Raw genomic sequence first — 55,411 nt, 5'->3', positions numbered from 1 at the left:
ATCTCGTCGATGCTCATGTGCTGTAGCGTTTCATTCATGTGCTTGTGGAGACTTCACCCCGGACGCTCCCAGGTGGACCGGTGAGAAGTCGCAAGTCGCCGTCATGAGGACGATCGACGTCGCACGGCGTGCCGGGTGCTCCGTCCAGCAGGTTCGCGATCTCGAACGCGAGGGCGTGCTGCCCGTGGCGGCGCGCACCGCCACGGGGTACCGGGTCTACGACGATACGCATGTGCGCTCGGCGCTGGCCTACCGGGCTCTCGCGGCCGGGACGGGGCCGGTCGAGGCCAGGCGGATCATGCGCGCGGCGCACACGCGTCCCCTGCCGGAGCTGCTCGCCCTGCTCGACGCGGCGCACGCCCGGCTCGACACCGAGCGGCGGGACCTCGCGCTGGCCAGGCGGGCCGCCGCGACGATCTCCGAGGAGCCGATCGGCGACGTACGCCCGTCGGACGTCATGAGCGTCTCCGAGCTCGCCGTCGCGCTGGGGGTGCGGACCTCGACGCTGCGGCACTGGGACGCGGAGGGCCTGGTGGTGCCCCGCCGGGACTCCCCGTCGGGGCCGCGGCGGTACTTCCCCGACGACGTGCGGGACGCGCGGATCGTCCACCAGCTGCGCAGGGCCGGTCACCGCGTCGCCGCGCTCCGCGCCCTGATGCCGCAGCTGCGCGGCGCCCGCCGGTGGGACGAGGTGACGGCCGCGCTGTCCGCCCGGGAGGCGGCCATCGACACCCGCTCCAGGGCCCTCCTCGACGCCGCCGCCGCCCTCGCCGCGCTGATCCCACCGGCGTAGGGGGTCCCGGGCCGGGAGCGGGAGGACGGCACACGACCGGCCGCCGGGTCCCGCCCTCGTGGAGCGGGGCCCGGCGGCCGGGACGTGACGGACGGCCGACGGACGGCCGGTGGGCGACTACGGGACGAGCCGGAGCACGCCCCACCTCGACGTGTCGACGTAGCCGCGCCCGGTCGGGTCGCTCCAGGTCGCGGCGGCCGTGCGGGCGGCGCCGGTGGCGTCGTTGACCTGCACGTCGAAGCCGAGCAGGGTGTCCCTGGCCAGGGTGACGGTGGGCAGCCTGATGGCCGCCTCGACCACGTAGCCGCCGGAGGTCCGCACGGCCGCGGCGGTCAGGTTGTCCCGGACCGCGAACGCGTCGAACGTGCCTCCCACGGTCCGCCTGCCGGTGAAGCTCACCCGGTACTGGCCGTCGTCGTCGTCGTACCCCCTGGTCTTGTTGTTCTGCGGGTCCACGAAGATCTCGACGGAGTCCTGCGACCAGGCGTCGGGCGACTCCTCGCTGAGCACCGGATCGGTCACCCGGGCCAGGACGTACAGGACCCCGGCGTTCCACACGGCCCTGACCCTGGCGGTCGCGCCGGAGGTGCCCTGGACGCGGGTGCCGGTGACGATCTCCGGCGCCCTGTTCCAGGCGGCCTCGGCGACGCCGTCCACCACGGGCGTACCCCTGGGCGCCAGGGCGGTCCTGACGGCCGGGACGAAGGTCAGCCTCCCCGTCCAGGACGTCTCCCCGCCGGTCGCGTCGTCCACCACGACCCGCGCGTCGGCCGTCGTGCCCGTACCGGCCCGCAGGGGCAGCAGCGCCTCGACCCGGTAGCCGGTCGCGGTCGGCTTGGTGTGCGCCTTGAAACCGTGGGCGTGCGTGCCGCCCCGCCGGACGCGGTACGGCGTGCCGTCCACGGTGAAGGTGACGGTGTCGTCCCTGTCCCCGGTGGCGTCGACGACCTCGGCCAGCACGTACAGGCCCCCGGACGCGCCGGTGGGCGCGACGCGCGCCTGCCAGGTCGCGGACAGCCCGCCGACCCGGGGCACGGGGGCGCCGGGCAGCAGGTCCCACTCGCCGTCCCGCTTGCCGTCCACCCGCACCGTGCCCGCGGGCACGTCCAGGGACCGGACGAGCGGCGGCAGCCTGGACGGATCGACGATGCCCCAGTACGCGGGCTTGGCCTGGAGCTCGTCGTCGAACGGCAGCGGCGGGTTCAGCCGGGCGATGGGGAAGGTGGACAGCCAGGTCGCGTCGTCGGCCACGCCCCAGATCGTCACCGACGACAGGTGCTCCGCCTGGCGCCGGAAGACGTCGAAGATCTCCCGGTACCGGTGCCCCTGCAGGGCGAGGACCTCGGCCGGGACCGTCTCGTAGGAGCTCACGAAGTCGGTGTAGACGCTCACGTCCAGCTCGGTGACCTGCTGCTCGACGCCCAGGCCGGCGAACTTCTCGATCGTGTCCTCGATGTACGAGGCGGGCGGCTGCTCGACGTTGACGTGCAGCTGGTGGCCGACCGCGTCGATCGGGACGCCCTCGGCGCGCAGCTTCGCGACCAGGTCGTACAGCGCCTGCCGCTTGCGGGGGAACTCGGTGTTGTAGTCGTTGATGACGAGCGTCGCGTCCGGGTCGACCTCGCGGGCCACCCGGAAGGCGGTGCGGATGTAGTCCAGTCCGGCGATCTCGAACCACGGGGAGCGGCGCAATCCGTCGGGCCGGTTCTCGTCGACGACCTCGTTGACCACGTCCCAGGTGTCGATCCTGCCCTTGTAGCGGCCCATCACCGCGCGGATGTGGCTCTCCATCCGGCGCAGCAGGACCTCCTTGGTGGCGCCCTCGAAGACCCAGGCGGGCGTCTGGCTGTGCCAGACCAGGGTGTGGCCGCGCACCCGCAGGCCGTTGCCGGTCGCCCAGTCCACCAGGTGGTCGCCCTCGGCGAAGGTGAACTCCCCCTCGGCCGGTTCGGTGGCGTCCCACTTGAGGCTGTTGCCCGGGGTGACGCTCTCGTAGTGCTTGGTGATCAGCTTGGCGTGCTCGCCCAGGGTGGCGCCCCGGTAGAAGGCCGCGCCGATCGTGAACGGCACCGTGTCCTTGAGCGAGGGGATGTCGGTCTGCACCGGCTTGGGCTCGATGTAGGCCAGCCGGAAGTCGTCGACGGCGAACGGCGCCGTCCCCTCGGCCGACTCGACGTAGACGCTCAGGAAGTCCACGTCGTGGGCCAGCAGGTAGGTGCCCGCGAGCCTGGTCCACTCGCCGGCGGCCAGGGCGCGGGGCCCGGCGACCCGGTCGTAGGACGGGGTCTCGCCCGAGCGTCGTTCGATCGACAGGCTCACGCTCTGGGCGGTGGCGCTGCGCACCCAGACCGACAGGTCGTACTTCGATCCCTTGGCCAGCTTGCCGAGCACCGTCCGGGACGGGCCGTCCCAGGACGCCTGCCGGTCGGTGACGCCCAGGCCGTACGCGCCGTCGTGCGCCGAGTCCGCCTCGGCGGTCAGGACGGCGCCGCCGCGCGAGGTCCACCCCTCGGCGGTCCCGGTCTCGAAGTCACTGGTCAGGCCGGACCTGGCCGGGTCGGTGTCGGCGGTGACCACGATGTCGTCGAGGTGGAACGCGACGGTCGCCACCGAGCTCTCGGCGTACAGCGACAGCGCGGAGTCCGCGGTGTAGGTGTAGGTGCCCGTCAGGCGGACCCAGGCGGAGTCGGTGACGGTGGCCGCCGCGACCCGCTCGTAGACGGCCTCGCCCCCGGCGGGGGTGCGCTGCACGGTGAGCGCGACCGTCGAGGACTCCTGCCCGGCCGCGGCCCGCGCCCACGCGGACACCTCGTAGGTGACGCCCTTCTCGAACGGCGGGGTGACGGCCGCGCCGTGCCAGGTGTCGGTACGGCCGGTGGTGAGCAGGGAGCGGGCGCCGCCGTGCGCGGCGTCGGGGGTGGTCGCGACCGAGACCCCGGAGCCGCGCGGCTCCCAGCCCTGGGGCCCGGACTCGAAGTCGTAGGTGACGATCGTGGCGGCGGGCGCCTGCGCGACGGACGTGTGCGTGGCGGAGGCGTGGGCCGTGGAGGCGTGGGCGGCCGGGGTGACGGGCAGGCCCGCCACCGTTCCGGCCAGCAGGGACAGGGCGAGGGACAGCAGGGCCAGGGCCGTTGCCCGCGGCCGGGGGGCGCGCATCTTTCCGGTGCTCCTCGGTCAGGTAGGAGTGGAAACGAATGGGACGGTGGGGGGTGCGACGGCCTTCCCGGGATACCACGCCTTTCCGGATTTTTCCGGATATCTACCTAGGAGCCGTCGGGTGTCAGGCCCCGAGCGAGTTCTGCCCGAGCGGCTCCCTCCCGAGCGGATCCCCGGCGTGCGGGTCCTGCGCGCCCGAGCTCCCCGCGTTCGGGTTTCCCGCGTGCGAGTTCCCGCCGAGGGGATCCCCTCCGAGCGGATCCCCGGCGCGCAGGTTCTCGGCGAGCAGGTCGAGCAGCGGCTGCCGCCGGCTGCAGCGGGCGAGCGCGAACGAGTCGGCCAGGGCGACCAGCTCCTCGTCGGAGCGGTCGCGCAGCAGCCCGGCGTACTCGGGGAGCAGCGCCTGCGCGATGAGGATGTGCCGGATCAGGTCGTCGACCTGGTACCGGGCGCCCCAGGGGTAGGGGTCCCAGGAGGGGAACTCGGTCTCCATCAGCCGGTGCAGCGGCGCCAGCTCGCTCGCCGCCTCCTCCATCGTCGATCCCCACCGGTCCGCGCCCAGCCGCTGCTTCTTGGCGATGAAGTCGCCGAACCGGCTCATGTACGGCTCGCCCGCGCAGACCAGCCCCTGCAGGCCGACGTCCTTGTAGGTCCACAGCGACCAGCCGGCCTCGTGCGCGTCGAAGATCTCCAGCTGGTCGCGGAGGATCTGGTAGCGCTGCCGGTCGATCTCCGGGTCGCCGGTGTAGACCGGGCCGAACTCGCCGACCCAGATGGGGGTGCCGGTCTCGCGCTGGAAGACGGTCCGGCGCTCGAAGGAGCGCTCCAGCTGCTCGCGGTCCACCCACTCCCCCCGGGTGTGCCCGGGGTAGGGGCCGCCGTGCGCGAACCCGGCCAGCGCGTAGTCGTGGCAGACGAAGACGGTGTTCTCGTACACCTCGCGGAAGATCGAGAAGTCGGTGGAGTAGGTGTTGCCGTCCAGGAACAGCACGTGGCCCGGGTCGACGGCGCGCACGGCCTTGACCAGGCGGTCGTAGAAGGGGCCGACGACCTGCCCGCTCGGGTCGCCGGGCTCGTTGACCGGGTTGTAGCCGGCCACCCAGGGGTTGTCGCGGTAGCGGTCGGCCATGACCTCCCACAGGTGGACGGCGCGGTCCTGGAAGTGGCGGTGCTGCCAGAACGCCGCGATGTGGGTGGGGTTGTCGGAGTGCCAGTGCTGGTTCTGCGCGCCGGGCAGGGCGTGCAGGTCGATGACGCTGTAGATGCCGTGCTCGCCGAGCAGGCGGATCACCCGGTCCAGGTGGCGGAAGCCGTGCTCGTCGATCTCGAAGGGGCGGTCGTCGGACTCCAGGTGGCGGTAGTTGATCGGGATACGGACGCAGTTGGTACCGAGCCCGGCCAGCAGCGCGGCGTCGTCCGGCCCGAAGAAGGAGGTGAGCAGGCGGTCGAAGAACATCTCGGCGCGTTCCTCGCCCAGCGCCTCCCGGACGGCCGTGCGCATCGACGCCTCGTTGGCCGGGTAGCCGGTGATGAAGTTCTCCATGTTCAGCCAGCCCCCGAGGCCCACTCCGCGCAGCCGTACCGGGGTGCCGGCCGCGTCGACGAGACGGGATCCGGCAACGCTCAGGGTCATTGTTTCTCGCTTCCTACACAACGAACGGGATGAACGAGGACGGGATCAGCCCTTGGTGGCGCCCGCGGTGAGGCCGCTGATCAGCTGACGCTCGGCGACGGCGTAGAAGGCCAGAGCCGGGACCATGGAGACGATGACGTAGGCCAGGATCCTGGCGGTGTCGGCCATGTACTCCCCCTGGAACTGCTGGACGCCCAGCGGCAGCGTCCACAGGTTCGGGTCGTTGAGGACCACCAGCGGGAGGAAGAAGTTGTTCCAGCTGGCCACGATGGCCAGGACCGAGACCGTGGCCAGGGCGGGCCGGGCGATCGGCAGCAGCACCCGCCAGAAGAAGCCGAAGGGGGTGCAGCCGTCGATGATGGCCGCCTCCTCGACCTCTCTCGGGATGGACCGGAAGAACGTCCGCAGGATGATGACGGTCAGCGGCAGGCCGAACGCGGCCTGCGGCAGGATCACCCCCAGCGGGTTGTCCAGCAGGCCGAACGTGCGCAGCAGGACGAACAGCGGCAGGATCGCCACCGCGAACGGGAACATCAGCCCGACGGCGAACAGCGTGAACAGGAACTCGCGGCCCCGGAAGGCGAACCGCGCGAACGCGAAGGCGGCCATCGCCGACAGGCCGACGACCAGCACGGTCGTGACGACCGCGACGAACAGGCTGTTGAGGAACTGGCGCCAGAACGTGCCGGAGAGGATCACGTCGGTGTAGTTGCCGGTCACCCACGGCGACGGCAGGCCCAGCGGGTTGCCCGAGAGCTGGTCGGAGGTCTTGAAACCCCCCAGCAGGCCGTACAGGAAGGGCACGACGATGAAGACGGCCGCGACCCAGATGATCGCGTGGATCGGGAACGTGCGGAGCCGGGCGATCATCGGCGGTCTCCCATGGTGGTGCTGGCCCCCTCCAGGTCCCGGCGCAGGACGAACCGCTGGTAGCCGAGGGCGAAGACGAGGCTGATCAGGAACATGACGACGCTGATCGCGCTGGAGTAGCCGATCTGGGATCGCTTGAAGCCGTACTCGAACATGCTGACGGCCATGGTCTCGGAGGCGTGCGACGGCCCGCCCCCGGTGAGGATCCAGACCAGGTCGAAGAGCTGGATGGTGCCGATGATGGACAGGAAGACGCTGACCCGGATGGTGGGGCCGAGCAGCGGCAGGGTGACGTGGCGGAACACGTTCCAGCTGCCGGCGCCGTCGATCCTGGCCGCCTCGCTCAGCTCCTTGGGGATGCTCTGCAGGCCGGCCAGGTAGAGGATCATGTGGAAGCCGAAGTACTTCCAGGTGATCACCAGGAAGAGCGAGAACATCACGGTGTCCGGCTCGGACAGCCAGGTCCAGGGCTCCAGCCCCCAGGAGACGAGGATCCGGTTGGCCAGGCCCGCCTCGGGCGAGAGGATCAGCGAGAACAGCACGCCGATGATCGCCTCGGAGAGCATGTACGGCGCGAAGAACAGCAGCCGGTAGAAGGCGCGCCCGCGGATCCGCTGGTTCAGCATCACCGCCAGGCCGAGTGAGAGCGGCAGCTGCACCAGCAGGCCCAGCACGATCAGGATGCCGCCGTTGCGCAGGTCGCCGACGAAGATGTCGCTGGCGAACAGCCGGGTGAAGTTGTCCAGGCCGACGAAGTTGCTCGGCGGGCCGATGCCGTTCCACTTGTAGAGGCTGGTGTAGCCGGCCACCATGATCGGGGCCAGCACCAGCAGGGCGAACAGGACCAGCGCGGGGAGCACGAACAGGATCGCGGTGACCCAGCCGCGCCCCCGCCGGGACCCGCGCCCGCGCCTTCGCGCCGGTGCGGGCCCCTCGGGGGAAAGGGCCGGACGCGCGTCCGGCCCTGTCATCGTCTTCATCCGGGCGGCTACTCCGACTCCGCCTTGGCCGTCTCGGTGATGCTCTTGACGACCTCCTCGGGCGTCTTGGTGCCCCCGATCAGCTCGGCCACGGAGTCGTTGATCTCCTGGCCGACGGCGGGCGGGTACTCCTGGTCGAGGTAGAGCTGGAAGCCGGTCGCGGCCGCGAGGGTCTCGGAGACCGTCTTGACGTGGGGGTCGGTGACGGCCGCCTCCTCGCCCTGCTTGAGCACGGGCAGCACGCCGCCCGCCTTGACGGCCTTGCTGTGGTTCTCCGCCTTGAGCGAGAACTTCAGGAAGTCCAGCGCCGCGGGCGGGGCGTTGACGCCCACGGCCAGGCCGCCGCCGCCGCCGAACGCGTCGCCGGGCGACCCCTTGCCCCCCTCGACCGCGGGGAAGGTGAAGAATCCGAGGTCGTCGCCGAGGCCCTTGCCGGAGTCCTTCTGCACGGACGGGGCCCACTGGCCCATCAGCTCCATGCCGGCCTTGCCGTTGCCCATGGTCGCGGCCTGGCCGTCGGGGGTGGAGTAGTCGGCGCCCTGGAAGCCCTTCTGGAACGGCTGGAGGTCGACGAGCTCCTTGAGCTTCTGGCCGGCGGCGACGAAGTCGGGCCCGGTGAAGTCGTTGGTGGAGCCGGCCTGCTTGAACGCCTCCAGCCCGGCCACCCGCATGGCCAGGTAGGACCAGTAGTAGTGCCCCGGCCACTTGGCCTTGCCCGCGAGGGCGATCGGGGTGGTCCCGTCCGCCTTCAGCTTCTTGACCGCGTCCAGGAAGCCGGTCCAGGTGGTGGGCGGCTCGGTGATGCCGGCCTTCTTGAACAGCGCCTTGTTGTACCAGAACCCGACCATGCCGATGTCGGTGGGCAGCCCGTAGGTCTTGCCGTCGAACTGGTACGCGGACAGCGCGGCCGGGGTGATGCCGCCGATGACGTCGGCGGCGTCGGACGTCAGGTCCTTGACCAGTCCCGCCTCGACGTGCTGCTTCAGGACGCCGCCACCCCAGGTGGAGTACAGGTCGGGTGCCTTGCCCGACTGGGTGAGCGTGGCCAGCTTGGGCTTGTAGGAGTCGTTCTCGATGGCGATGTTCTTGATCGTCACGTTCGGGTGGGCCGCCTGGTACTCCTTGATGCGCTCCGCCCAGAACGTCTTCATCGGCTCTGCCGTCGCCAGGTTCCAGAACTCGAAGGTGACCTTGTCAGAGCCGGCGGCCGCACCGGACGTGGCCCCGCCACCTTCTCCGCTCGTGCTGCAAGCTCCGAGAAGCAGCGTCGATACCGCCAGAGCCACCACGCCTCGCCGACTCAGCATGGGATCCCCTTTCGGGAGTGAGGCTAGAAAGTTTCATATGTACCCCGAATATTTCGTGTCCCGGAGAATAGGTAAACCGGCGGTTACGCGTCAATAGTCGCCGAGGTAGTGATCCCATCCCGTGTCCCTCCCGTCCCGGTGTCCGTCCCGGTATGGATGGTGAGGTTACCGAAAGTTTTCGTTTAGTATTCGACTCATGTCGACCACAAGGCGCGTGACGATCGCCCATATCGCCGAGCGGGCAGGGGTCTCCGCGCCCACCGTCTCAAAGGTCATCAACGGGAGGCCGGAGGTCGCCCCCGCGACCAGGCAGCGGGTGGAACGGCTGCTGCGCGAGCACGGCTACCGGCGCAGGGGCGGTCAGGGCGACGGTCCCGCCGGGCTGGTGGACCTGGTGTTCACCGAGATCGAGAGCCCGTGGGCGATGGAGCTGGTGCGCGGGGTGGAGGCCTCGGCCCGCGAGGTCGGCGCCGGCGTGGTGATCTCGGTCCTGCACGACCGGGCCGGGCCGGGCCGGGACTGGGTGGAGCGGATCGCCGCCCGGCACACCGACGGGGCCATCCTGGTCGGCTCGCGGATCAGCGCCGACCGGCACGACCGGCTGGCCGCCCGGTCCATCCCCTTCGTGGTGGTGGACCCCGACGGCGAGCCGCCGGCCGGGGTCGCCTCGGTCGGGGCCACCAACTGGCACGGCGGGCTGGCCGCCACCCGCCACCTGCTGGAGCTGGGGCACCGCAGGATCGGGATGATCGGCGGCCCGCCCGGCATGCTGTGCAGCCGGGCCCGCGTCGACGGCTACCGCGCCGCGCTGGAGACCGCGGGCGTGCCGGTGGACCCCGCGCTCATCGGGTACGGCGACTTCCTGGTCGGTTCCGGCCGCGACGGCGGGCACGAGCTGCTCTCCCTGCCCGACCCGCCGACCGCGATCTTCGCCGGCAGCGACATGCAGGCGTTCGGCGTGCTGGAGGCGGCCAGGCGGCGCGGCCTGCGGGTGCCCGGCGACCTGTCGGTGGTGGGCTTCGACGACCTGCCGCTGGCGCGCTCGGCCTGGCCGCCGCTGACCACGGTCTGCCAGCCGCTCCAGGAGATGGCGGCGCTGGCCACCCGGATGGTGCTCGACCCGTCCGCGGGCGGGCGCGAGCCCCGGCGGGTGGAGCTGGCCACCGAGCTCGTCGTGCGGGAGAGCACCTCGCCGCCGATCGGGCGTTGACGCTCACCCGCGCGACGTCTACGGTACTCACACGAAAAGTATCTGTAATCTTGTGAAAGTTTCGGAAAGCGGGTCCCCGCATGTCTCGACGTCGCAGGACAGTACTGGTACCGATCCTCCTGCTCCCCCTGCTCGGCTCCGTCCCGGCCGCCGCCCAGGCCGGGCCCGAGAACGGCACGACCACCGCTCGGGCCGGCTCGCGGACCGCCCCGGAGATCCGCCTGGAGCGCCACCGGACCCTCCAGCGGATCGACGGCTTCGGCTTCTCCCAGGCGTTCCGGCGCAACGAGCTGGTCCGCGCGCTGCCCGCCTCGTCACAGCGGGAGATCCTCGACCTGTGGCTCAGCCCCACCAAGGGGGCCGGGCTGAGCATCCTGCGCCTGGGCATCGGCTCCTCCCCCACCGGCAGCCCGTACGACCTGATGTCCTCCATCCAGCCCGTCGACCCGGGCGGCCCGGACGCGCCGCCGAAGTACGTCTGGGACGGCGACGACGGCGGCCAGGTGTGGCTGGCCAAGGAGGCCAGGCGGTACGGCGTGAAGCGCTTCTACGCCGACGCCTGGAGCGCCCCGGGCTACATGAAGGACAACGGCTCCGACAGCAACGGCGGCTCGCTGCTCCCGGAGTGGCGCAAGGCGTACGCGAACTACCTGGTGCAGTACGCGAAGTTCTACGCCCGCGAGGGCATCCGCGTCACCGACCTGGGGTTCACCAACGAGCCCGACCTGACCGTCTCCTACGCCTCGATGCGGTTCACCCCGGCCGAGGCCGCGGACTTCGTCAAGGTGCTCGGCCCGGTCGCGGCACGCGCCGGCATCAAGGTCGCCTGCTGCGACGCCGCCGGGTGGGCCCAGCAGCGCGAGTACACCAAGGCCATCGAGGCCGACCCGATCGCGCGCAGGTGGGTCGCCACGCACACCGGGCACCCCTACGTCAGCCCGGTGGACGGCCCGCTGCCCACCGACCGGCCCACCTGGATGTCGGAGTGGTCGCCCAACGGCGACACCTGGAACGAGGCGTGGGACGACGGCAGCGGCTACGACGGCTTCGCGGTCGCCCAGCAGATCCACGACTCGTTCACCCTGGGCGGGGTCTCCGGCTACGTCTTCTGGTTCGGGGCCTCGCGCGGCACCACCCGGGGCCTGATCCAGATCGACCAGGCGACCTCCACCTACCGCGTCGCCAAGCGCCTGTGGGCGCTGGCCGCCTACAGCCGCTTCATCCGGCCCGGCGCGGTCCGGCTGGCCGCCGAGGCGCCCGACCCGGCGCTGAAGGTGACCGCCTTCCGCAACGCCGACGGCTCGGAGGTCGTCGAGATCCTCAACACCGCCACCACCGAGGTCTCCACCAAGGTCACCACGAGGCCGGGGCGGGCCACCTCCTACCTGACCGACACCGGGAACTCGCTCACCGCCACCCCGCTGCCGGGCCTGCGAGGCGGTCGCGACCTCGTCCTGCCGCCGCGCTCCCTGACGACCGTGGTCGTACGATGAGGATCATGAGTCTCTCCCTGTCACCTTCGCCCGGAACGTCCCCCCTGTCGCGGAGCGCCGCGGGGAGGGGGCGGTGATCCGGGCGGCGGTGGTGGGCACCGGCGGCATCGCGGGGATCTGCCACCTGCCCGCGCTGCGCTCCCAGGCCCACCGGGTCCGGCCGGTGGCCGCGGTGGACGTGGACGAGGCGCGGGTGAAGGCGTTCTGCGCCGAGCACTCCATCGAGGGGGCGTACACCTCGCTGGAGGAGATGCTGGAGGCCGAGCGGCCTGACCTGGTCCACCTGTGCACGCCCCCGCACCTGCACGCCGCGCAGGCGGTGGCCTGCCTGGAGGCGGGCGCCTGGGTGTGGATCGAGAAGCCCGCCTGCCTGTCGCTGGCCGAGCACGACCTGATCACGGCGGCCGAGGGGGCCGGCCGCGCCTCGGTCGTCTCCCAGCACCGCTTCGGCTCGGGCGCGCGGCACCTGCGCGCGCTCGCGCCCGAGCTGGGCCGCCCGCTGGTCGCGCTCTGCGTCACCACCTGGTACCGCGACGACGCCTACTACGAGGTGCCCTGGCGCGGCCGGTGGGAGACCGAGGGCGGCGGCCCCACGATGGGCCACGGCATCCACCAGATGGACCTGATGCTCTCGGTGCTGGGCGACTGGACGGAGATCCGCGCGATGACCGGCACGCTGGAGCGCCGGATCGAGACCGAGGACGTCTCCATGGCCACGGTCCGGTTCGACTCCGGCGCCATGGCCTCGGTCGTCAACAGCGTGCTGTCGCGGCGTGAGGAGAGCTACCTGCGCTTCGACTACACCGAGGCCACCGTGGAGCTGCGCCACCTGTACGGCTACCGCAACGCCGACTGGAGCTCCACCTCGGCGCTGTGGAACCCTCCCGAGGACCTGCCCAGCTCGCACGAGGCCCAGCTCGCCGAGTTGCTGGACGCCTACGAGCGCGGCGAGCCCCCGCCCATGGGCGGGGCGGACGGGCGCCGGGCGCTGGAGCTGGCCACCGGCCTGTACGCCTCGGCGGCCACCGGCCGGCCCGTGCTCCGCGCCGACCTCGTCCCCGGCCACCCCTTCTACGACCGGCTGGACGGACGCGGATGGAGCTGACCCTCACCGAACGCGGCGTGCCGATCCTGCGCTACGTGTACGTGCCGGAGACACCGGTCTTCGAGTCGCCGAAACCGTACTTCCACCCGATCCGCACGACGGCCGGCGACGTGGTCAGCGCCTACCGCCCGCACGACCACCGCTGGCACCGGGGGCTGCAGTTCACCGTCTCGGACCTGTCGGGGGAGAACTTCTGGGGCGGCGGCAGCTACGTCCGCGAGGCCGCCGGGTACGTGGACCTGCCGAACAACGGGACCATGCGGCACGAGGACTTCCCCTCCCCCGGCGTGGAGCGCCTGACCTGGCACACCCAGGGCGGCGAGCACTGGGTGGACGAGCTTCGCACCTTCGAGGTGCGCGACGTGGACGAGGACTCCTGGACGCTGGAGCTGTCCACGGAGATCGTCAACGTGCGCGGCAGCGACCTGGTCTTCGGCAGTCCCACCACCAACGGCCGCCCGATGGCCGGCTACTGCGGCCTGTTCTGGCGCGGGCCGCGCTCCTTCGAGCACGGGACGGTGATCGCCGAGCGCGGCGACGGGCCGGAGATGATGGGCCGGGAGTCGGAGTGGCTGGCCTACGCGGGCAGGCACGACGAGGTCGACCGGTCCTCGACCCTGCTGTTCCGCAGCGCCCTGCCGACCGTCTGGTTCGTCCGCACCACGCCGTTCGCGGCCGTCAACCCCTCCATCGCCTTCCACGAGCCGCTCCTGCTGCCGCCCGGTGACACGCTGCGCCTGCGCTACCGGATGACGGTGGCCACCGGCGCGTGGGACCGCGACCGGCTGGAGGCGTACGTGAAGGAGCACCCGTGGCCGGCGCGGGGGTGAGCGGGCCGGGTGCGACCGGTACCGGCGCGGGCGGGACGAGCGTGAAGGAGGAGCCGTGTTCGGTGTGGGCGTGAGCGGCCTGTCCGTCTACGACGGGCCCGCCCCGGACGGCCTGCGGGGCGGCTCCCCGCACCTGCACACGCTCTGCTCCGAGGCGTACGTGGTGGTGGCCGGTTCCGGCACCGTGCAGACCCTGACCTGGAGCGGCTACCGGGAGACCTCGCTGGCCCCGGGCGAGGTCGTCCGGTTCACCCCCGGCACCGTCCACCGCCTGGTCAACGACGGGGGCCTGCGCATCGTGGTGCTGATGCAGAACAGCGGCCTGCCCGAGGCCGGTGACGCCGTCCTGACCTTTCCCTCCGACGTCCTGGCCGACCCCGGCCGGTACGCCGAGGCCGCGGGCTCGGACCCGCAGGAGCGCCGGGACCTGGCCGTCGAGGGGTTCCTCACGCTCCGCGACGGCGGCCGGGACGCCTTCGCCGCCTTCCTGGACGCCGCCGCGCGGCTGCTCGCGCCCCGGCTGGACGCCTTCGAGTCCCGCTGGCGCCAGGGGCCGCTGCGCGCCGCCCAGGAGACCGGGGAGCGGCTGGACGCCCTGCGCGCCGGTGATCTCGGCCACCTGCGCGAGGCCGGGGTCGACCGGGTCCCCGCCGTGCCCCGCGACGGCATGTGCGGCCACCTGCTGACCTACCCCACCCCGGAGGGCACCGCCTTCTAGGCTGGGGGCATGGCACGAGCTAACGACGACGTCGCGTCCGCCCTGGAGGAGTACGCCGAGCTGTTCGCGATGAACGGCGGCGACGCCTTCCGGGTGCGCAGCTACCAGAAGGCGGCCAAGGCGATCGCCGGCCTCGCCGAGGACATCACGACCGTACCGGTGCGGAGCGTGCCCGGGGTGGGCGAGGCGATCGCCAAGAAGGTCGAGGAGTACCTGGGGCGGGGCGGCTTCCGCCAGCTCGACGAGCTGCGCGAGAAGGTCCCCCAGGGGGTGCGGCGGCTGACCCGGGTGGCCTCGCTGGGGCCGAAGAAGGCCGTCTTCCTGTACAGGGAACTGGGCATCGACTCCCCCGAGGCGCTGGCCAGGGCCATCGAGGAGGGGCGGCTGGAGGGGGTCAAGGGCTTCGGCGCCAAGACCGTGGAGAACCTCCTCAAGGGAGTCGAGCACCTGGCGGAGAACAGCGCCAGGATGCACACCGGGACGGCCATGGACCTGGCCGAGCGGGTGATCGCCTCACTGCCGGGCGCCGAGCGGATCGCCTACGCCGGGTCGCTGCGCCGGATGAAGGACACCGTCGGCGACATCGACGTCCTCGCGGTCGGCCCCGAGTCGCTGATGGACGACTTCAAGGCGCAGCCCTACGTCGCGGAGGTCGTCGCCTCCGGCCCGAAGAAGACCTCGATCCGCACCGCCCACGGCGTCCAGGTCGACCTGCGCCTGATCCCCGCCGAGTCGTGGGGGGCCGCGCTGATGTACTTCACCGGGTCCAAGGAGCACACCGTGCACCTGCGGGAGATCACCGTGAAGAAGGGCTGGAAGCTCTCGGAGTACGGCCTGTTCGAGGGGGAACGGGTGATCGCCGCCGCGACCGAGGAGGAGGTCTTCGCGGCGTTCGGCATGCCGTGGATCCCGCCGACCCTGCGCGAGGACGGCGGCGAGATCCCCGCCGCGCTCGCCGGCGAGCTGCCCGTGCTGGTGACCGTCGAGGACCTGCGGGGCGACCTGCACACCCACACCGACCTGACCGACGGGATCGCCTCGCTGGAGGACATGGTCGCCGCCGCCCACGCCCGCGGGTACTCCTACTACGCGGTGACCGACCACGCGCCCGACCTGGCGATGCAGCGGATGACCCTGGACAAGGCCCTGGAGCAGCGGGCGCGGCTGCGCGCGCTGCAGGAGCGGTATCCGGACATGCGGCTGCTGCACGGCAGCGAGCTGAACATCGCCCCGGACGGCTCGGTCGACTGGCCCGCCGAGGTGCTGGAGGGGTTCGACGTCTGCGTGGCCAGCGTGCACTCGCACTTCAACCAGTCGCGCGAGGAGATGACCCGGCGGTTCGTCACCGCCTGCGAGAACCCGAACGTGCACATCATCGGCCACCCCACCACCCGCAGGATCGGCGTCCGCCCGCCGGTGGACGCCGACTGGGACGAGGTGTTCCGCGCCGCGGCCCGCACCGGCACCGCGATGGAGATCGACTCCTTCCCCGACCGTTCCGACCTCCCCTCGGACCTGGTGCGGCTGGCGCACCACCACGGGGTGAGGTTCTCCATCGACAGCGACGCCCACGCGGTGCCGCACCTGGACAACCAGCGCTTCGGCGTCGGCGTCGCCCAGCGCGGCTGGCTCACCGCCGACGACGTGATCAACGCCTGGCCGCTGGAACGGCTGCTGGCCTTCCTGGGGCGCTGAGATGGCGGGCGTCCCCTGCGTCTCCCGCGTTGCCCGCGTTGCCCGCGTCCCCGGGCAGGCCGTGGCGGCCGGGGCGGCCGGGTCCACCGGCCGGGACGAAACGAGAGGGGTGACATCGGTGTTCCGCCCTTCGCTATTACAGACTTTCCTGGTAGGAAATAGATGTAGAAGAAGGGGTGGTGCCGGATGCCGTACGACAAGACCCGCCAGGAGACCGCCTACCGTCGCGACCGGGCGGGCGGGAACGGGATGACCACCGAGGACGGCGGCGCGCGGGAGGGGCGCCCGGCCTCGGGGATCGTCAAGCCGCTGCCGCCGGAGCTGTTCACCGAGCACGAGACCAACGCGGAGATGCGCTGGGAGGCCATGGGCGACGTCGGCTTCCACGTGCCCAACGAGCGGTTCTTCGTGCGCAACCACACCCGCACCCCGATCGTCGACGCGGAGTCCTGGCGGCTGCGCCTGCACGGCAGCGGCCTGGCCGCCCCGCGGAGCTTCGGCTACCGGGAACTGCTCGCGCTGCCCTCGGTGACGCGCGACGCGGCGATCGAGTGCGCGGGCAACGGGCGGAGCCTGTTCGCCTCCCAGCAGCACCGGGAAGCCGAGGGCACCCCCTGGGGCCTGGGCGGTATCGGGGTGGCCCGCTGGCGCGGGGTGCCGCTGGCCACCGTGCTGGAACGGTCCGGCATCACCCCGGACGCCGTCGACGTGATGGCCCGCGGGCTCGACCCCGCCTATGTGACCGACGACGGCGTGGACTTCGGGCGGGTGCGCCGCCCGATCCCGGTGGCCAAGGCGATGCACGACGTCCTGCTGGCCTACGAGATGAACGGCGAGCCGCTCCCGCCCGACCACGGCCATCCGGTACGGCTGGTCGTCCCCGGCTGGATCGGCCTGGCCTCGATCAAGTGGGTCGGCGACATCGAGGTCTCCGCCGCACCGCTGTTCTCGCCGTGGAACACCGAGTTCTACCGGATGTTCGGCGACGCCTACCCGCCCGGGGGCGGTCCCCCGCTGACCGTGCAGGGCGTCAGGAGCGCGTTCGAGCTGCCCTGGGACGCCACCCTGACCGCGGGGCGGCCGTACGTGCTGCGCGGCCGGTCCTGGTCGGGAGGCGGCCGGATCGCCGACGTGGAGGTGAGCCTGGACGGCGGCGCCCACTGGCAGCGCGTCGCGTTGCGCGGCCCGAACACGGCGGCGGCCTGGACCCGCTGGCAGGTCGTCTGGAGGCCGGAGCGGACCGGCCCGCACCTGCTGCTGGCCCGCGCCACCGACGAGACCGGCGCCGTCCAGCCCGACCACACCCCGCACAACGACTTCGGCTACCTCTTCGACGCCGTCGTCCGCCACCCGGTGACCGTCGTGGACGGATGATCCCGGCCCGTGCCCCCCGGAAGGCATGGTGACGGAACGAAAGGGGAATGATACTCACGGTGACGATCGGCCGGGCCGTCCGGCCGTCCCGGAAGGGCGGCCCCGGTCCCGCGGGGGAAACGAGAGGGAAACGTGCCGGGGTGATGATGGCGACGCGTGTTCCCCCTTCTTCCAGGAGGCTCGATCGATGCGCCAGCTGACCGCGCTCGACGCCCAGTTCCTCCATGCCGAGTCGGCGACCACCGCGGCCCACGTCGCGGGGCTGGCCGTCCTCGCCCCGTGCCCCGAGGGATCCGCGAGCTTCCGCGGCTCCGAAGTCCTCGAGGGCCCAGAGGGCCCTGAGGGCCCCGAGAGCATGGCAGGCTCCGGGGACGCCGAGGGCTCCGGGGGCTCCGGGGCCGTCACCCGCGAGCGCCTGATCGAGCTGCTGCGCGAGCGGCTGCACCTGACCCCGGCGCTGAGGATGCGGCTGGTCACCGTGCCGTTCGGCCTCGACCGGCCGTACTGGACCGAGGACACCGGCGTCGACGTGGCCGATCACGTCCACGAGGTGACCCTCGCGCCGCCGGGTGACGACGCCCGGCTCGCCGAGGAGGTCGCCCGGATCCACGAGCGGCACCTCGACCGGCGCCGCCCGCTCTGGGAGATGCACCTGATCCACGGCCTGACCGGCGGCCGGGTCGCCCTCTACGCCAAGGTCCACCACTGCGCCATCGACGGCGTGTCCGGGGCGGAGACGATCGCCGCGCTGCTGGACCTGACGCCCGAGCCGCGCGCCGTCGAGCCGCCCGCGCCCCCGGCCGCGCCGGCGACCACCGCCCCCGGCCTGGCCGGGATGCTCGCCGGGGCGATGGTCAGGACGGTGCTGCAACCGGCCCGGACGCTGTACTCGCTGGGCCGCATGGCGGCCGAGCTCGACACGATGCCGCTGGCCTCGGCGCTGCCGGGCGCCCGGCAGGTGGCCGCGGCGGCCACCCGGATGGTCACCGGAAGGATGGAGGAGCTGCCCGAGCTGCCCGTGCTGGCGGCACCGCGCACGCCGTTCAACGGCCCGATCGGCGCCGAGCGGCGCTTCGCCTTCGGGTCGATCCCGCTCGCGGACGTCAAGCGGATCGCCAAGGACGCGGGGGCCAGCGTCAACGACGTGGTCATGACGCTCTGCGCCTCGGCGCTGCGCGCCTGGCTGCGCGAGCGCGACGCCCTCCCCGACCGGCCGCTGATCGCCGCGGTCCCGGTCGCGCTCCGCGACGGCGGGTGCGGGCGGCTGGGCAACCAGATCTCCGTCATGGTCACCCCCATCCCGACCGATCTGGCCTGCCCGCGCGAGCGCCTGCGGGTCATGGCGGGCACGATGCGCGCGGCCAAGCGGCGCTTCGCCGGCTCCCCCGCGGGGTGGCTGGGCGAGCTGTCGTCGATGCTGCCGGCCGCCGTCACCGCGCTGGCGACCTCCGCGGTGTTCCGGCTGGCCTCGATCGTGCTGCCGCCGGTCAACCTGATCGTCTCGAACGTGCCCGGCCCGCAGCTCCCGCTCTACCTGTGCGGGGCCAGGGTGCTCGCCTACCACCCCATGTCGGTGCTGACCGACGTGAGCGGCGGGGTCAGCATCACCTGCTTCTCCTACGACGGCTCGCTCGACTTCGGCATCCTGTCCTGCCCGGACCGGGTGTCCGACGTGTGGCGGCTGATGGACCATCTGCGGGAGGCCATGGACGAGCTGGGGGACCTCCCGCAGACGGGGGGCCGGCGAGCCCCTGCCGACCTCGGCGGCGGGGACGCCTCCCTGTTCCGGTAGGTCATGTCGTGGCGTCCGGGGTGGAAGCGCGGCTCGCGGGGCCGGTCGTCGCCGATGCCCGGCAACCGCGCGATTATTCGCGAAATAGAGTTAGCCCATGAGCTTTTCTGAGCTGAACCTGTTCCCTCTCTGCCTCGGCGGCAACGTATTCGGCTGGACCGCGGATCGAGACGACTCGTTCGCGGTGCTGGACGCCTACGCCGAGGCGGGCGGCAACCTCGTCGACACCGCGGACCTCTACTCCGGCGGGGTGTCGGAGACCATCGTCGGCGAGTGGATGGCCTCGCGCCGTAACCGCGACCGGATCGTGGTCGCCACCAAGGTGGGCATGTGGGGCGAGCGGCCCGGCCTGTCGGCGGCCAACATCCGCGCGGCGGCCGAGGACTCGCTCCGCCGGCTGGGCACCGACCACATCGACCTGTACTGGGCCCACGTCGACGACGCCGACACGCCCCTGGAGGAGACCCTCGGCGCGTTCGACGAGCTGGTCACCGAGGGCAAGGTCCGCAACATCGGCGCGTCGAACTACGGCGCGGAGCGCCTCAGTGAGGCGATGCGGATCTCCGAGCGGGACGGCCTGGCCAGCTACGGGGTGTTGCAGCAGCACTACAACCTCCTCGAACGCGACTACGAGGGGGCCCTGCGCGACGTGGTCATCGAGCAGGGGCTGACCAGCACGCCCTACTACGGCCTGGCCCGTGGCTTCCTGACCGGCAAGTACCGTCCCGGGGTCACCGTGGACAGCCCCCGGGCGGCGAAGGCGGCGGAGTACCTGGAGTCGGAGCGGGGCCCGCGGGTCCTGGACGCGCTGGACAAGGTGGCCGCCTCGCACGGCGTCGCCCCCGCCACCGTCGCGCTCGCGTGGCTGGCCGCCCAGCCCACGGTGGCCACGCCGATCGCCAGCGCCCGCAACGTCGAGCAGCTGCGGCCGTTGCTGGCGGTGGCCGACCTGACGCTGTCGGAGGACGAGCTGGCCCTGCTGGACGAGGCGTCCCGCTGACCGGCGGGTGAGACGAGCGGGGGGGGGGGGGGGGGGGGGGGGGGGGAAGGGGGGGGGGGGGGGGGGGGGGGGGGGGGGGGGGGGGGGGGGGGGGGGGGGGGGAAGGGGGGGGGGGGGGGGGGAGGGAGAGGGGGGGGTCTCCCCCCCCCCCCCCCCCCCCCCCCCCCCCCTTCCCCCGCGCACCGGGAGACCTCCCGCCTGCGCGTAACGGGGACGTCCCGCCTACGGGCACCGGGGACGTCCCGCCTGCCCGTACCGGAGGACGTCCCGCCGGCGGGTGCTCAGGACCCGGGGACCGCCAGATCGAGCCGGTCCAGGCGTTCCGGGTCGGACAGCACGTCGATGGCGAGGATCCTCCCGCCCGTGACGGTGAAGGCCATGACGGACAGCGGCCTGCCGTGCGCGGCGACGACGACCCCGGCGGCCCCGTTGACCAGCGCCGGTCGCGCGAGCGGGAAGAGCCGCCCGAAGGTGAGCGCCCGCTCGGCCACGTTCCGGGAACCGGTGATCACGACCGTGTGCCGGGCCCGCGCGGCGCCGCCGTCGGAGCGCAGCACGACGCCGGGGTCCAGCACGGCGACGAGCGCGCCGAAGTCGCCGTCGCGGGCGGCGGCGAAGAACGCGTCGACGACGTCACGCTGACGGGCGAGGTCGGGGTCGGGAACCGGGGCCTGTCCCCTCACCCTGCGGCGGGCGCGGCTCGCGAGCTGCCGCGCCGCGGCCGGGGACCGGTCGATCATCGGGGCGATCTCCTCGAACGGCACGGCGAACATGTCGTGCAGCACGAACGCGAGCCGCTCGGCCGGGGTCAGCGTCTCCAGCACCACCAGCAGCGCCAGCCCGACCGAGTCGGCCAGCACCGCCTCCCCCTCGGGGCCGGTCCCGTCCTCGTGGCCGACGATCGGGTCGGGCATGCGCACCCCGAGCGGGTCCTCGCGCCGCCGCTCGCGCGAGCGCAGCACGTTCAGGCAGACCCGGGCCACGACGGTCGTCAGCCACGCGCCGAGGTTGCGCACCTCGCCGGTGTCGGCGCGGCCGAGGCGCAGCCAGGCGTCCTGCACGGCGTCCTCGGCCTCGCTCACCGAGCCGAGCATCCGGTAGGCCACGGCCTGCAGCCGGGTCCGGTGCTCCTCGAACCGCTCGCTGAGCCACTCGCGCTCGTCCACCGTGTCACGTTCCTTCCTCGGGTGGGGTCGTAAGGGTAGACACGCGCGACCCCGCCGATGTGACCGGGAGGACGAACTCCCGGAACGACGAGTTCGGAGAGACCACATGACCTCACCCATTCTGATCACCGGTGGCACGGGCACGCTCGGGCGCCTCGTGGTGCCGCTCCTGCGGGACGCGGGCCGGGAGGTGCGGGTGCTCAGCAGGCACGACCACGAGAGCGGGAACGGCGTCGAGTACGTCACCGGCGACCTGCTCACCGGCGACGGCGTCGGGCGCGCGGTCGACGGGGCCGGGATCGTCCTGCACCTCGCGGGCGGTCCCAAGGGCGACGACGAGGCGACCCGGAACCTGGTCCGGGCCGCGTCACGGGCAGGGACGCGGCACCTGGTGTACATCTCGGTCATCGGCGCGGACCGGGTTCCGCTGGCCTGGATGAGGTCCAAGCTGGACGCGGAGCGGGCCGTGGCCGGCTCCGGGCTGCCGTGGACGACGCTGCGGGCCGCCCAGTTCCACGACCTGGTCCTGAACGTGGTGCGGAAGATGGCGGCGCTGCCGGTGATACCGATCCCGGGCGGGCTCCGGTTCCAGCCGGTCGACGCGCGCGACGTGGCGGCCCACCTGGCGGAACTGACGCTCGGCGAGCCGGCCGGCCTGGTGCCCGACCTGGCCGGGCCCGGGGTGTACGGGCTGGACGAGCTGAGCCGCGGGTACCTGAGGGCGCGCGGCGGGCGCCGGCCGACGGTGCCGGTCCGGATGCCGGGAAAGGCCGGACGCGCCTACCGGGCCGGGGACAACCTCACCCTCCGGGGGGCCGTCCTGGGCACCCGGACCTGGGAGGACTTCCTGGCCGAACGGGTACGGCCGGGCCGGCCCGGCCGGCCGGAGGCGGCCCTTCCCGGAAGGGGCTGACCCCCGCGTCGCCCCCCGGCCTTCCCCGCCCGTAACCGCCCGCCCCCGGTCGTCGTCGGCCGCTACCGTGGCACGTCCCCGCCCGCGTCCAGGTGTGAGGAGAGCCAGCCGAAGACCCGCTCCTGCGCGCCGAGACCGAAGGCGTGTCCCGCCTCGGCGAACACGCCCGTGTACTCCCGCGGGGAACTCCGGTAGCGGGCCGCGATCATCGTGTGGGCGCGGCGCATCCCGCTCGGCGGGAGGATCTCGTCCTGCTCGGCGTACCAGACCAGCAGGGGCCGGGGGAAGGCGCAGGCGACCAGGTCGGGCAGGTCGCAGAGCCGGGACAGCCCCGGCGGGTACAGCATCCACGTGTGGCGCGCGACGTACCCGTCCAGCAGGTCCCGGTAGGAAGAGATCATCGCGACCACGGCGACCGCCCGCACGCCGGGGTCGAAGGCGCCGAGCAGGGTGGCGCGCAGCCCGCCGCCCGACAACCCGGCGCATCCCACGGGCCCGACGTCGGGGCGCGAGCGCAGGTAGGCGGTCGCGGCCAGGTCCTCCCCCGCGACGACGCCCGCGTAGGAGGTGCCGAGCACCGTGCAGTACTTGGCCAGGACGTTCTCGTACCGCCCGGCCGCGGCGTCGTAGCGGTCGGCCTCTCCGAGCCCGGGATCGTCGCCGGGGGCGCCGACGACGTTCTCGGGCATGTCGGCGAGCGGGATCCGGCGGCTGCCCCAGCCCAGCACGTCGGGCACCAGCACGGTGAACCCCCGCCGGGCCAGCTCCCCCGCCCAGGCCCTGCCGTCGTAGATCGCGGCCCGCAGCCTCGCCACCTCCGGTGAGGGCCCCTGCGGACCGTCGGCGATCTTCTCCTTGCCCGCCCACTTCATCCCGGCGTGACAGTGCAGTGCGACGACGCCCGGCAGCGCCGCGCCGCCCGCCTCGCGGGGACGCAGCACGTAGGCACGGGTCCTGGGGCCGAACCCGACGTCCCAGGAGACCTCCTCGCCGGACAGGTCGCCCGCCGTCCAGGTGCGCTCGGTGCGCACGCTCGACGCGGTCAGGTCGAGCACGCCCAGGACGTCGCGCGCCCGCTCGCTCAGCCGCGGGCCCGGCGGGGGGAACAGGCCGCGCTGGGCGGCGGCGATGTCGGCCAGCCCGGAGAACTCCCCGAGGTGCCGCAGGCGGCGCGGGTCCGCGTGGTCACGAGCGGCGTCGGACGGCACCGCTCAACCGGCCGCGGCGCGGGCACCACGGCCCCGGAGGGCTCCGGGACGGCTCGTCATCAGGGACCTCCGGCTGTACGCGATCGGATAGCGCTTTCCTGCACGATCCCCTTCCTACAAGAGCCGAGGGAGGAGCGTCAACTTTCCTCAGCCCCCGCACCCTTCGTCGACGTGCCGTCGCTCGCGTTCTCCCGGCTCGCAAGACCGGCGACGACCGCACGGGGACGAGCGCCGCCGATCCGTGTCGTCCGACGTCACGACCGGTCGCGACGAAGGAGGAGCAGCCCGGGGCCGGGTCAGGAGCGCGCGTTCCGGTCGAGGCCGAGGGTGGCGATCAGGTCCTCGTGGAGCTGGAACCAGACGCGGTGGCAGGAGTCGACGTCGGTGCGGTCCACCCAGGCGCCCTCCCCGGCCCGGGCGCGCGCCAGGGCCGCGGCGAACCGGGTATCGTACCCGCCCAGCCGTCTCAGGACGTTCCCGAGCCGGCCGGCCAGCGGTACGAGCGCGCGGGCGATGCCGGCGAGCTCGTCGAGGACCCTGGCGTCCCAGGCGGGGTCGCCGTGGTCGTTGACGGCGAGCCGGTCGCCGGCGACGGGCCGGAGCTGCCAGTCGGTGCAGGCCCGCAGCAGGAGGGCGTTCAGCGGGAGGAACGCGCGGTGGACGTCCAGGACCTCGTCGGCGCCGCCGGCGCGTGCGAGCTCGGCCGCGAGCAGCCGCTCGTTCTCGGCCCGGCCCGTTTCGGTCAGCGACCAGCCCGCGGTGCCGCCGAAGGAGGTGTACCCGACGTGTCCGTGCGCCTCGGCGTCGCGCAGCAGCTCCTCGGTCAGGGCCGGGTCGAGCCCGTACCGCCGAGCGACCGCCGGGGTGTCCGCGAACCCGAGGACGCGCACCGCGTGCAGGACCAGCAGGCCGGGCGGGGAGTCGCGCGTCACGAGCCGCCGTCCCGCCGCGCCGCCAGGCGGGTGTAGTGCTGCTGGCACGCCTGGGGGGAGTTGAACCCCATCGTGCTCGCGATCTGTGCCCAGGTCAGCCCGGCGTCGCGGGCGATGAACAGCAGGGCGGACTCGAGTCCTTCGACCTCGGCGTGCGCGGCGGGCAGGAGGGCCAGCGCGCTCAGGACGTCCTCCGGGTCCAGGTCCGCGTTGCGCCAGACGGCGAACTGGACGAGGTCGACCGCCGACGGCGGGGTCGGCGGGGGGCGCCACGGACGGGCGTCGAGCGCGTCCGCGCCCAGGCGCAGAAGGCGCTCGCCCGCGTCGTGCTCGCGGTCGGCCTGGGCGTGGTCCGCGCGCCCGGTGCGAGTGATGTCCTGCTTGCGCGTCATGCCCTCCATGATCCACAATCAAGAAATTGTTGTCAATATTTTGTTGAAAGGCGGGATGGATGATCGTACCCCTCAGGTCGGCCGTCACCGGGACGTGCGGGGGCAAGGCCGGTGCGCTCGGCGCGTTGCTCCGCGCGGGACTGCCGGTCCCCGACGGCTTCGTCGTGCCGTTCGCCGCCTACCGCGCCGCCTACCGCGCCGCCGTCCGGGACCTGGACCCGGACCCGGACCCGGATTCGGACCCGGACCCGGAGCGGTTCACCGGCGGGCCGGACCGTCTCGACGTCGTGCGGCGGGCGATCGGGACCCGCCCGGTCCACGCCGCCCTGGCCGGCGCGCTCGGGCGCGCCCTCGACGGGCTCGGTGATCCGTCCGTCGCGGTGAGGTCGTCCGCCGCGCACGAGGACACCGGCAGCGCATCGGCGGCCGGCCTGCACGACAGCTTTCTCGCCGTACGCGGAGCCGGCGCGGTCACCGACGCCGTACGCGCCTGCTGGGCCTCGCTGTTCGGCCCGCGCGCCGTCGGCCACCCGGGCGGCTCCGGTCGCGGCGGCCCGCCCTTCGCCGACCTCGCCATGGCCGTCCTCGTGCAGCGCCACCTGGACGCCGAGGTGTCCGGGGTCATGTTCACCCCCGCCGACCCGAACGATCCGGTCCGCATCGAGGCCTCCTGGGGACTCGGCCCCAGCGTCGTCGGCGGCACGGTCACCCCTGACGCCTACCGCGTCGCCGGGGACGGGTCGGTCATCCGCACGGTCGCGCGCAAACGGACCCGCCTCGACCGGCACGGCAGGCGGCTCGTCACGTCCGACGTGCCCGCCCGCGACCGCGACCGGCCGGTGATCGACGACGCGACCGCCGTCCTCCTCGCCGGGCTGGGCGGACAGATCGCCGCCGTACGCGGTGGACCGCAGGACGTCGAGTGGGCGATCGCCGGCGGACGTCCGTGGGTCCTGCAGGCACGGCCGGTCACCGCCGCGCTCCCGGAGTGGCCCCCGCCCGCCGGTCGCGCCCCGGCCGCCGCGCCCACGCTGACCGGGACACCGGGCAGCCGCGGGGTGGTGACCGGTCCCGCGCGGATCGTCCGCGGCCTGGGCGACTTCGCGCGTGTGCACCCGGGCGACGTCCTCGTCTGCCCCTTCACCGACCCCGCGTGGACGCCGCTGCTGCGCATCGCGGCCGGTGTGGTCACCGAGACCGGAGGCGTGCTCTCGCACGCCGCGATCGTCGCCCGCGAGCACGGCATCCCCGCGGTCCTCGGCGTCCCGGACGCGACGGGCACGCTCCACGACGGCGGCACCGTCACCGTCGACGGCACCGCCGGCACCGTCACGGCGGCCGGCACGTGACCGGTTCCCCGCCCTGCCCGGCCGGGGAGCCGTCCCCCGCAAGCCGTCACCCGGGCCGTCCCCCGGAGCCGCACCCGCACCCCCGTCACCCGGGAACCGCACCCTCGTCACCCACCCCGCCCTCGGACCGGAAGGAGACGGGGAGCGGGCCGACGCGGGCACCGCTCCCCGGCCGCTCATGACCACACGACACCTCTACCTGGCACGACACGGCGCGGCCGACGCGTTCGGGAACCTCACCGGCATCGGCCACCGGCAGGCGGGCCTGCTGGGCGAACGGCTCGCCGGCCTGCCGATCGACGCCGTGTGGCACTCCCCGCTGCCGCGCGCCGCGGCCAGCGCGCACGAACTCGCCCGGCACCTGCGGAACGCGCCCGTCGCCGAGGCCGCCGAACTCGTCGACCACGTGCCCTACGTCCCCCGGGCGGCCGAGACGCCCCCGTCCTGGGCCGGATTCTTCGACGGCTACGACGACGCCGAGGCGGCCGCGGGCCTGAGGCTCGCCGACGCCCTGGTCGCCCGGTTCGCGAGGCCCCCCGGCACGACCGCGGCGGGCGCCCGGCGCGACACCCATGAGGTGCTGGTGACACACGCCTACCCGATCGCGTGGCTGGTACGGCACGCCCTGGACGCGCCGCCCTCCCGGTGGCTCGGCCTGAACAGCGCCAACGCCGCGCTGACGGTCATCGACTACCGCCCCGAACTGCCGCCGACGCTCGTGATGTTCAACGACACCGGCCACCTCCCGGCCGACCTGCGCTGGACCGGGTTCCCCGACGGCGTGAGGCCGTGAGATCCCGGTGGAGCCCGGTCGCTCCGCGCGCCAGGATGGAACCATGGTCGAAGAGCACAGACTCCCCGGGGGGAACACCGGCGGAGCGGTCCGGGTCGGTGACACCGTCCGCCGTGTCCCGGGTCCCTGGACGCCCTCCGTGCACGCGCTGCTCCGGCACCTGGAGACCGTCGGCTTCGCCGGGGCCCCACGGGCGCTGGGATTCGACGAGCAGGGCCGGGAGGTGCTCTCCTTCCTGCCCGGTGACGTGGTCGGGACCGCACGGCCGTGGCCCGGCTGGGTGCACGGCGACGACGCGCTCCGCCAGGTGGGCCGCTGGCTTCGCGACTTCCACGCCGCCGTGGCGGGCTTCGTCCCTCCCGCGGACGCGGTCTGGCGCGAGGGGGGCGTCTGGCGGCCCGGCATGATCGTCGGCCACAACGACGCCGCTCCCTACAACGCGGCCTGGGCCGACGGGCGCCTCGTCGGCTTCTTCGACTGGGACTTCGCCGCTCCGGTCACGCCGGAGTGGGACCTCGCCTTCACCGCCTTCGCCTGGGTGCCGCTGCACGCCCGTCACGTCGTGGCGGCGGAGGGCTTCACCGCGTTCGCCGACAGGCCCCGGAGGCTGCGGCTGTTCCTCGACGCCTACGGCTGGAGCGGACCGGCCGGGGAGTTCGTCGACACCGTCCGGCGGCGGGTGAGCGCCTCGGCGGAGGGCATCCGGCGCACCGCGGCGGCGGGCGACCCGGCCTACCGTGCCATGGTGGAACACGGCGTCGACGCCGCGCTGGAGACGGCCGTGGAGGAGCTGGCCGGCTTCCCGTGGTCCCCGGACCCTGGGTGACACCGGGGAGCGGCCGGTCGTGACACCGGGCATCCCGGATCGGCGGGCACCCCGGATCGGCCGTGTCGCCCGCCGATCCGGGACCCCGATCCGGGACCCCGGGCCGGGCCCGCGGTTCACGGCCCCGGGCGCGCCGTCTCAGCCGTGGTCGGCGCAGCAGGGCGTCGGGTCGCGTACCTCGGCGGGCATGAGGCGCCCGTCCGCGGCGGGCATGGTCAGCAGGACCACGCGCCCGTCGCGCAGCTGCGGCCGTACGTGGTCGCCGGTCGTGACGAGGGTGTCCGGTGACGGCTCCTCGGCCTGGGCCAGCACGGCGACCCGGTCGATCGCCGAACGGGCCAGGATCTCGGCCACGCTGAGCGTGCCGGTCAGCTCCGCCCGGCCCGGGTACACGACCAGGCGCCCTCCGGACCCGGCGGCGTGCGCGGCCGCGGCGAGCGCGGCGCCCCGCGCCGCCTCCTCGGGCCCGGTACGGTCCTCGCCGGACGCGGCCCCCACCCCGTCGGGGAGCGCGGAGAGCGCCGCGAGGTCGATCGTCTCCCGGACGGCGAGCGAGCAGGCCACGTGCGGCGTGCCGTCCGCGACGCGTACGAAGTGCGTGCAGCCCACGATGCCGTCCGGGAGGCCGAGCGTCTCCACCACCCGGTGGAGAAGGTGCTCGGCCTCCGCGACCGTCCGCGAGCCTCCGTCGAGGCCGATGATCATCCGCGCGGCACGACCCAGATCGGGTTGCTGTAGAACCACAGGTCCTTCCACGGGTCGGCGTCGCCGAAGACGTCGATCCGCGGTCCGGCCGGGTCGATCGCCGCGCCGAGCAGCCCGGGGGCGCTGCGGTTGCCGTCGGTGCCCCGCAGCCGCACGTAGACCGGCCGGTCGACGGCGCCGAGCCGGTAGGTGAACCTCACGGTCCCGGTGTTCTTGCCGACCTCGAAGGAGGTCACGACCTTGGTGGCCGGGGTCGTGAAGACGTCCCGGTCGGACGCGGGTCCGGTGACGTCGCCCTGGATGACGTCCACGCGGGCCAGGGCCGGGACGTACTGCGCCCAGTTCGGCCGGTTCGCCAGCGTGATCTCGATGTTGAGCTCGACCTTGGCGCCCTTGCGGATGTGCAGGGTGTCGCCGAGCGAGACGCCGCGCTGTCCCCTGTCGGCCTGCCGCGCGCGCACGACCAGGCCGCTGATGAGGCCGCCGTGGTCCACCCACACGCGGCCCTCGCGGATGGCGTCCATGACCGCGGTGTAGGAGAAGTTCCTGGCGCCGACGTGGGTGCGGCTGTAGTACCCGGGCCAGAAGTCACCGGCCGTCAGGTTGGGAGTGCCCCGGTAGACGGGGTCCTCGTACCTGCCGTCGGCGTTGAAGTCCCCGCCCGGCCCGCGGTCGGTCGTGTCGGCGTAGACCGAGTGCGAGTCGGAGTTGGCGGTGATCCACCAGCTCTTGCCCTCGGCGAGCAGGCTGTCCCAGAGGCCGCCGACGGTCGCGGTCATCCAGTCGAAGCCGCCGAAGGTCTTGTAGCTCTCGGCGGGGTAGGCGGGGAAGGAGTCCGCGCCCGGGTTGCTGTCGTAGAAGCCGCGTCCGCCGCCCGGCCCGTGCGGCTTGGGGATGCCCGCGGCCTGGTGGCCCGGCGCTCCCTCCATGCCGACGGCGATGTCCGGCTGGGCGTCGCGCCAGCCTCGGATCTCGTGCGGGGAGTCGAGCCCCTTGCGCGAGGGGTGGTTGGCGAGGAACAGCGCGTCCCCGACGCGACGGCGCCTGACGGCGTCGGCCAGGAAGTTCAGCCCGGCGATGGCCAGGGCCTCGTTCTGCGGGGTGGAGGCCGAGGCGCCCTTCACCGAGCCGTCGAAGGAGTTCTCGAACTCCTTGAGGGTGTCCACCTCGCCCCGGCCGGGGGCCACGAACACGGTGCCGTGCTCGGCGCCCGGGATGTTCCATTCCAGTCCCTGGAAGACCAGGGTGTCCCTGACGGCCTGCCGCGCGGCGACGATGTCGGGGTTGACCTTGTCGACACCGATCTTGGCGTGGGTGGCGCCCCCGTGGTCGGTGATGACCATCCAGTCCAGCCCGTACGCGTTCCCGTGCCGGACCTGGTCACTGACCTTGTAGATCCCGTCGGAGCTGTACTGGGTGTGGATGTGGTGGTCGCCGGCGAGCCAGAGGTAGCCGTCGCGGGGCTCGGGGCCGTGCGGGGTCCGCGTGCCGGTGGCGGCCGCGGCGGCCTGGCCCTGCGCGCCGAGGACGCCGGCCGCGCTCAGGCCGGCGCCCAGCAGTCCCGCGCGGCGGAACATCTGGCGCCGCGAGAGCTGGCCGGGAGAGAGCTCGGCGTCGGGAACCGAGAGGTCGACGACCGGCGCCGTGTCGCCCTGGTCGAGGGCGTGCCCGGCACCGTGAGTGTGGTCGTGCGGGTGAGCATGAGTGTGATCGTGAGGGTGATCGTGCCCGTGGCCCATGGTGTGCCTTTCCATCCCCGCCGGAGAGAGCGCTCCGGCTACCCGTGGACCCTTGCAAAACCACCTGAATCACTCATTAACGCTATATATCCCTCAAGAGGGAAAATACCGACGTCCGACCGCCGGACGGGGCCGTCGGGCGGGATCACGGGGCGGGGTCGGCAGGCGCGGTCATCCGAGGTGAGTGGATGCGGTCGGCGGACGCGGTCAGCGGGCGGGCTCGCCGCGGTGCCGGTGGAAGGGGGTGTGCTCGGGCGCGAGCGGGGTGTTGCCCAGGATCAGGTCGGCCGCCTTCTCCGCCACCATCATGACCGGCGCGTAGATGTTGCCGTTGGTCACGTACGGCATCACCGAGGCGTCCACCACGCGCAGTCCCTCCAGGCCGTGCACCCGCAGGGAGAGCGGGTCCGTCACGGACATGGCGTCGACGCCCATCCGCGCGGTGCACGAGGGGTGCAGCGCGGTCTCTCCGTCCCTGGCCACCCAGTCGAGGATCTCCTCGTCGGTCTCGACCCCGGGGCCGGGTGAGATCTCCCCGGCGTTGAAGGCGTCCATGGCGGGCCGGTTCAGGATGTCGCGCGCGATCCGGACGGCCTCCACCCACTCGCGCCGGTCCCGCGCGGTGGACAGGTAGTTGAAGCGCAGCGCCGGGTGCACCCGGGGGTCGGTGCTGGTGATCTTCACCGAGCCGCGCGCGTCGGAGTACATCGGCCCGACGTGCACCTGGTAGCCGTGCCCGCCCGCGGGCGCGGAGCCGTCGTAGCGGACCGCGACGGGCAGGAAGTGGAACATCAGGTTGGGATAGTCGACCTCGTCGTTGCTCCGGACGAAGCCGCCCGCCTCGAAGTGGTTGGTCGCGCCGGGACCGCTGCGCAGGAACAGCCAGCGCGCGCCGATCCACGGCCGGTTGCGCCACCTCATCGCCGGTTGCAGCGACACCGGCCGCCCGCAGGCGTACTGGATGTAGACCTCCAGATGGTCCTGGAGGTTCTCGCCGACGCCCGGCAGGTGGTGCACGACGTCGACGCCGAGGGCCTCCAGCTCGGCCGCGTTCCCCACCCCGGAGAGCTGGAGCAGCTGCGGGGAGTTGAACGCGCCGCCGCACAGGATCACCTCGCCCGCGCGGACCGTCCGGCCGCCGCACTCGACGCCGACGGCGCGCCCGCCCTCGAAGAGGATCCGGGTGACGAACGCCCGCGTCCTGACCTCCAGGTTGGGGCGTCTCCCGACCGGGTGCAGGTAGGCACGGGCGGCCGACAGGCGTCGTCCGGCGCTGATGGTGCGGTCGAAGCGGGCGAAGCCCTCCTGGCGGTAGCCGTTGACGTCGTCGGTCAGCGGGTGCCCGGCCTGCTGCACCGCCTCGAAGAAGGCCCCGAACAGCGGGTTGCGCACCGGCCCGCGCTCCAGCACCAGCGGTCCGCCCCGGCCGCGCATCGGATCGCCGGGGTCGGCGGCCACGCAGTTCTCCATGCGCCTGAAGTACGGCAGACAGTGCGCGAAGTCCCAGGCCCCCATCCCCGGATCGGCGCCCCAGCGCTCGTAGTCCAGGGGGTTGCCCCGCTGGAAGATCATTCCGTTGATGCTGCTGGAGCCGCCCAGCACCTTGCCCCGGGCGTGGTAGATCCGGCGGCCGTTCATGTGCGGCTCGGGCTCGGAGACGTACTTCCAGTCGTAGAAGCGGTTCCCGATCGGGAAGGGCAGGGCCGCCGGCATGTGGATGAGGACGTCCCAGGGATGGTCCGGGCGGCCCGCCTCCAGCACCAGCACGCGGTTGGCGGGGTCGGCCGACAGCCGGTTGGCGAGCGCGCACCCCGCCGAACCACCCCCGACGATGACGAAGTCGTACACGGCCGCCCCCCTCATCTCAGGAGGATAGGCAGGCGGACGTAAAGCGTACGGCGCGACAGGGTGCGCCGTACGCAACGAGGACGGCCGACGGTCACGCGTCCGTGGTCCGCCACCAGTCGTCGGACGGGCCGACCGGAACGGTCCGCTTGTGCCGGGTCGCGAGGTAGTGCGCCTCCAGCTTCGCCGCCGCCTCCGGCGCGATCTCGGCACCCTCCAGGTAGTCGTCGATCTGGGCGTACGTCAGGCCGAGCGCCACCTCGTCGGGCAGGGCGGGCCGGTCCTCCTCCAGGTCGGCGGTCGGCACCTTCTCCCAGGTGCTCGGCGGTGCTCCCAGCTCCCGCAGCAGGGCGGCGCCCTGACGCTTGTTCAGCCCGGTCAGCGGGGTGACGTCCACGCCGCCGTCGCCGTACTTGGTGTAGAAGCCGGTCACCGCCTCGGCCGCGTGGTCGGTGCCCGCGACGAGCAGGCCCAGCTGTCCGGCGATCGCGAACTGGACCACCATGCGCTCGCGGGCCTTGACGTTGCCGCGCACGAAGTCGCTCAGCTCGAACCCGTCGCCCTTGAGCTCCCGCAGGCCCAGCGCCGTCTGAGCGGAGACGGCGTCCGCGCTCGGCTTGATGTTCACCGTGATCGACCGGTCGGGCCGGATGAACTCCAACGCGATCTGGGCGTCGTGCTCGTCGGCCTGCACGCCGTGGGGAAGCCGTACCGCGACGAAGGTGGCCTCACGCCCCTCGGCGCGCAGCTCCTCGCAGGCGAGCTGGCACAACCTGCCGACCAGCGTGCTGTCCTGGCCGCCGCTGATCCCGAGCACGTAACCCTTGGCCGGGGTCGACCGCAGGTAGTCCTTGAGAAAGTCGACCCGTTGCCTGATCTCGACCTCGGGGACGATGGTCGCCTTGACGCCGAACTCGGTGAGAATCTGCTTCCTTACGTTCGCCATCCGTGTACCTTACCGACCGGAATCGGGCCGCGAGGAAACGGGTTCGGGCCGAGCCCGCGGAGCGGCCCGCCGGGATCACCACGGCGGGTCAGGGTGCTCTCACCGTGAGATACACCACCCGAAAAGGTGGCGTTCGCCGGAAAACAACGGGATCATGACGGAGTTCAGCACGCGGAGACGAGACAGACGGCAGGACGCTGATGACGAAGGAGCAGGCGCCCCAGGGGGTGGATCCGCACATCCCGAACGCTGCCCGGATGTACGACTACTTCATCGGCGGCAAGGACAACTTCCGGGCCGACCGGGAGCTCGCCGAGATGGTGCTCAGCGTGCTCCCCGAGACCCGTGACGGCGCCCGGGAGAACCGCAGGCTGATCGGCCGGGTGGTGGAGTACCTCATCGGCAAGGGCGTCAGGCAGTTCCTCGACCTCGGCTCGGGGCTGCCCGCGCAGCAGAACGTGCACGAGGTCGCCCTCCGGCTGGCCCCGGACGCGCGCGTGGTCTACGTCGACCACGACCCCGTGGTCTGCGCGCACGGCCGCGCCCTGCTCGCCGGGGGCGACGGGGTGGCCATGGTCCAGGGGGACGTGCGCGACCCCGGGAGCATCCTCGGCGACCCCGAGGTGCGCGAGCTCATCGACTTCGACCGGCCCGTCGCGGTCCTGATGATGTTCCTGCTGCACCTCATCTCCGACGAGGACGACCCGCAGGCGTTCGTCGCCGCCTACCGCGAGGCCGTGGCGCCCGGAAGCTACCTGGCCGTCTCCCACGTCGGCAGCGACGCCGCCCCCGAGCGCACCGCCCGGATCAGCGAGTTCTACCAGAAGGCGAACACGCCGTTCTGCCCCCGTACGGGCGAGGAGATCGCCCGGTTCTTCGGCGACTTCGAGCTCATCCCCCCGGGCCTCGTCAACGGCCGGAACGCGGAGGGCATCGAGCCGTTCTCCGACCCGGACACGGAGCTGCAGGTCGACGAGGAGATGGCCCGGATGGGCTACGTGGGGATCGCGCGCAAGCCCTGACGGCCGCGTACGCGTCACGGCCGCCGATCGGTCCCCCGCCGGGTCCGACCGGCCGACGGTGAGCGGACGGGGCTCGGGAACGCCACCGGCCTGGTCGCCGTACGCGACTCCAAGGACACCGGCGGTCCCGCGCTCCTGTTCACCTCCGCCGAGTGGGGCACCTTCCTCGACCGCGTGAGGACCGACGGTCTCGGCCTCGGCTGACAGCGCCTGTGACCTCGGCCCGGTGATGTACGAACACCGAGCCCTTTTTCAGCCTGACGGTGCCGGTCAGGCTGGGGCCTTCCTCTGCCTCCTTCTTCCACAGCCTGCGGCAGGTGAATACCGATACCGACTGATCTCCGTCCTTGACGACGAAGCCGGAATGGCGTGCGCACAGCCGCCCTCCTGCTGAGGACGACGATGAGTTCGCCACCTTGCGTGGGCGCGTGGGCGTGGTCGTCGGCCGACCGCCGACGCTCAGTCCTGCGTGGAGATGCAGAAGGGGTGGCCCGCGGGGTCCAGCAGGACCCTGCGCTGATCGGGGTGCGGTTGGACAGGGGGTTCCATGGCGCCCAGTGCCAGCATCCGTGCGTGGGCGGCGTCCAGATCGTCGACGCCCAGTTCCATGTGAGCCTGCTTGCCCTGGGACGGGTCCGGCCAGGTCGGACGCCGGTAGTCGGCCACCCGGATGAAGCCCATTCCAGGTGAACCCTCCCGGCCGAGCAGGACGAAGTCGTCGCTGGAGTAGGCGACGGGCAAGCCGAGCGCGTCGCCGTAGAAGCGGGCCAGCTCGGCGGGGTCCGGGCAGTCGAAGTCGACGGACAGCAAGCGGATCGCGGGTCCGGATGCGGGTTCGGTACTCATGGGGAGGAGGCTATGACGGGACCAGGACAGTTCCGGTCCTGGTCATGGGGAACACTTCCGGATGTGATCAGCACCTCCGCCCGCCTGCTGCGACTGGTCTCGCTGCTGTCCACCCGACCGGCGTGGACCTGCCGCGAGCTGGCCGAGCGAATGGCGGTCACCGACCGCACGGTCCGGCGGGATGTCGCCCGGCTGAGGGAACTCGGTTACGGCATCGAGTCCGACCCCGGACCCTGGGGCGGCTACCGCCTCGGCGGTGGCACCCGGGTGCCGCCGCTGATCCTCGATGACGAGGAGGCACTCGCCGTGGCCGTCGCGCTGCGAGAGGCCGCGCTCAGCGGCGTCCTGGGCGGCGACCAGGCCGCGCTGTCGGCGCTGTTGAAACTACGGCAGGTCCTACCGTCCCGGATCGCGGACCGGCTGGGGGAGATGGATGCGACTTTCGTACACACTCCCAGGCCCGAGGGACGTCAGATCTCACCCGGCGCGCTGCTGGAACTGGCCGCCGCCTGCCGTCGTGGCGAGCGTGCCCGGCTTTCGTACCGCGACCACGCGGGGAAGGTCACCGTTCGGGACATCGACCCCTACCGCCTGGTGCACACCGGCCGCCGCTGGTACTTCGTCGCCCGGGACGTGGCCCGGGATCAGTGGCGGACGTTCCGGGCCGACCGGGTGGTACAGGTACAGCCGACCGGACATACCGTCGAACTCGTCGACCCGCCCGACCCGGCGCTCCTCGTCTCTCGGTCCATCGCGAGCGTCGTGTACCCGCTCTATGTCACAGTCCGGCTGGCGCACCCCATGGACCAGGCGCTACGGCTGGTCCCGCCCACGATCGGCACCCACCGCCCGGACGGCCCCGATGCCACCATCGTCGAGATCGGCGGCAACGACGCCGACCAGCTCGCCGCATATCTCCTCAGCCTGGGCACCAGGCTACGGATCCTGTCACCGGACCACGTACGGGAGGCGCTGCTGCGCCGTACCCGGGACCTGTTCGAGGACAACGGGGGCGGTCAGCCCCGGTAACGGGCGGGGACGCGTCCGGTGGCGCCGCGGCGATACCGGTCTGGGAGGGGAGCCTCATCGCGATCGGGCTCGCCGGGGTGGCCGTCGGGCCGGCGATCGGTCTCCGGCCTACCTGCGGGAGCGCCGGCCTCACGGTGGCGGTGGTCCAGCACGCCCTGGCCGCCGGCGCGGGCGCCGCCATGCCGGCCGGGATCGTGCGGACCTACCGCGACCGCGCCGCCGGGCGGGTCAGCCGACGGCGCTGAGACCCGTGGCGATCCTCCTCAGTTCGCGGTCGATCACCTTGGGGCTCCCGAGGTCGTCGGCGTAGCCGGGACCGAGCATGACCTCGACCCGCCGCCCCTCCCCCAGGCTCAGGAAGAGGGTCGGGGTGCCGTTCCCGCCGTCCTCGCCGACCCACTGCCTGACCAGGTAGCCGGTCCTGTCGTCGCCGAAGGTCACCTCCTTCCCCGTCCCCTCCTCGCGGTACTCCCGGACGCGCTCGTCGACCTCCTGGACGGCCCCGCCCTCGTGGACGTAGATCTGGACGCAGTAGGCGCCGTTCCCGTCACCGTCGTAGTCCCACGAGGTCGTGTACTCCTCGCCCCGGTCCAGGGACCGGTTGGACCACAGCAGGCCCTCGGGCAGGTACCCGACCCGGATGCTCCTGAAGGCCCTTCCGTCGCCGAGGTCGCCGAGGTCGCCGGGCCCGGACGCGGGGGGCGGTCCGCTGTCGTCGATGGCGGGAGGTTCCGGCGTGGTCCCGGCGGTGACGTCCGGCCCCGGTGTCCCGGAGACCGTGATCCGCCCGGCGGGCCGGGATCCCCCGGTGGCCGAGCCGTCCGGGCCGAGGTCGAGAAAGAGGGGGGTCACCACGCCGACGACGGCCACGGCCGCGGCCAGGGCGGTGAACCTGATCCGGTTCGCCCTTTTCCTGCGCGAGGCGCGCAGGACCCGCTCCACCAGGTCCGGCGGGGCGTGCAGCCTCTCGACCTCGTCCGCCATGATCCGCCGGAGGTCGTCAGGCGCGCGGAGGTCACTCTCAGGCGCGGACATTCCCGATCACTCCTTCCGCTGCTTCCGGGCCGATCGCCGCGCGGAGCTTGGCGAGCGCCTTCGATGCCTGACTTTTCACCGTGCCCGTCGAACAACCGAGGATCTCCGCGGTCTGCGTCTCGCTGAGGTCCTCCCAGTACCTCAGGACGACCACCGCGCGCTGCCGGGGAGGCAGTGCGCGCAGGGTGTCCATCAGCACGTGACGCAGGTCGACGTCGGTCTCGCGTGCCGCGGACTCCGGAGGAGTGTGCATCGGGACGATCCGCATGATCGCCCGGCGCCGGGCACGGCTGATGGAGGCGTTGACGATGATGCGGCGGACATAGGGCTCGGGGTTGTCGTACCGCACCCGGTCCCAGTGCTGATAGGTGCGCTCCAGTGCCGTCTGCACCAGGTCCTCCGCCTCCTTCTCGTCACCGCAGGCGAGGTAGGCGACCCGTAGCAGGCTCGTGCCGCGTGCGGCCACGAACGCCGCGAACCCGTTGTCCCCGGCCTCGCTCACTCCTGTCCGTCCAATGTCATGCCCCCTGATACGCCTGCGTCGCACCGCGCGTTGCCCGCGACCTCCGGCGATCTCACATTCCGTCGCGTCACCCCGCCGGGGTGAACGCCCTGCAAACCCGGATCGCGCAAATTCAAGATCGTACGCGGGCAACCTCCCCGGGGGGCCGGGCGTATAAGGGGTCATGACATCGCATGACCGGAGACAACAGACGAAGGCCGCGACCTCACCGGCCCGGTCGCTGACGGCGATCGGGGCCGTCCTGCCCGCGGTGTGCGTGTTCGGGTCCCGGAGGCTGGGGACGCGGCCGAAGAGCCCCGCCGACGAACGGGCGTGGCGCCGCGACGGCTCCCCGGCCACGTGGAACCGGTCGGCGGACGGCATGACCGTCGTCCTGTCCACCCGGCCGGACAGGGGCCGGGCCGGCGCCGCGAAGGGCCGCTCGGACGCGTTCCACGTGGCCGGTCAGCAGCTGTCGTACGAGGAGCTGCAGCGGCTGCCCGCGGACCCGGCCGGGCTGAGGGGGTGGATCGAGAAGGCCGTACGGGTCCGGAAGGCGTGAGGACCACGATCGACGGCAGGCCGTTCGCGAACAAGACGTCGACGGAGATCGTGCTCCACGCCGGCTGGACCGACGCGGCACCGTCGGTCCCCGCACTGCCCTGACCGACCGCCACACCGACCGATCCGCGCTCTCCTGCCAAGGGGCCGTCGCGATCCCGGAGCCGGGCAGGCCGCGGGATCGCGACGTGGGACGAGCACACCACTCGAACGGGACTTTCGATGACGGGGAAGATTCGCAGGCTGCTCGTGAACGCGGCGCTGTGGTCACTGAGGAGGATCAATGCGAGAAGGGCACGACGGGCGCCCGCGCCCGACACGGGAACGGTCCGGATCCTGCTGCACCACGCCTACGGGATGGGCGGCACGATCCGGACCGTGCTGAACCTGGCGGGGTACCTGGCGCGGGAGCGGGACGTGGAGATCGTCAGCGTCGTCCGCGCGGCCGAGGAGCCGTTCTTCCCGATCCCGCCGGGGGTGCGGGTGTCGTTCCTGGACGACAGGATCGGACCGCGCGGACCGGTGGCCCGGCTGCTCTCCCGCTTCGCCAGCAGGTTGGTCCCCGAGCAGGAGAACGTCCACCAGGCCGTCACGCTCTGGACCGACCTGCGCCTGCTCCGCTTCCTGCGCTCGCTGGACGGCGGCGTGCTCATCGCCACCCGCCCCGCGTACGCCCTGGCCACCGCGCTGCTCGCGCCCCCCGGCGTCATCACCGTCGGGCAGGAGCACGTCACCCTGCAGACCCACAAGCCCGAGATGCTGCGGCTCATCAAGAGGCGGTACGGCAGGTTCGACGCGTTCGTCACCCTCACCGAGGCCGACCGCAAGCAGTACGCCGGGGCGCTGAAGAACAACGCCCCCCGCCGGCTGCTGCGCATCCCCAACGCGGTCCCGCCCCTGGCCGGGGAGATCTCCACGCTGCGGGAGAAGACGGTGATCGCCATCGGCAGGGTGGTGTACGCCAAGGGCTTCGACCGCCTGGTCAAGGCCTGGAAGGACGTCGCCGAGGCGCACCCGGACTGGGTCCTGCGCATCTACGGCGGCGGCACCCCCGAACGGGAGCAGCGGCTGCGCGAGCGGATCGAGGAGGCGGGCCTGTCCGGGAAGGTCTTCCTGATGGGCAGCAGCAGGGAGATCGGCGAGGAGCTGGCCCGATCCTCGATCTACGTGGTCAGCTCCCGGTACGAGGGCTTCGGCATGACCATCCTGGAGGCGATGAGCAAGGGGGTGCCGGTGGTCAGCTTCGACTGCCCGCACGGCCCGCGTGAGATCATCACCCACGAGCACGACGGCCTGCTGATCCGCTCCGGCAAGCCGTCCGCGCTCGCCGAGGGCGTCCGCCGCCTGATCGAGGACGAGGACCTGCGCCTGCGGCTGGGGAGCAACGCGCTGCGCACCGCCTCCCGCTACGACCTCGACGTCGTCGGCGCCGAGTGGGACGCCCTGCTCGACGATCTGGGCAGGCGTTCCCACCTGCGGCCCTGCTCCCTGGGCACCGCGGTGTGGTGACCGGACGGGGCGGCCCGTAGCGGAGGACGGGTGCGGTGACCGGAGACGGTCACCGCACCCGTCCCGGCGGCCGTTCCCCGAGCCCCGGCCGTCGCCGCGTACGCGTGCCGGGCCTACCGGAAGCCGGCCGCGTGGTCACGTGCCCACTCGCGGAACGTACGGGCGGGACGGCCGGTCACCTCCTCGACGTCCGCGCTGACCGGCTCGGGCTCGGTGACGATGGAGGCCCAGTAGTCGAGCGAGGCGTCCACCACCGCCGGGTCGCCCCAGGCGGCGATCATCTGCTCGCGGGCCTCCTGCCGCGGCTGCTCCTCGAAACGCAGGGGACGGCCGATGACCTCGCCGATGACGCGGAGCTGGTCGGCCTGGGTGATGACCTCCGGCCCGGTGAGCACGTAACTCCGGCCGCCGTGCCCCTCCTGCGTCAGCGCCAGGAAGGCCACGTCGGCGATGTCGGCCTCGTGGACGAGCGAGCGCGCCGCGCCGGCGTACGGTGCGCGCACCACGCCGCCGTTCCTGATCTCGTCGGCCCAGGCGAGCGTGTTCGTGGCGAACCCGCCGGCCCGCAGGAACGTCCACTCCGTCCCGGACCTCCGCAGCAGCTCCTCGACCTCGCCCCACACCCCGTTCTGCACCGCCTCGTCCCCGTCCCGTACGGAGAAGGCGGAGACGTAGACGACGCGGCGGGCGTGCCGGGCGATCACCTCGACGACGGCCTCCGCCCCGGCGGCCGAGAAGGACGGCCACAGCAGGAACACCGCGCCCACGCCCTTCAGCGCCGCCTCCAGGGTCTCCGGCTCGGTCAGGTCCCCGCGTACCACCTCGACGCCGCCGGGCAGCTCCGCCCGCCGCGGATCACGGGTCAGTGCCCGCACCGGGACGGCCGCCTCGGCGAGCAGGGACACCAGGTGCCCGCCGATGTTCCCCGTCGCGCCGATCACCAGGATCTTCTCTGAAGTGTTCATGCGACCATGGTCGAACTTAAACCAATGTTGAAGTCAAGTTAGGCTGGCGGGCATGACGAACGCCTCCCCGCCGGACGCCTCCCCCGCGGCCAAGGAGCTCACCATCGGCCAGCTGGCCGAGCGCAGCGGCGTGCCCACCTCGGCCCTGCGCTTCTACGAGCGGCAGGGCCTCGTCCGCAGTCGCCGCACCACCGGCAACCAGCGCCGCTACCACCGCTCCACGCTGCGGGTGATCGCCTTCATCCGCGCCTCCCAGTCGGTCGGCATCCCGCTGTCGGTGATCGGCGACGTGCTCGCCCTGCTGCCGGAGGGGACGCACCCGACCCCGGAGTTCTGGCGGCGGGCGTCGCACTGCTGGAGCGAGGAACTGAACGCGCGCATCGCCCGGCTGGAGAGGATGCGCGACCTGTTCACCGACTGCGTCGGCTGCGGCTGCCTGTCGTTCGAGCAGTGCGCCCTGGTCAACCCCGGAGACCGCCTGGGCGGCGAGGGCGCCGGGCCGCGCCGCCTGCTCGAACCCCGCTGACCCGGAGGGCACCGTAACCGAGGCCCCCGGACACGGTCACGGGCCGTCTCCCAGGGGCACGAGAACCGCGTGTCAGGGGCGCTCCGGGTCGTCGGCGCGCAGGACGAGCCTGACCACGACGCTCTTGGAGGTGGGGGTGTTGGAGGTGTCGGCGACCGAGTCCAGCGGCACCAGCACGTTGGTCTCCGGGAAGTACGCGGCACAGCAGCCGCGCGCGGTCGGGTAGGCGATCACGCGGAACGCCTCGGCCCTGCGCTCCCCGTCGGGCCACTCGCTGACCAGGTCCACGAGGTCTCCGTCGGAGAGGTTGCGCTCGGCCAGGTCACCGGCGTGCACGAAGACCACCCGGCGCCCCCCCGCGCACGCCCCGGTAGCGGTCGTCCATGCCGTAGATCGTGGTGTTGTACTGGTCGTGGCTGCGGACCGTCTGGAGCAGCAGCCGGCCCGGCGGAACCCGCAGCACCTCCAGCGGGTTGACGGTGAAGTTGGCCTTCCCCGTCGCGGTCGGGAAGCGCCGCTCGTCGCGGGGCGCGTTGGGCAGCGCGAAACCGCCCGGGGCCCGGACGCGGACGTTGAAGTCGTCGAACCCGGGCACCACCCGGGAGATGCGGTCGCGGATGGCGTCGTAGTCGGCCGCGAACTCCTTCCACGGCACGTGCGGGTCGTCGCCGAACAGCTCCGCCGCCAGCCGGCAGACGATCTCCACCTCGGAGAGCAGGTCGGCGGAGGCGGGCGCCAGCCTGCCCCGGGAGGCGTGCACCAGGCCCATGGAGTCCTCGACGGTGACGAACCGCCCGTCACCGGCACCGCCGTCGGGGCCGGTGTCGCGTTCGGTGCGGCCCAGGGTGGGGAGGATCAGCGCCTCCCGGCCGCACACCGCGTGGGAACGGTTGAGCTTGGTGGAGACCTGCACGGTCAGCCGGGCACGTCGCATCGCCTCCTCGGTCACCGCGGTGTCCGGGGTCGCGGCCACGAAGTTGCCGCCCATCGCGACGAAGACCTTGGCCCGTCCCGACCGGAGCGCCCGGATCGCCTCCACGGTGTCGAACCCGTGCTCGCGGGGCGGTTCGAAACCGAACTCCGCGCGCAACGCGTCCAGGAACCAGGCCGGTGGCCGCTCGTAGATGCCCATGGTGCGGTCGCCCTGGACGTTGGAGTGACCGCGCACCGGGCAGACCCCGGCTCCCGGACGGCCCACGTTGCCGCGGAGCAGCAGGAAGTTCACGACCTCGCGGATGGTGGCGACGGAGTTCTTGTGCTGGGTCAGGCCCATCGCCCAGCACACGATGACCGACCTCGCGCCCAGCACCTCCCGTACGGTCTCCTCGATCGCCGGGCGGTCCAGCCCGGTCGCCTCCTCGACCTCGGCCCAGTCCAGGGAGCGCAGGTCCTCGGCCCAGGCGTCGAACCCCAGGGTGTGGGTCTCGACGAAGTCGCGGTCGGCCACGGTGCCGGGCGCCGCGTCCTCGGCCTGGAGCAGGAGCAGCGACATGGCCTTGAACAGCGCGAGGTCGCCGTTGAGGCGGATCTGCAGGAACCGGTCGGCCAGCGTCGTGCCCTTCCCCACCAGGCCGGAGATCCGCTGCGGGTTCTTGAAGCGGAGCAGCCCGGCCTCGGGCAGCGGGTTGACCGCGACGATCCGGGCGCCGCCGCGCTTGGCCCGCTCCAGCGCCGAGAGCATGCGGGGGTGGTTGGTGCCGGGGTTCTGGCCGACGACGAAGATCAGGCCGGCCCGGTGCAGGTCCTCCAGCGAGACCGTGCCCTTGCCGATGCCCAGGGTCTGGTTCAGCGCCGAACCGCTGGACTCGTGGCACATGTTGGAGCAGTCGGGCAGGTTGTTGGTGCCGAACCTGCGGACCAGGAGCTGGTAGGCGAACGCGGCCTCGTTCGAGGTACGGCCGGAGGTGTAGAACAGCGCCTCGTCCGGGTCGTCGAGCGCGCGCAGCTCCCGCGCGACGATGGAGAAGGCGTCCTGCCAGCTCACCGGGACGTAGTGGTCGGAGCCCGGGGCCCTGTGCATCGGCGAGGTGAGGCGCCCCTGCTGACCCAGCCAGTGGTCGGTGTGACGCGCCAGGTCGTCCACGCTGTGCCGGGCGAAGAAGTCCGCGGTGACCCTGCGGACGGTGGCCTCCTCCGCCACCGCCTTGGCCCCGTTCTCGCAGAACTCCGCGGGGCTGCGATGATCACCCTCGGGCCAGGCGCACCCGGGGCAGTCGAAGCCCTCCTTCTGGTTGACACCGGCCAGGGTCAGCAGGGTACGGCCGGCGCCCATCTGGGCCTGGGCGGCCAGCAGCGACCGGGCCACCCCCGGGATGCCGGCGGCCCACTCCTTGGGCGGGGAGACCTTGAGGCCGTCCTCACCGGCCTCGTCGCGCGGTGCCTTCCTGGCCATCTCACTCCTGTCTATGGCGACGCTTCGCGTCGCGGTGAGACCGCTCTGACCCGGCTCCTTCCCTCGTCGCTCATCCGCTTCGCTCCTTCGCTCCTCGGTCCAGTCGCCGGCGCGGTCTCACGGGTTCGGAACACTATAAGGGTGGGGCGGTTGGCGACCGGCTCGGGATTCTGGTCGGTGCGGTCTCACGGGCCGGTCATCGGCGCGGTCTCACGGGTTCGGAACACTATAAGGCTGGGGCGGTCGCCGGGTCGGCTCGGGAGGCCGGGCGACGCGGGAGGTTCAGAGGCGATTCAGGAGCCCAGGTAGTGCAGGACGGCCAGGACCCGGCGGCTGTAGCCGGTCGTGTGGGACAGTTCCAGCTTGTCGAACAGCGCGTTGACGTGTTTCTCCACCGCGCTCTGCGACACGTGCATGGCCTGGGCGATCGAGGCGTTGGTCATGCCCTGCGCCATCAGCTCCAGCGTCTCGCGTTCGCGGACGGTCAGCCTGGTCAGGGGGTCGGCGTGGCTGGTGCGCGCGAGCAGCTGCCGTACCACCTCCGGGTCGAACGCCGCTCCCCCGGCCCCCACCCGCTCCAGGGCGTCCAGGAAGTCGCCCACCTGCGCCACCCGGTCCTTGAGCAGGTAGCCGACGCCCTCGACGTTCGCGCTCATCAGCTCGGTGGCGTACCGCTTCTCCACGTACTGCGACAGGACCAGGACCTTGACCTCCGGACGGCGTCGCCTGATGTCCAGGGCGGCGCGCAGTCCCTCGTCGGTGTGGGTGGGCGGCATCCGCACGTCGACCACCACCACGTCCGGTTCGCAGGCGTCCACCGCCCCGACCAGCGCGTCGGCGTCACCGACGGCGGCGAGTACCTCGTGGCCCTCCTCGGCCAGCAGCCGCACCAGGCCCTCGCGCAGCAGGGTGGAGTCCTCGGCCAGGATCACCCGCACGGCAGTTCCGCCTCGATCGTGGTGGGCCCGCCGGGCGGGCTGGTCACCGTGAAGCGGCCGTCCAGCGCGGCCACCCGCCGCGCCAGCCCGGACAGGCCGCCGCCCTGCGGGTCCGCCCCGCCCACACCGTCGTCCCGTACGCGCACGACGACCATTGTGTCGTGCGCGCGGACCTCGACGGTGACCGCGGCGGCGCCGGCGTGCTTGGCCGCGTTGGTCACCGCCTCGCTGACCACGAAGTACGACGCCGTCTCCACCGCCGTCGGCGGCCGTACCGGCAGATCGACCACGACCTTGACCGGGACGCCGGAGCGCTCGGCCACCCCGGCGAGGGCGTCGGCGAGGCCGAGGGAGTCCAGTCCCGACGGGTAGACCCGCCAGGCCACCTCGCGCAGCTCGGCCAGGGCCTGCTGCGCCTGCTCGTGCGCCTGTTCCAGCAGCTCGGGACGTCCCCGGCGGGCCCGTCCGACCAGCATGGACAGCGCCACCAGCCGCTGCTGCAGCCCGTCGTGCAGGTCGCGTTCGATCCTGCGCCGCTCGGAGTCGACGGCCGTGAGCACGCCCGCGCGGCTCTCGGCCAGCTCGGTGATGCGCCGCCGCAGCGCCTCGGTGGGGTCGGACCCGAGCATGCGCGCGGCCAGCCGCCGTTCCAGCGCGTGCACCCCCGCCACGCCGCACAGGTCCAGGAACAGCAGGACGAGACCTCCCAGGAAGGCGTAGGCGAGCAGCGGAGCGGTCGGGGTCATGCCGTCGAACGGCAGGCCCCTCCCCCAGGACCACGCGAGCGCGACGGCCGTCCCGGCGCCGATGACGAGGAGGGCGACGACCAGGCCGCCGAGCACGCCCACCGGCACCCTGGCCGCCAGGTAGCGCAGCTCCCGCCCGTCCGGGCGGCCCGCGTCGAGCCCGAGGGCGACGGGGTCCAGGCGCAGGCGGCGGGCCTCGAACACGGCCAGCCGCCGCGCCGCCCGCGACACGGCCGGACGGCCGGCGAACGCCAGCGCGGGCAGCGCGAGGGCCAGGCCAAGCAGGGCGGTGGCGGCGCCGAGGACCACCGTCCACAGCAGCCGCGCCCCCTCGGCGGCGATGCGCGTGCCGTCCCCGGTGCCGTTCGGCCGATCCGTCATGCCCAGAGGCTACGGACGATCGGGGCACGGCGGGAATGAGGTGCGCGGCCGGTGCGGGGTGCGGAGAACCACACCCCTGCGTACGCCTCGGTGACGGCCGGCACGGGATCGCCTACGCGTAGGCGTCGAGGCCGAGCTTGACCGCGACGGCCAGGCCGCAGGCGGCGGTGCCGAGCTGGAGCGCGCGGCCGGGCAGCCGGCGGGCGATCGGCGGGCCGAGCAGGCCGCCCAGGAAGAACCCCACCGAGAGCGGGGCCACCGCCGTCCACTGCACCGGCCCGAAGAAGGCGAAACCGATCATCGCCACGGCGTTCGCCAGCGAGGACACGACGGACTTGAGGGCGTTGGCCCTGACCGGCGTCTCGTCGAGCACGGCCGAGAGCACCGCGAACATGAGGATTCCGCCCGCCGCCCCGAAGTAGCCGATGTAGAGCGCGACGGCGAACATCGCGGCGCGCGCCGCCCACCCGTCCTCGCCGCCGAGCCCGCGTCCCACCTTGGGCGGGAGGACCAGCAGCAGCGAGGCGAACGCGATCAGCCACGGCGCGATCGCCTCGAACAGGGTGGAGGGGGTCGCCAGCAGCAGTGCCGCCCCGGCCGCGCCGCCGAGCAGGGTGACCCCGCCCAGCCGCACGACCCGGGAGCCCTGCCCGGTCAGCTCGGGCCGCGAGCCGATGGCCGACCCCACGCCGTGGAAGGTCAGCGCCACGGTGTTCGTCACGTTGGCGGCCAGCGGCGGCAGGCCGAGCGCCAGCAGCGCCGGGTAGGAGACGATCGAGGCCAGGCTCACCACGGTGCCGACCACCCCGGCGAGCGTCCCGGCTCCCAGCAGCCACAGCACCTCGGCGACGTCCACGGTCGCACAGCCAATCACATCCCCGGTCGCCGCCCGCCACCACCCCTGCACCCTTCCGGCACCCCTCCGGCACCCTTCCGGCGCTGCCCCGCCGCCGCCTGCCGCCACCCGGCGCCGTCCCGCGGCACCGGCCGGGCCGGGGGATCGGGGACCCGGAGCGAGATCGGGACCTCAAAGTGAATCTGACCGCGCCCAGCCGCTCGAATGACCGTTCATGGGGCAGAGCCAACAGGTGAACGGCGGACGGCAGGGGCTCGGCGCGCTGCGGGAACGGCCACCACCGGAAGGGCCGGGAACGGTGCGCGCCAGGCGGGCGGCGGGCGCGCTGGGTGTGGTGCTGCTGGCCGCGATGGTGGCCGCGCAGGTCGCCTCGGGACTGCAGCCGAGGCCGATCGCGCTGACCGGCGTGGTGGTCCTGCTGCTGGCGGGGAGCGCGCTGGCCTTCGCCTCGGTGACCCACGGCGCCGCCAGGGCCGCGCCGGCGTTCGCCGCCGTGGTCGTGACCGGGTACGCGGCCGAGTGGGTGGGCATCAGGACGGGCGTGCCGTTCGGCGGTTACCACTACACCGGTGTGCTGCGCCCGCAGCTCGGCGGGGTACCGGTGATCGTGGCGCTGGCCTGGGGCGGCATGGGGCTGGCCGCGCACGCGGTGGCCGCCGCGGTGGCACCGGCGAGCCGGGCGGCGCGCGTCGTGCTGGGAGCGCTGGCGCTGACCGCCTGGGACCTGTTCCTGGACCCGCAGATGATCCGGCTGGGCCTGTGGGTCTGGCACGAGCCCGGCTTCTACCGGGGTGTCCCGCTCAGCAACTTCGCGGGCTGGATCCTCGTCTCGCTGCTGGTCATGGTCGCGGTGGAGCGCGTCGTGGCCCGGCCCGCGGCCTGGAGCGGGGGGCTGGTGTCGATCTACACGGTGATGGCGGTCATGGAGACGGTGGGGTTCGCGGCGGTCTTCGACCCGCCGGACCCGCTGGTCGCCGCCGCCGGAGGGGTCTCGATGGGATTGTTCGCAACGCTCGCCCTGCTCTCCAGGAGGCACCGATGCCGGACGTGATCGTGATAGGCGGCGGCGTGGGGGGCATGGTCTCCGCCCTGCTGCTGGCCGGGCAGGGGCACCGGGTGCGCCTGTACGAGCGGCTTCCCCGGCTGGGCGGCAAGCTCGCCGAGCACACCAGGGACGGCTTCACCTTCTCCCTGGGCCCCTCCCTGCTGACCCTGCCCGAGATCTTCATCGGCCTCGGGCTGGAGCTGGACCTGGTGGAGCTCGACGATCTGTGCCGCTACCGCTTCGCCGACGGCTCGACGCTGGCGGCCCACCGCGACCCGGCCCGGATGGCCGCCGAGGTCGACCGGCTCGCCCCCGGTCAGGGCCGCTCCTGGCTGGCCTTCCACGACTGGGCGCGGAACTGCTACGAGGCGTCGCGGCGCACGTTCTTCACCGGGCCGCTGACCTCGCCGCCCGCCGAGGCCCGCCTGGCGGACCTGCTGGCGGTGGCCCCCGGCCGTACGCTCGACGGCCTGGCCCGGCGCTTCTTCACCGATCCGCGCCTGCGCCAGTACGTCGGCCGTTACGCGACCTACGCGGGCTCCGACCCGTACCGCGCCCCGGCCGCGCTGGGCTGCGTGCCGGCGATCGAGCACGGCGAGGGCGGCTGGTACGTCCCCGGCGGGCTGCCGCGCATCGCCGACGCCCTGGCGCTGATGCTGGAGAAGGCGGGCGTGGAGGTCGTGCCGGGCACCGCGGTGGAGCGGGTGCTCGCCGACGGCGACCGGGTCACCGGGGTGCGCCTGGCCTCCGGGGAGTCCGAGCGGGCCGACATCGTGGTCGCCAACACCGACGCGGCGGCGCTGTACGGGAGGCTGCTGCCGGACCGGCGCATGCTGCGGCGCGTCGCCGGGCTCGGCACCTCCTCGTCGGCGTTCCTGCTGCTGGCCGGGGTGGAGGGCAGGACCGAGGGGCTGGGGCACCACTCGGTGGTCTTCTCCGCCGACTACCGGCGGGAGTTCGGCGACATCTTCCGGCGTCGCAGGCCCCCGGAGGACCCGACCGTCTACATCGGCTGCTCGGTGGTGGACGACCCGTCGCAGGCGCCACCGGGCACGGAGAACTGGGTCATGCTGGTCAACGTCCCGTCCCGGGATCCGGGGCGGTGGCCGATGTCGCCGGAGTCGTACCGGGACCTGGTGCTGGAGCGGCTGGCGGGCCGGGGGTACGACCTGTCGGGGCGGCTGCGGTTCGTCGACCTGTTCACCCCCGCCGACCTGCGCGACCGCTATGGCGCGTGGGGCGGCTCGATCTACGGCGGCGCCTACTCGGGGCCGCTGGCCCCGTTCCGCCGTCCCGGCAACCGGGGTCCCCGGCGCGGCCTGTACCTGGTGGGCGGTTCGGTGCACCCGGGCGGCGGGCTGCCGCTGGTGGCGATGGGCGCGAAGATCGTGTCCTCCCTGGTCGGCGAGGACTTCCCCGCGAGGACCGCGGGCTCCACCGGCTCCCCGGCCCGGGGGCGGGCATGAGATCCGGCGCACGGACGACTCGGCGTGGAGGTACGGCGATGGGAATCCTGAACGTCCTGCAGGCGGCGGCCGCGGTGGCGGTGGCGGCGCGGCTGGCCAGGGGACGGCGGCGGCTGCCCCCGCTGGCCGCCCCGCGGACCCCCGCGCCGACGGCGACGGCACGCGTCTCGGTGGTGATCCCCGCCCGGGACGAGGAGGCCCGGCTGGGGCCGTGCCTGTCGGCCGCGCTCGCCGATCCGGCCGTCACCGAGGTGATCGTGGTCGACGACGAGTCCCGCGACGGCACCGCCCGCCTGGCCGCCGGTCTGGGGGCGCGGGTCGTGGCCGGGACGCCGCCGCCCGAGGGCTGGATCGGCAAGCAGTGGGCGGTGCAGCAGGGCATCGAGGCGGCCGGGAATGAGGTCGTGGTGACCCTGGACGCCGACGCCCGTCCCTCTCCGGGGCTGTTCGGCGCGCTCGCGGCGGCGCTGGAGGAGTACGACCTGGTGAGCGTGGGCCCCCGGTTCGTCTGCGAGGGCGTGGCCGAGCAGGCGCTGCACGCCTCGTTCCTGACGACGCTGGTCTACCGGTTCGGCCCGATCGGGCCGTCGGCGCCGCCCGCGCCGCACCGCGCGGTGGCCAACGGCCAGTGCCTGGCCTTCCGCCGCACGGCGATGCTCGACGCGGACGGGTTCGCGCGGGTCCGCGGCAACATGGCCGACGACGTGGCACTGGCCAGGATCCTGGCGGCGGGCGGGTGGGCCGTGGGGTTCCTGGACGGCGGGGGGCTGCTGGAGGTCGACATGCACGACTCGGCCGGCGGGGTGTGGCGGGAGTGGGGACGGTCGCTGTCGCTGCGCGACGTCACCGGGCCCGGCTGGCAGGCCGCCGACCTGGGGGTGGTGTGGCTGGCCCAGGCGCTGCCCGTGCTGCGGCTGGCGGCCGGCCGCCCGACCCGGCTCGACCTGGGTCTTCTGACGGTACGGTTCCTGCTGGCCGGCGCGCTGCGCGGCAGCTACGCCCGGCCGGGGCCCGGGGTGCTGCTGTCGCCGCTGCTGGACCCGGTGGCGGCCCTGCGGCTGACGCAGGCCACGCTGCGGCCGGTACGCCACTGGCGGGGCCGCACCTACCCGGCGAGCACGACGGACGTCCGGCCGGGCCGCTCCCTGACGTTCCAGAAGCCGGGGTCGCGGTCGCCGGCCTCGCGAGGATCGAACCCGTACGCGCGGGCGACCAGCACGGCGACCGGCACGGCGACCGGCACGGACCCGAGAAGGTAACCGCCGATGACCGAGACGAGCAGGGGAACCATCGTTTCCTTCCATCTGACGAGATATCCGGATTTAGGGGGGATGCCGTACATGGCGTTCGACCGTCCGGTGCTGGCGCGGACGCCGGGGCTGCTGTTCTGGCGGATGCTGGGCTCCGGCCGCGGGGCGTCGACCAGCCTGGGGGCGGACCTGCGGCGCTGGGCGCTGCTCGCGGTCTGGCGCGAGGAGGGTGACCTCGACCGCTTCCTGGACGTCTCCCCGATACCGGCCCGCTGGCGGCGCGAGGCCCGGGAGTCCTGGCAGGTACGGATGGTCCCGCTGGCCTCGCGCGGCAGGTGGAACGGGGTGGAACCGTTCGGCCCGCTACCGGGCGCCGGGCGGCTTCCCACCCCCACGGGATCCTCCGACCCCGCAGGATCCTCCGGCCCCGCGGGATCCTCCGGTCCGGCCGGGACGGCCGACCTCGGCGGGACGGCGGAAGCGGCCGTCCCGAGCAGGACGACCGGCACGAGCGGGACGACCGGCACGGGTCGGGCGAGCGGTACGGGCGGACCGGTGGCGGTGCTGACCCGGGCGTCGATCCGGCCCTCCCGGCTGGTGCCGTTCTACCGTTCGGTCCCCGGGGTGGACCGGCTCCTGGCCGAGCAGGACGGATGCCTGGCCTCGGTCGGCGTCGGCGAGTGGCCGCTGGCCCGGCAGGGCACGTTCTCGCTCTGGCGCGACGAGGACGCGATGCGCGGCTTCGCCCACCGGGGACGCGCGCACCGCCGGGTGATAGGCCGGACGCGCGCGGAGAGCTGGTACTCCGAGGAGCTGTTCGCCCGGTTCGCGCCGTACGCCAGCGAGGGCACCTGGGACGGCGCCGACCCGCTGGCCTGAGAGGGCCGATGCGCGGCTCAACGGGACCCGTTCAACGGACGGGTTCCGCACCGAACAGGTCACCGGACCGCTCGGCGGCCCCGCCCTCGGAGAGGTCCCGCGCCACCGCGCAGGCGACCGTCTCGACGGGTCCGTGGTCTCCGCCCATGGCGTCGACGACCACAGGTCGCGATGACACGGTGGCCGTTCCGTTCGACCGGCTCACGGGACCTCGACGGTCACGCGGCGCTCGGCGCGGTCGGCCGCGGAGGCGGCCAGCAGGTGCCGTACGAAGATCGCGGCTCTGCGCCGTTTGGGCACCGCGGCCCTGCCGCCGAGGACGTCGTAGCGGGCGGCCTCGATCCGGTCGAGGATGCCGCCGTACAGCGCGACGGCGGCGCGCAGGCACGGCCGGGAGGAGGGGGTGAGCATGTCGATGCCCTCCTCGGCCCGCGCGTAGTGCTCCCTGGCCCGGCGGGTCTCGAAGGCCAGCAGCTCGCGCAGGGCCGGGGTGGGGGCGGCGCGTCCCAGGTCGGCCGGTCCGACGCCGAACTTGTCCAGATCCTCCATGGGCAGGTAGACCCGGCCGCGTTCCAGGTCCTCGGCGACGTCACGCAGGAAGTTCGTCAGCTGGAAGGCCAGCCCGAGCTGGCGGGCGGGTTCCCGCGCCTTCCCGGCCAGGCCGGGCAGCGGTTCGAGGACGGGCAGCATCATCGTGCCGATCACCGCGGCCGAGCCCTCCATGTACTCCAGCAGGTCGTCGTAGGTGGAGTAGCGGGTGACGGTCAGGTCGGCCCGCATCGAGCGCAGGAACGCCGTGACGTCGCCGTGGTCGATGCCGAACGAGCGGACGGTCTGGGTGAACGCCGGGATCACCGGGTCACCGGCGGCGTCCGCGGGGGCGCCGCCCGCCAGCGCGCCGGACACCCGGACGGTCAGGTCCTCCAGCGCCCGCGCCCGGTCGCCGGTCATCGTGAACGAGTCCACGATCTCGTCGGCGTAGCGGGCGAAGCCGTAAAGGGCGTGCACGTGCGGGCGTTTCCAGGCCGGCAGCAGCAGGGTGGCCAGGTAGTAGGAGCGGCCGTGCCGGGCGTTCAGTCTGCGGCAGAACTCGTAACTCGCGGTCAGGGTCATCGGGGGGTCTCCAGTACGCGTTGCGCGGCCAGCCGGCCGGAGATGAGGACCGGGGGCACCCCCACCCCCGGTGCGGTGTACATTCCGGCGAAGTGCAGGCCGGGGACGCGCCGGGCCGCGCCCGCCGGCCGGAACCAGGCCGTCTGGCTGAAGCGGTGGTCCAGGGCGAACGGGGTGCCGGCCGAGTGGCCGAGCCGCGCCCAGGCCGGTGGGTCGATGGTGAGCCTCGGCGCCGAGGACAGGTCGCCGTAGCCGAGGTCGGCGAGCCTGCCCAGCAGCCGGTCCTGCAGCCGCGGGCTCAGGTCGTCCCAGTCGGCCTCGCCGCGCAGGTTGGCGGTCGGCTCCAGCACGGTGAGCGTGGCCTGGCCGTTCGGCGCGGCACCGGTGTCGGACTCGGGGTAGGTGACCAGCAGGTTGGGGTCGGGCTGCGGCCGTCCGGCGCGCAGCGCGTCGAAGGTGGCGTCCCACTGGGCGCCGAAGTGCAGGGTGTGGTGGGCCTGGCCGGCCAGTTTCCGGTCCAGGCCGAAGTGCAGGACCAGGCAGGACGGCGAGTAGCGGGGACGGCGCAGCCGCCAGTCGCCCGCCCCCTCGGGCAGCAGCCCGGTGTGGGCGCGGGGCAGGTCGCAGGCGACCACCACGTTCCCGGCCGCCAGGCGCTCCCCGGTGTCCAGCCGGACGCCGGTGACGCCCGAGGCCCCGGTCTCGATCTTCAGGGCGCGCACCCCGTACCGGATCTGGGCTCCCGCCTTCTCGGCCAGCGCCGCCAGGGCGCGCGGGATGGCGTGCATGCCGCCGTCGCGCGGGAAGAAGACGCCGCCGACGGTGTCCATGTGGGCGATGACCGCGTAGATGCCGAGCGCGCGGCGGGGCGGCAGCCCCACGTACAGGGCCTGGAAGGTGTGCGCCTTGACCAGCCGTTCGTCGGTGACATGGCTCTTGACCAGGGCGTCCATGCTGCGGAAGCCGCCCAGGGCGGCCAGCCGGGCCAGCACCCGCGGCCGGGCCAGGTCGCGCAGCCGGGTCATGTCGTGGTCGATGAACGCCGGCCACTCGGCCTCGAACAGCTCCCCCAGGCGGGCGCGCAGGCGCCGGTAGCGGTCGGCCTCGGCGGCGCCGCTCAGCGCGCGCACCTGCTCGGCCATGGCGTCCTCGCCCTCGACCACGTCCAGGTGCGAGCCGTCGTGGTAGCGCAGCCGGTAGTAGGGGTCCAGCCGCCGCAGCGGCAGCAGGCTCTCCATGTCCTCGCCCGCGGCGGCGAAGACGTCGGCCAGCACGTCCGGCATGGTCAGCACCGACGGGCCGGTGTCGAAGCGGTACTCGCCCAGGGTGGCGGTGCCGCAGCAGCCGCCCGGCACCTGGGCCCCCTCCACGATCGTGACGTCGCGGCCGGCCGCGGCCAGCCGGACCGCCGCGGCCAGGCCGCCGAGACCTGCGCCGATCACCACGACGGGGCTCACGCGCTCCTCCTGGTGGCCAGGTCGGCGAGGTCGGCCAGCCCGTCCACGGCCTCGGCCGGGACGCCGCCCGCGTCCAGGGCCGTCACCGCCCGGGTGACCAGGTCGGTGATGCGCTCCTCGGCGGCCTCCAGCGCGCCGGTGGCCACGATCAGGGCGCGCGCGGCCTCCACGCCCTCGGCGTCGGCGACGTCGTCCAGCAGGGCCGCGCCGTACTCCCCGGCCCGTTCGCGCGCCACCGCGGTCAGCCAGGTGTGCTTGCCCTGCAGCAGGTCGGCGCCGACGGGCTTGCCGGTGGTGGCCGGGTCGCCGAACACGCCGAGCACGTCGTCGCGGAGCTGGAACGCCTCCCCCAGCGGGAGCGCGTACGCGCTGAGCACCCGGCGCAACCGGGGAGGCCCGCCCGCGACGGCGTGGCCCAGGTGCAGGGGGCGCTCGACGGTGTACTTGCCGGACTTGTAGGTGGAGATGCGCCCGGCCTCCTCCACGTCCCCGCCCCGCCGTGCGGCGTGGACCAGGTCGAGGTACTGGCCGCCCACGACCTCGCTGCGGAGCCGGTTGAACACCTCCAGGGCGGCGGGGAGCCCGTCCCCGCAGCCCAGCAGGGCCACGTCGGCCCAGGTGTAGGCGAGCACGCCGAACAGGGTGGCGGTGGACTCCCCGAACCGTCCCGGGTCGCCCAGCCAGTCGCGGGAGCGGTGGTGACCGGCGAGCACCAGGTGCGCCGTGGTCCGCCCGCGCCGCGTGGCGGCCTCGTCCATGACGTCGTCCAGGATGAGGGCGCAGGCGTGCATCAGCTCCACCGCGCAGCCCGCGGCGAGCACCGCCTCGTCCTCGGGGGAACCGCCCGCGGCCCGGTGGCCCCAGTACACGAACGAGGGCCGCAGCCGCTTCCCGCCCGCGCGGACGAAGCCGAGCAGCACGTCGCGTATCACGTCCAGGTCGTCGCCGAGAAAGGCGAGCTTGGCCGCCTCACGTTCGAGAAGCCGGTCGAGATGGTCGTCCATCCGCTCACGGAGCCGGTCGGTCTCGCGGGTGACGGCGGCCATGGGCATCACTCCTTTGCGTCGATAGAGGAATTCGCAAGCGGGACCGCGTTCGGATGCGTCTTCCGGCGGCAGGCTCGCGACCCGTGGCCGACGGCGTCGGGCGACCCATCCCCGGGGCGGGCTGCGGGTAAATCAACTCATCGCGCAAGAAGGCGTAAAGATGCTGCGAAACCATGCGGATCGCCCGCGCCGGGACCGGGCGCGAGGGCAGAGTGCGGGAGGCGTCCGCGGGCGACGGGCGCGGACGCCGAAGGCGGGACGGCCGCGCTGCCGGTCAGCCCGTTGTCATACGGCCGCGCAGGCGGTCGCCGAGCACGACGGCGTGCGGGAGCGACCTCAGCGTGTCCGGGTCCGCCGCCACGCCGCGCTCCCGCAGAGCGGCGGCCAGGTGCGTCCAGTACGCCACCGCCGCCTCCTCGTGGGTCCCGCCCTCGGCCGGCTCGTCCGGGCCGACGACGGTCAGCGCGGTGGCCTCGATCTCGCCGGCCGTGGTCGTCTCCCACAGTCCGGTGCTGCCCCACCCCCGGTCGTCGAGCAGCGTGATCCGGCGGCCGTCGTCGAGAACGGCCGAGAGCGTCGCCGACGCCGACACCCGGCGCGGGTCGTCGTCGTGCCGCTCGTCGAGGTCGACGAAGGTCTCAAGGTGAACGACCGTGGTCATGAGGCCATTCTGCCCCGGCCGGGGCCCGCTCCGGGGGCGGATGAGCCGTTCGCCGTCGACGGCGACGTCGTGGCACCCCCCGGCCGGCCGGTCCGGCGATCGCGGCACGTCCCTGCGTGCCGGGACGTGAGACGGGCCCGGGTACGGGCGGGAACAGGCTCGGGTGCGGCCGTGGGACGGGCCCGGGTGCGGCCGTGAGACGAGCCCGGGTGCGGGGGGACAGGCCCGGGTGCGGGCGGGAACGCGAACGGCCGTCCGGCCACACCGGTGATGACCGGGTGGCCGGACGGCCGTCGTGACGGGCGCGGAGCGCCGGGGTCAGGTCAGCGGACCGCCCTCAGGGCGTCGACGATCCCGTGACCGTAGAAGCCGTTGCGCAGCTTGCTTCCCTCACAGGTGTGCGTGGTGACGCTCGT

The 55,411-nt window shown here is 73.3% G+C and carries 51 protein-coding genes and 1 pseudogene (2 of these 52 only partly in view); 24 read left to right on the top strand and 28 right to left on the bottom strand.

Annotated features, from left to right (window positions below):
• A protein-coding gene (locus tag ACZ6RT_RS05725; RefSeq protein WP_399194302.1) for a DUF6194 family protein crosses the window boundary here: on the bottom strand, positions 1 to 17 show its beginning. It extends 460 nt beyond the left edge of the window; only the first 17 of its 477 coding nucleotides appear in the window; the start codon lies at positions 15 to 17; its stop codon lies beyond the left edge, outside the window.
• An 86-nt stretch (positions 18 to 103) separates the two neighbouring features.
• On the opposite strand from ACZ6RT_RS05725, the gene ACZ6RT_RS05720 reads away from it, so the two are divergent.
• The gene (locus ACZ6RT_RS05720; RefSeq protein WP_399194304.1) at positions 104 to 793 is read left to right on the top strand and encodes a MerR family transcriptional regulator; all 690 of its coding nucleotides are present in this window, start codon (positions 104 to 106) and stop codon (positions 791 to 793) included.
• Between the two features lie 117 nt (positions 794 to 910).
• Here the strand turns inward: ACZ6RT_RS05720 and ACZ6RT_RS05715 are convergent, their stop codons facing one another.
• The 5 genes from ACZ6RT_RS05715 to ACZ6RT_RS05695 all read right to left on the bottom strand — a co-directional run bounded on the left by ACZ6RT_RS05715 (position 911) and on the right by ACZ6RT_RS05695 (position 8,739).
• Positions 911 to 3,949, bottom strand: a complete 3,039-nt coding sequence (locus ACZ6RT_RS05715) for an endo-1,4-beta-xylanase (protein WP_470152372.1) — start codon at positions 3,947 to 3,949, stop codon at positions 911 to 913.
• Between the two features lie 124 nt (positions 3,950 to 4,073).
• Complete coding sequence (locus ACZ6RT_RS05710; protein ID WP_399194308.1) at positions 4,074 to 5,582, bottom strand: glycoside hydrolase family 5 protein; 1,509 nt, start codon at positions 5,580 to 5,582, stop codon at positions 4,074 to 4,076.
• Between the two features lie 45 nt (positions 5,583 to 5,627).
• Complete coding sequence (locus tag ACZ6RT_RS05705; protein ID WP_399194310.1) at positions 5,628 to 6,452, bottom strand: carbohydrate ABC transporter permease; 825 nt, start codon at positions 6,450 to 6,452, stop codon at positions 5,628 to 5,630.
• Entirely contained in the window at positions 6,449 to 7,432 is a 984-nt protein-coding gene (locus ACZ6RT_RS05700; protein WP_470152371.1) for a carbohydrate ABC transporter permease, read from the bottom strand. Before ACZ6RT_RS05700 ends, ACZ6RT_RS05705 begins: the two co-directional genes overlap by 4 nt.
• Positions 7,433 to 7,440: 8 nt before the next feature.
• Complete coding sequence (locus ACZ6RT_RS05695; RefSeq protein WP_399194314.1) at positions 7,441 to 8,739, bottom strand: extracellular solute-binding protein; 1,299 nt, start codon at positions 8,737 to 8,739, stop codon at positions 7,441 to 7,443.
• A 196-nt stretch (positions 8,740 to 8,935) separates the two neighbouring features.
• Between ACZ6RT_RS05695 and ACZ6RT_RS05690 the strand changes: the two genes are divergently transcribed.
• The 9 genes from ACZ6RT_RS05690 (at position 8,936) to ACZ6RT_RS05650 (ending at position 19,956) form a co-directional block, all read left to right on the top strand.
• The gene (locus tag ACZ6RT_RS05690) at positions 8,936 to 9,949 is read left to right on the top strand and encodes a LacI family DNA-binding transcriptional regulator (RefSeq protein ID WP_399194316.1); all 1,014 of its coding nucleotides are present in this window, start codon (positions 8,936 to 8,938) and stop codon (positions 9,947 to 9,949) included.
• An 80-nt stretch (positions 9,950 to 10,029) separates the two neighbouring features.
• Positions 10,030 to 11,442, top strand: coding sequence for a glycoside hydrolase family 30 protein (locus tag ACZ6RT_RS05685; protein ID WP_399194318.1), 1,413 nt, complete (start codon positions 10,030 to 10,032; stop codon positions 11,440 to 11,442).
• 76 nt (positions 11,443 to 11,518) lie between these two features.
• Positions 11,519 to 12,547 (top strand): Gfo/Idh/MocA family protein, encoded by a 1,029-nt coding sequence (locus tag ACZ6RT_RS05680; RefSeq protein WP_470152454.1) that lies wholly within the window; start codon positions 11,519 to 11,521, stop codon positions 12,545 to 12,547.
• Complete coding sequence (locus ACZ6RT_RS05675) at positions 12,538 to 13,377, top strand: PmoA family protein (protein ID WP_399194320.1); 840 nt, start codon at positions 12,538 to 12,540, stop codon at positions 13,375 to 13,377. The genes ACZ6RT_RS05680 and ACZ6RT_RS05675 overlap by 10 nt, the downstream gene beginning before the upstream one ends.
• A gap of 55 nt (positions 13,378 to 13,432) precedes the next feature.
• Complete coding sequence (locus tag ACZ6RT_RS05670; RefSeq protein ID WP_399194322.1) at positions 13,433 to 14,095, top strand: cupin domain-containing protein; 663 nt, start codon at positions 13,433 to 13,435, stop codon at positions 14,093 to 14,095.
• Between the two features lie 9 nt (positions 14,096 to 14,104).
• Entirely contained in the window at positions 14,105 to 15,790 is a 1,686-nt protein-coding gene (polX, locus tag ACZ6RT_RS05665; RefSeq protein ID WP_470152370.1) for a DNA polymerase/3'-5' exonuclease PolX, read from the top strand.
• Between the two features lie 186 nt (positions 15,791 to 15,976).
• A complete protein-coding gene (locus ACZ6RT_RS05660) occupies positions 15,977 to 17,164 on the top strand; it encodes a sulfite oxidase (protein WP_399194326.1) in 1,188 nt (395 codons plus the stop codon).
• Between the two features lie 187 nt (positions 17,165 to 17,351).
• Complete coding sequence (locus tag ACZ6RT_RS05655; RefSeq protein ID WP_470152369.1) at positions 17,352 to 18,956, top strand: WS/DGAT/MGAT family O-acyltransferase; 1,605 nt, start codon at positions 17,352 to 17,354, stop codon at positions 18,954 to 18,956.
• A gap of 97 nt (positions 18,957 to 19,053) precedes the next feature.
• Positions 19,054 to 19,956: an aldo/keto reductase gene (locus tag ACZ6RT_RS05650; RefSeq protein WP_399194330.1), complete on the top strand. Its 903-nt coding sequence runs from the start codon at positions 19,054 to 19,056 to the stop codon at positions 19,954 to 19,956.
• Positions 19,957 to 20,237: 281 nt separating this feature from the next.
• On the opposite strand, the gene sigJ is transcribed toward ACZ6RT_RS05650, so the two are convergent.
• Positions 20,238 to 21,122 (bottom strand): RNA polymerase sigma factor SigJ, encoded by an 885-nt coding sequence (gene sigJ / locus ACZ6RT_RS05645; protein ID WP_470152368.1) that lies wholly within the window; start codon positions 21,120 to 21,122, stop codon positions 20,238 to 20,240.
• Positions 21,123 to 21,228: 106 nt separating this feature from the next.
• Between sigJ and ACZ6RT_RS05640 the strand changes: the two genes are divergently transcribed.
• On the top strand, positions 21,229 to 22,035 hold the full coding sequence (locus ACZ6RT_RS05640) for an SDR family oxidoreductase (RefSeq protein WP_470152367.1): 807 nt from the start codon (positions 21,229 to 21,231) through the stop codon (positions 22,033 to 22,035).
• Positions 22,036 to 22,097: 62 nt separating this feature from the next.
• Here ACZ6RT_RS05640 and ACZ6RT_RS05635 read toward each other — a convergent pair whose 3' ends face one another.
• The 3 genes from ACZ6RT_RS05635 to ACZ6RT_RS05625 form a co-directional block, all read right to left on the bottom strand.
• Positions 22,098 to 23,243 carry an alpha/beta hydrolase family protein gene (locus ACZ6RT_RS05635; RefSeq protein WP_470152366.1) on the bottom strand — a complete coding sequence of 382 codons (1,146 nt, stop codon included), beginning with the start codon at positions 23,241 to 23,243 and terminating at the stop codon, positions 22,098 to 22,100.
• Positions 23,244 to 23,539: 296 nt separating this feature from the next.
• On the bottom strand, positions 23,540 to 24,175 hold the full coding sequence (locus tag ACZ6RT_RS05630) for a transcriptional regulator (protein WP_470152365.1): 636 nt from the start codon (positions 24,173 to 24,175) through the stop codon (positions 23,540 to 23,542).
• Entirely contained in the window at positions 24,172 to 24,567 is a 396-nt protein-coding gene (locus tag ACZ6RT_RS05625; protein WP_470152364.1) for a DNA-binding protein, read from the bottom strand. The genes ACZ6RT_RS05630 and ACZ6RT_RS05625 overlap by 4 nt, the downstream gene beginning before the upstream one ends.
• A 59-nt stretch (positions 24,568 to 24,626) precedes the next feature.
• Between ACZ6RT_RS05625 and ACZ6RT_RS05620 the strand changes: the two genes are divergently transcribed.
• The 3 genes from ACZ6RT_RS05620 to ACZ6RT_RS05610 all read left to right on the top strand — a co-directional run bounded on the left by ACZ6RT_RS05620 (position 24,627) and on the right by ACZ6RT_RS05610 (position 27,535).
• Positions 24,627 to 25,916: a PEP/pyruvate-binding domain-containing protein gene (locus tag ACZ6RT_RS05620; RefSeq protein ID WP_470152363.1), complete on the top strand. Its 1,290-nt coding sequence runs from the start codon at positions 24,627 to 24,629 to the stop codon at positions 25,914 to 25,916.
• A gap of 178 nt (positions 25,917 to 26,094) precedes the next feature.
• Entirely contained in the window at positions 26,095 to 26,709 is a 615-nt protein-coding gene (locus ACZ6RT_RS05615; protein ID WP_399194587.1) for a histidine phosphatase family protein, read from the top strand.
• 43 nt (positions 26,710 to 26,752) lie between these two features.
• The gene (locus ACZ6RT_RS05610; protein ID WP_470152362.1) at positions 26,753 to 27,535 is read left to right on the top strand and encodes a phosphotransferase; all 783 of its coding nucleotides are present in this window, start codon (positions 26,753 to 26,755) and stop codon (positions 27,533 to 27,535) included.
• 138 nt (positions 27,536 to 27,673) lie between these two features.
• Here ACZ6RT_RS05610 and ACZ6RT_RS05605 read toward each other — a convergent pair whose 3' ends face one another.
• From ACZ6RT_RS05605 to nadE, 4 genes are all read right to left on the bottom strand, one after another.
• Positions 27,674 to 28,279, bottom strand: coding sequence for a hypothetical protein (locus ACZ6RT_RS05605; protein ID WP_470152361.1), 606 nt, complete (start codon positions 28,277 to 28,279; stop codon positions 27,674 to 27,676).
• On the bottom strand, positions 28,237 to 29,994 hold the full coding sequence (locus tag ACZ6RT_RS05600; RefSeq protein WP_470152360.1) for a PHP domain-containing protein: 1,758 nt from the start codon (positions 29,992 to 29,994) through the stop codon (positions 28,237 to 28,239). The genes ACZ6RT_RS05605 and ACZ6RT_RS05600 overlap by 43 nt, the downstream gene beginning before the upstream one ends.
• Positions 29,995 to 30,186: 192 nt before the next feature.
• A complete protein-coding gene (gene betA / locus ACZ6RT_RS05595; protein WP_470152359.1) occupies positions 30,187 to 31,842 on the bottom strand; it encodes a choline dehydrogenase in 1,656 nt (551 codons plus the stop codon).
• A gap of 76 nt (positions 31,843 to 31,918) precedes the next feature.
• Positions 31,919 to 32,770 carry an ammonia-dependent NAD(+) synthetase gene (gene nadE / locus ACZ6RT_RS05590; protein WP_399194578.1) on the bottom strand — a complete coding sequence of 284 codons (852 nt, stop codon included), beginning with the start codon at positions 32,768 to 32,770 and terminating at the stop codon, positions 31,919 to 31,921.
• 200 nt (positions 32,771 to 32,970) lie between these two features.
• On the opposite strand from nadE, the gene ACZ6RT_RS05585 reads away from it, so the two are divergent.
• Positions 32,971 to 33,792 carry an SAM-dependent methyltransferase gene (locus ACZ6RT_RS05585; protein WP_399194576.1) on the top strand — a complete coding sequence of 274 codons (822 nt, stop codon included), beginning with the start codon at positions 32,971 to 32,973 and terminating at the stop codon, positions 33,790 to 33,792.
• A gap of 90 nt (positions 33,793 to 33,882) precedes the next feature.
• Entirely contained in the window at positions 33,883 to 33,996 is a 114-nt protein-coding gene (locus ACZ6RT_RS05580) for a DUF397 domain-containing protein (protein ID WP_399194613.1), read from the top strand.
• 255 nt (positions 33,997 to 34,251) lie between these two features.
• Here the strand turns inward: ACZ6RT_RS05580 and ACZ6RT_RS05575 are convergent, their stop codons facing one another.
• Positions 34,252 to 34,638 (bottom strand): VOC family protein, encoded by a 387-nt coding sequence (locus tag ACZ6RT_RS05575; RefSeq protein WP_470152358.1) that lies wholly within the window; start codon positions 34,636 to 34,638, stop codon positions 34,252 to 34,254.
• Positions 34,639 to 34,701: 63 nt separating this feature from the next.
• Between ACZ6RT_RS05575 and ACZ6RT_RS05570 the strand changes: the two genes are divergently transcribed.
• Positions 34,702 to 35,667: a helix-turn-helix transcriptional regulator gene (locus ACZ6RT_RS05570; RefSeq protein WP_470152357.1), complete on the top strand. Its 966-nt coding sequence runs from the start codon at positions 34,702 to 34,704 to the stop codon at positions 35,665 to 35,667.
• A gap of 228 nt (positions 35,668 to 35,895) precedes the next feature.
• Here ACZ6RT_RS05570 and ACZ6RT_RS05565 read toward each other — a convergent pair whose 3' ends face one another.
• Positions 35,896 to 36,702, bottom strand: a complete 807-nt coding sequence (locus ACZ6RT_RS05565; RefSeq protein WP_470152356.1) for a hypothetical protein — start codon at positions 36,700 to 36,702, stop codon at positions 35,896 to 35,898.
• The gene (locus tag ACZ6RT_RS05560) at positions 36,689 to 37,204 is read right to left on the bottom strand and encodes a SigE family RNA polymerase sigma factor (protein ID WP_470152355.1); all 516 of its coding nucleotides are present in this window, start codon (positions 37,202 to 37,204) and stop codon (positions 36,689 to 36,691) included. The genes ACZ6RT_RS05565 and ACZ6RT_RS05560 overlap by 14 nt, the downstream gene beginning before the upstream one ends.
• Before the next feature lie 184 nt (positions 37,205 to 37,388).
• Here ACZ6RT_RS05560 and ACZ6RT_RS05555 point away from each other — a divergent pair, with 184 nt between their 5' ends.
• A complete protein-coding gene (locus ACZ6RT_RS05555; protein ID WP_470152354.1) occupies positions 37,389 to 37,766 on the top strand; it encodes a hypothetical protein in 378 nt (125 codons plus the stop codon).
• A gap of 221 nt (positions 37,767 to 37,987) precedes the next feature.
• On the top strand, positions 37,988 to 39,274 hold the full coding sequence (locus ACZ6RT_RS05550) for a glycosyltransferase family 4 protein (RefSeq protein WP_470152353.1): 1,287 nt from the start codon (positions 37,988 to 37,990) through the stop codon (positions 39,272 to 39,274).
• Between the two features lie 113 nt (positions 39,275 to 39,387).
• Here ACZ6RT_RS05550 and ACZ6RT_RS05545 read toward each other — a convergent pair whose 3' ends face one another.
• Positions 39,388 to 40,239, bottom strand: a complete 852-nt coding sequence (locus ACZ6RT_RS05545; protein ID WP_470152352.1) for an NAD(P)H-binding protein — start codon at positions 40,237 to 40,239, stop codon at positions 39,388 to 39,390.
• A gap of 52 nt (positions 40,240 to 40,291) precedes the next feature.
• Between ACZ6RT_RS05545 and soxR the strand changes: the two genes are divergently transcribed.
• Positions 40,292 to 40,765: a redox-sensitive transcriptional activator SoxR gene (gene soxR / locus ACZ6RT_RS05540; protein ID WP_399194560.1), complete on the top strand. Its 474-nt coding sequence runs from the start codon at positions 40,292 to 40,294 to the stop codon at positions 40,763 to 40,765.
• A gap of 72 nt (positions 40,766 to 40,837) precedes the next feature.
• Here the strand turns inward: soxR and ACZ6RT_RS05535 are convergent.
• The 4 genes and pseudogenes from ACZ6RT_RS05535 to ACZ6RT_RS05520 all read right to left on the bottom strand — a co-directional run bounded on the left by ACZ6RT_RS05535 (position 40,838) and on the right by ACZ6RT_RS05520 (position 46,078).
• Positions 40,838 to 43,157: pseudogene (locus tag ACZ6RT_RS05535) on the bottom strand (FdhF/YdeP family oxidoreductase).
• 293 nt (positions 43,158 to 43,450) lie between these two features.
• Positions 43,451 to 44,095: a response regulator gene (locus ACZ6RT_RS05530; protein ID WP_399194556.1), complete on the bottom strand. Its 645-nt coding sequence runs from the start codon at positions 44,093 to 44,095 to the stop codon at positions 43,451 to 43,453.
• On the bottom strand, positions 44,086 to 45,222 hold the full coding sequence (locus ACZ6RT_RS05525) for a sensor histidine kinase (protein WP_470152351.1): 1,137 nt from the start codon (positions 45,220 to 45,222) through the stop codon (positions 44,086 to 44,088). Before ACZ6RT_RS05525 ends, ACZ6RT_RS05530 begins: the two co-directional genes overlap by 10 nt.
• A 112-nt stretch (positions 45,223 to 45,334) precedes the next feature.
• On the bottom strand, positions 45,335 to 46,078 hold the full coding sequence (locus ACZ6RT_RS05520) for a sulfite exporter TauE/SafE family protein (protein ID WP_399194552.1): 744 nt from the start codon (positions 46,076 to 46,078) through the stop codon (positions 45,335 to 45,337).
• Positions 46,079 to 46,292: 214 nt separating this feature from the next.
• On the opposite strand from ACZ6RT_RS05520, the gene ACZ6RT_RS05515 reads away from it, so the two are divergent.
• The 4 genes from ACZ6RT_RS05515 to ACZ6RT_RS05500 all read left to right on the top strand — a co-directional run bounded on the left by ACZ6RT_RS05515 (position 46,293) and on the right by ACZ6RT_RS05500 (position 50,718).
• Positions 46,293 to 47,129 carry a carotenoid biosynthesis protein gene (locus ACZ6RT_RS05515; protein ID WP_470152350.1) on the top strand — a complete coding sequence of 279 codons (837 nt, stop codon included), beginning with the start codon at positions 46,293 to 46,295 and terminating at the stop codon, positions 47,127 to 47,129.
• On the top strand, positions 47,117 to 48,589 hold the full coding sequence (locus tag ACZ6RT_RS05510) for a phytoene desaturase family protein (RefSeq protein WP_470152349.1): 1,473 nt from the start codon (positions 47,117 to 47,119) through the stop codon (positions 48,587 to 48,589). Before ACZ6RT_RS05515 ends, ACZ6RT_RS05510 begins: the two co-directional genes overlap by 13 nt.
• Before the next feature lie 38 nt (positions 48,590 to 48,627).
• Entirely contained in the window at positions 48,628 to 49,848 is a 1,221-nt protein-coding gene (locus ACZ6RT_RS05505; RefSeq protein WP_470152348.1) for a glycosyltransferase family 2 protein, read from the top strand.
• 81 nt (positions 49,849 to 49,929) lie between these two features.
• On the top strand, positions 49,930 to 50,718 hold the full coding sequence (locus tag ACZ6RT_RS05500) for a spheroidene monooxygenase (protein WP_470152347.1): 789 nt from the start codon (positions 49,930 to 49,932) through the stop codon (positions 50,716 to 50,718).
• Between the two features lie 31 nt (positions 50,719 to 50,749).
• On the opposite strand, the gene ACZ6RT_RS05495 is transcribed toward ACZ6RT_RS05500, so the two are convergent.
• From ACZ6RT_RS05495 to ACZ6RT_RS05470, 6 genes are all read right to left on the bottom strand, one after another.
• Complete coding sequence (locus ACZ6RT_RS05495) at positions 50,750 to 50,896, bottom strand: hypothetical protein (protein WP_470152346.1); 147 nt, start codon at positions 50,894 to 50,896, stop codon at positions 50,750 to 50,752.
• Between the two features lie 23 nt (positions 50,897 to 50,919).
• On the bottom strand, positions 50,920 to 51,831 hold the full coding sequence (locus ACZ6RT_RS05490) for a phytoene/squalene synthase family protein (RefSeq protein ID WP_470152345.1): 912 nt from the start codon (positions 51,829 to 51,831) through the stop codon (positions 50,920 to 50,922).
• Positions 51,828 to 53,288 (bottom strand): phytoene desaturase family protein, encoded by a 1,461-nt coding sequence (crtI, locus tag ACZ6RT_RS05485; RefSeq protein ID WP_470152344.1) that lies wholly within the window; start codon positions 53,286 to 53,288, stop codon positions 51,828 to 51,830. Before crtI ends, ACZ6RT_RS05490 begins: the two co-directional genes overlap by 4 nt.
• Positions 53,285 to 54,334, bottom strand: coding sequence for a polyprenyl synthetase family protein (locus tag ACZ6RT_RS05480; protein WP_470152343.1), 1,050 nt, complete (start codon positions 54,332 to 54,334; stop codon positions 53,285 to 53,287). Before ACZ6RT_RS05480 ends, crtI begins: the two co-directional genes overlap by 4 nt.
• Before the next feature lie 274 nt (positions 54,335 to 54,608).
• Positions 54,609 to 54,995 (bottom strand): hypothetical protein, encoded by a 387-nt coding sequence (locus ACZ6RT_RS05475; RefSeq protein WP_399194534.1) that lies wholly within the window; start codon positions 54,993 to 54,995, stop codon positions 54,609 to 54,611.
• A gap of 323 nt (positions 54,996 to 55,318) precedes the next feature.
• On the bottom strand, positions 55,319 to 55,411 hold the final stretch of the coding sequence (locus tag ACZ6RT_RS05470) for a S8 family serine peptidase (protein WP_470152342.1). 1,641 nt of this gene lie beyond the right edge of the window; 93 of the gene's 1,734 nt are visible here — the last part of the coding sequence; its start codon lies beyond the right edge, outside the window — the gene reads right to left on this strand; the stop codon is at positions 55,319 to 55,321.

The organism is Streptosporangium sp. NPDC050148, from assembly GCF_055586505.1.
The sequence above is the reverse complement of the archived record's forward strand: the minus strand, read 5'-3'. Positions and strand labels throughout refer to the sequence as shown.

What these genes read in the sequence shown, in the direction of transcription:
- ACZ6RT_RS05480 (WP_470152343.1), bottom strand. Translation starts at nt 54,334, where the DNA reads ATGGCCGCCGTCACCCGCGAGACCGACCGGCTCCGTGAGCGGATGGAC.
- ACZ6RT_RS05655 (WP_470152369.1), top strand. Translation starts at nt 17,352, where the DNA reads ATGCGCCAGCTGACCGCGCTCGACGCCCAGTTCCTCCATGCCGAGTCG.
- betA (WP_470152359.1), bottom strand. Translation starts at nt 31,842, where the DNA reads ATGAGGGGGGCGGCCGTGTACGACTTCGTCATCGTCGGGGGTGGTTCG.
- ACZ6RT_RS05695 (WP_399194314.1), bottom strand. Translation starts at nt 8,739, where the DNA reads ATGCTGAGTCGGCGAGGCGTGGTGGCTCTGGCGGTATCGACGCTGCTT.
- ACZ6RT_RS05510 (WP_470152349.1), top strand. Translation starts at nt 47,117, where the DNA reads ATGCCGGACGTGATCGTGATAGGCGGCGGCGTGGGGGGCATGGTCTCC.
- ACZ6RT_RS05690 (WP_399194316.1), top strand. Translation starts at nt 8,936, where the DNA reads ATGTCGACCACAAGGCGCGTGACGATCGCCCATATCGCCGAGCGGGCA.
- ACZ6RT_RS05600 (WP_470152360.1), bottom strand. Translation starts at nt 29,994, where the DNA reads ATGGAAAGGCACACCATGGGCCACGGGCACGATCACCCTCACGATCAC.
- ACZ6RT_RS05700 (WP_470152371.1), bottom strand. Translation starts at nt 7,432, where the DNA reads ATGAAGACGATGACAGGGCCGGACGCGCGTCCGGCCCTTTCCCCCGAG.
- ACZ6RT_RS05715 (WP_470152372.1), bottom strand. Translation starts at nt 3,949, where the DNA reads ATGCGCGCCCCCCGGCCGCGGGCAACGGCCCTGGCCCTGCTGTCCCTC.
- ACZ6RT_RS05615 (WP_399194587.1), top strand. Translation starts at nt 26,095, where the DNA reads ATGACCACACGACACCTCTACCTGGCACGACACGGCGCGGCCGACGCG.
- ACZ6RT_RS05505 (WP_470152348.1), top strand. Translation starts at nt 48,628, where the DNA reads ATGGGAATCCTGAACGTCCTGCAGGCGGCGGCCGCGGTGGCGGTGGCG.
- ACZ6RT_RS05620 (WP_470152363.1), top strand. Translation starts at nt 24,627, where the DNA reads ATGATCGTACCCCTCAGGTCGGCCGTCACCGGGACGTGCGGGGGCAAG.
- ACZ6RT_RS05515 (WP_470152350.1), top strand. Translation starts at nt 46,293, where the DNA reads ATGGGGCAGAGCCAACAGGTGAACGGCGGACGGCAGGGGCTCGGCGCG.
- ACZ6RT_RS05585 (WP_399194576.1), top strand. Translation starts at nt 32,971, where the DNA reads ATGACGAAGGAGCAGGCGCCCCAGGGGGTGGATCCGCACATCCCGAAC.
- ACZ6RT_RS05565 (WP_470152356.1), bottom strand. Translation starts at nt 36,702, where the DNA reads ATGTCCGCGCCTGAGAGTGACCTCCGCGCGCCTGACGACCTCCGGCGG.
- ACZ6RT_RS05640 (WP_470152367.1), top strand. Translation starts at nt 21,229, where the DNA reads ATGACCTCACCCATTCTGATCACCGGTGGCACGGGCACGCTCGGGCGC.
- ACZ6RT_RS05550 (WP_470152353.1), top strand. Translation starts at nt 37,988, where the DNA reads ATGACGGGGAAGATTCGCAGGCTGCTCGTGAACGCGGCGCTGTGGTCA.
- ACZ6RT_RS05710 (WP_399194308.1), bottom strand. Translation starts at nt 5,582, where the DNA reads ATGACCCTGAGCGTTGCCGGATCCCGTCTCGTCGACGCGGCCGGCACC.
- ACZ6RT_RS05625 (WP_470152364.1), bottom strand. Translation starts at nt 24,567, where the DNA reads ATGACGCGCAAGCAGGACATCACTCGCACCGGGCGCGCGGACCACGCC.
- nadE (WP_399194578.1), bottom strand. Translation starts at nt 32,770, where the DNA reads ATGGCGAACGTAAGGAAGCAGATTCTCACCGAGTTCGGCGTCAAGGCG.
- ACZ6RT_RS05575 (WP_470152358.1), bottom strand. Translation starts at nt 34,638, where the DNA reads ATGAGTACCGAACCCGCATCCGGACCCGCGATCCGCTTGCTGTCCGTC.
- ACZ6RT_RS05525 (WP_470152351.1), bottom strand. Translation starts at nt 45,222, where the DNA reads ATGACGGATCGGCCGAACGGCACCGGGGACGGCACGCGCATCGCCGCC.
- ACZ6RT_RS05545 (WP_470152352.1), bottom strand. Translation starts at nt 40,239, where the DNA reads ATGAACACTTCAGAGAAGATCCTGGTGATCGGCGCGACGGGGAACATC.
- ACZ6RT_RS05685 (WP_399194318.1), top strand. Translation starts at nt 10,030, where the DNA reads ATGTCTCGACGTCGCAGGACAGTACTGGTACCGATCCTCCTGCTCCCC.
- ACZ6RT_RS05490 (WP_470152345.1), bottom strand. Translation starts at nt 51,831, where the DNA reads ATGACCCTGACCGCGAGTTACGAGTTCTGCCGCAGACTGAACGCCCGG.
- polX (WP_470152370.1), top strand. Translation starts at nt 14,105, where the DNA reads ATGGCACGAGCTAACGACGACGTCGCGTCCGCCCTGGAGGAGTACGCC.
- ACZ6RT_RS05650 (WP_399194330.1), top strand. Translation starts at nt 19,054, where the DNA reads ATGAGCTTTTCTGAGCTGAACCTGTTCCCTCTCTGCCTCGGCGGCAAC.
- ACZ6RT_RS05555 (WP_470152354.1), top strand. Translation starts at nt 37,389, where the DNA reads ATGACATCGCATGACCGGAGACAACAGACGAAGGCCGCGACCTCACCG.
- ACZ6RT_RS05720 (WP_399194304.1), top strand. Translation starts at nt 104, where the DNA reads ATGAGGACGATCGACGTCGCACGGCGTGCCGGGTGCTCCGTCCAGCAG.
- ACZ6RT_RS05500 (WP_470152347.1), top strand. Translation starts at nt 49,930, where the DNA reads ATGGCGTTCGACCGTCCGGTGCTGGCGCGGACGCCGGGGCTGCTGTTC.
- ACZ6RT_RS05610 (WP_470152362.1), top strand. Translation starts at nt 26,753, where the DNA reads ATGGTCGAAGAGCACAGACTCCCCGGGGGGAACACCGGCGGAGCGGTC.
- soxR (WP_399194560.1), top strand. Translation starts at nt 40,292, where the DNA reads ATGACGAACGCCTCCCCGCCGGACGCCTCCCCCGCGGCCAAGGAGCTC.
- ACZ6RT_RS05475 (WP_399194534.1), bottom strand. Translation starts at nt 54,995, where the DNA reads ATGACCACGGTCGTTCACCTTGAGACCTTCGTCGACCTCGACGAGCGG.
- ACZ6RT_RS05660 (WP_399194326.1), top strand. Translation starts at nt 15,977, where the DNA reads ATGCCGTACGACAAGACCCGCCAGGAGACCGCCTACCGTCGCGACCGG.
- ACZ6RT_RS05675 (WP_399194320.1), top strand. Translation starts at nt 12,538, where the DNA reads ATGGAGCTGACCCTCACCGAACGCGGCGTGCCGATCCTGCGCTACGTG.
- ACZ6RT_RS05705 (WP_399194310.1), bottom strand. Translation starts at nt 6,452, where the DNA reads ATGATCGCCCGGCTCCGCACGTTCCCGATCCACGCGATCATCTGGGTC.